Below are 57,671 nucleotides of genomic sequence, written 5' to 3' on the forward strand. Positions count from 1 at the left end.
GAGAATATCGAAAATGCCATCGCATCTTATACTGCTGCTTTAACTGTCAGAACCAGAGAAGCTTTGCCTATTGATTGGGCAATGACGCAACATAATCTCGCTGTTGCCTACAGCGATAGAATCAAAAAAGACAGAGCAGAGAATATCGAAAATGCCATCGCATCTTATACTGCTGCTTTAACTGTCTACACCAAGGAAGCTTTGCCTATTGATTGGGCAGCAACGCAAAATAATCTCGCAAATGCCTACAGGGAGAGAATCAAAGGAGACAAGGCAGAGAATATCGAAAAGGCGATCCCTGCTTTTACTGCTGCTTTAACTGTCAGAACCAGAGAAGCTTTGCCTATTGATTGGGCAAGGACGCAAAATAATCTCGCACTTGCCTACAGCGATAGAATCAAAGGAGACAAGGCAGAGAATATCGAAAATGCCATCGCTGCTTTTACTGCTGCTTTAACTGTCTTCACCAGGGAAGCTTTGCCTATTGATTGGGCAATGACGCAACATAATCTCGCAACTGCCTACAGCGAGAGAATCAAAGGAGACAAGGCAGAGAATATCGAAAATGTGATCGCTGCTTCTACTGCTTCTTTAACTGTCTTCACCAGAGAAGCTTTGCCTCAAAACCATGCACAATCTTTGTGGGGACTGGGAATTGCTTACCAAAACAGTAACCAGTTTACCTCAGCTTACGATCAGTTTAAATCTGCCATTGACACAGTAGAATCTTTACGGTCAGAAATCGTTTCTGGGGAGGAAAGCAAACGCAAGCAAGCGGAATTCTTTAACCAAGTTTATAGCCGCATGGTGGAAGTTTGCCTGGAATTAGCTAATATTACCGAAGCGATTGAATATGTTGAACGTAGTAAAACCCGCAGTTTAGTTGAACAAATCCTCGAACGTGACTCTAAAACCATCTTCCCTCCAGAAGTATTCACTCAATTAGAAAAATACAGGGATGAAATAGCCGTAGGACAATATCAAATCCAAAATGGCAAAGCAGAAAATCCCCAAGACCTAGCACAACATCTCCAACAGTTACGACAGCAGCGTAATGAATTGCAAAACCAATACTTACCTGTTTGTTATGGTTTCAAATTTGACTCCTTCCAAGGTTCTTTGGATGAGCATACAGCCATTATCGAGTGGTATATTCTCAACGATAAAATTATGGTGTTTATTATCACAAAACAAGGAGAGGTAACAGTTGACCAATCCCAACCAGAAGACCTAGAAGCTTTGGTAAATTGGATAAATCAATATTTACAGAACTACTACGAGCAAAAAGACCAATGGCTGAATAACTTAGGGGAAAAACTCAAAGAATTAGCTTCGATTCTGCACATTGATGAAATATTAACCCAGATACCAAAGCACTGCGATCAACTCATCCTAATTCCCCATCAATTCCTGCATTTATTCCCCCTTCATGCAATTCCAATCAATCAAAATTCTGAAAATTCGTCTTGTCTTCTGGATTTATTTGCTGGTGGTGTTAGCTATGCACCCAGTTGTCAACTACTGCAACAGGTACAACAGCGCAAACGTCCTGATTTTCAATCTCTATTTGCAATTCAAAACCCCACAGAAGACCTGAATTACACCGATTTAGAAGTACAAGTTATTCAACGCTACTTTAATACTTCCAACGTTCTGAAAAAAACAGCAGCGACACTCACAGCAATTAATAATTCTGACTTAAATACTTATCACTGCGCCCACTTTAGCTGTCACGGATATTTTAACTTAATAAATCCTGGTAAATCAGCCCTAATTTTGGCAAATGCACCCGTAGCTGACACACTTCCACAACCAAATACAGAACGTTATCTGAATTTACGGGCAGGGGAAACCCACGATTTAGACAAATGTCTTACCCTAGATAAAATCTTCACTCTCAAATTAGAAAAATGTCGCCTCGTCACCCTTTCCGCGTGCGAAACTGGATTGATTGATTATACAAATACCAGTGATGAATACATTGGTTTACCTAGCGGTTTTCTATTAGCTGGGAGTCAAGCTGTAGTTAGTAGTTTGTGGACTGTCAGCGATTTATCTACATCGTTTTTGATGATGAAATTTTATGAAAATCTGCAAACAATAAATAGTGTCTCTTTAGCACTCAATCAAGCACAGCAGTGGTTGCGAAATTTAACAACAGAAGAATTTGAAGCACTATTAGTTAAATATCAGCCGCAAATCGAAGAAATCTTTGCTCAACTCCCAGAAGAAAAGCGTCCAGTTGCAAAAGCGATATTAAAAAGAACCTGCAAGCGTAAACCTCACCCTTTTGCAGCACCATTTTACTGGGCAGGATTTACAGCTACAGGGCTTTAGGATTCAGGTTTGGCAGCTTTACAAAACTGCTTCACACCGATTTTGGCAACATAAATTACCACTGGAGTTGCTAGGGCTACGGGAATATTACCACTTGCCGCGAGGGTGGCGATCGCAGCTGTCAATACTCCCGTCATCAAGTCGTCAAATTCTTCCTGACAGATGATTTTGCTGAGTTTTTGGGCTAATTTCTCTAAATAATTTGAATCTCCCCTCAAGCTAACTTCTGCGTCGGTTGTCTCAACAGCAATTAACTGTGCTGCTGCTTCCAAATTTCCCTGACACTCTTCTATGGCATCCAAAGCAGCTAAAGCCTCTGGACTATCCGCTAACTGGCTGCGAAACTGATTAATTTCCTCTGGTGTAACGGTAATCATTTAATAATTTTAACCAGTAAGTACCCGAAGTATTCAGCAATTATACATCTAATGTCTAATCTAGAGATGTGGCGATGTCTACGACGGGCACTCTGTGCGATCGCCAAAGGCGGGTGCTACCGCACCATCGCGCAAATTTTTTGGACAACCAGAAAAATTCACCTGGAGATGCCGATTAATTTAACGCCTTTTTCTGGTATGATTACTAGCCCTTCTGTTGCTTTGCCATTTCCGCAAACAGCATCCTACATCTATGACAGCACCCATCCTCCCACAGCGCAGGCATTTTGATTTGTCGTTTGTAGTCGGTGTAATGGTTGGATTTAGCGAGTTGGAAAAATTAGATGAATGCACCTCATTTTTACCTGATTAACAGTTTTTTACTTATACGTTATTGTGGATATATTAAGAGCTTGAAAAATTAAATGACAGCACCTCAACCAACAGTCTTTACATCAAAGCTTTACGACCAAGATTTTTATCTGTGGATAGAAACGACTGCTAGACAGTTAAAAGAAGGTAAATTTGCTGAAGTTGATTTAGCAAATTTGATTGAAGAAATCGAAAGTATGGGGAGAAGTGAAAAAAGAGCTTTAGAAAGCAACTTAGTAGTTTTATTAATGCACCTCCTGAAATACAAATATCAGTCAGAAAAACGCACTAATAGTTGGCTTTCTACTATCTTTGAACATCGACGCAGATTAAATAAAAATTTGCAAGATAGCCCAAGTTTGAAAAAGTACTTCGCTGAAAACTTTATGGAATGTTATCAAGATGCACGTCAGCTAGCGGCTTTAGAAACTGGGTTAACCCTTGATACTTTTCCTGTAGAGCCTTTTTTGACTGCGGATGAATGTTTGAATCAAGAGTTTTTACCTAATTAATTTAATTAGGACTGACGCAAAATTGTCAGAAAAACTCGTTGTTTGTAACTCATGTGATAGAAAAGCGATAATAAAGCAAGTTATGACTTTTAGAGAAAGGAATTAACAATGACAGAAGCTAAAAACGTCCTTGGTGGAGAACTTGAGTCTTGCTGCACTTCCCCGATGACTGGATATTACCGCGACGGATATTGCCGCACAGGTGGTCAAGATTTTGGCGTACACGTTGTTTGCGCTGAGGTAACAGCCGAATTTTTAGAGTTTACCAAGTCCCGGGGCAACGATTTGAGTACCCCACATCCAGAAAATCAATTTCCTGGTTTGAAACCAGGCGATCGCTGGTGTTTATGTGCTTCTCGTTGGCAAGAAGCTGAAGAAGCTGGGGTTGCTCCACCAGTTATACTATCAGCAACTCATGCTAGAGCTTTAGAAGTCGTTTCCCTAGACGATTTGAAAAAAAACGCCCATCAGTAGTAACGCAATTTATTGCGTTATTCCTTGAGCGATCGCCCACTTAGTATATTCACCAAATCTAAAACCTCATGCCTAAGCTATGTCCACAGAATTCGCCATTAATAGTAAAGTCCGAGTTGTAGCACTACCGCCCTACGTAAAAACCGCTGACCCCATGCCCATGCTGCGCCCCCCCGATGTCATTCACATAGGCGAAGAAGGGACAGTCATTGACCGTCGTCCCGGAGGATATTGGGGTATCCGTTTTGCTAAGGGAACCTTTCTCCTCGATAGCCAATACATCGAAAGCACAGACACCCCAGATATATCTCACAAAGAGTGAGAATAGCAGTCACCAAAAATTGTAAACTTATGTAAAGTTATAATTTTGGTCTGCACATGATTTCTCGTCGCACTTTTTTGAGTATATTATTTGCCAGCTGCTTTGCTGTCATTACTTGGTTGAATTTTACCCCTACTGCGAATGCTTTAGGAGGTAAACTCCCAGCAATTAATCAACCCGCACCTTTATTTACCTTGCCAACCAACACTGGCAATGGTGAAATTTCTCTGTCTGACTTGCGTGGTAAGTGGACAGTTCTCTACTTTTATCCCAAAGACTTCACCTCTGGTTGCACCATCGAAGCGCGTCGTTTTCAGCAAGACTTACCCAAATACGTGGAAAAAAACGCGCAAATTATCGGTGTCAGTGCTGATGACGTTAATTCACACGCCGAGTTTTGTGATTCAGAAGGGTTAAAATTTCCCTTACTGGCTGATACCACCGGATCGGTCAGTAAAGCTTACGGTTCTTGGATTGGCTTTGTCTCGATGCGCCACAGCTTTATCATCGATCCAAACGGCATCCTCCGCGAGACTTTTGTCAAAGTCAATCCAAGCATTCACAGTACAGAAGTTCTCGCAAAACTCGAACAACTGCAATCGTCTTAGGGAATAGGTAATAGGGAATAGGGAATAGGTAATAGGTAATACAAAGAAATTGTCCCCCTTGTCCCCCTTGTCCCCCTTGTCCCCCTTGTCCCCCTTGTCTCCTTATCCCCCCACTCCCCACTCAAGAGCACTGATTCGCTACGCTATTGATATCCTGGTTTATTCAAGCAGGTGCTATGGATTTTCAACGCAAAACTACAGGCGAAAGTGCGACAAATAATATAGAATTTGCTCAAGCAACTACTCGTAAGCCACTGGAATTGCTGCGGGATACTGAAGCTTTGCTACGTCGCCCTACCGTAGCAACACTGATGCCGATTTTGCCGCCAAAGTTGGGAAATAGATTGCAAGAACTGCAAGAAATAGCAGAAGATTCGCTGACAGATTTGGCGTTGATTGATCTGGAGAAAATTAGCGATTGGGAAATGCGATCGCCACGAATTCACGTTGGTTTAAGCTTTATTGGCTTTGGGGCGCTGATGATTGTTGTGTTGCTGTTATACTTAAACACGCTGCACCCAGAACTCAGTACAATTGAGCAGATTCGCCAATACTGGTATCAATATGTTTGGTTTGTCAATTTAGGCGTAGCGGGGATGTTTATGCTCGGTCGAGAAGCGATGCGTCCTTTGAAAATAAAGAGTAGGGAGTAGGGAGTAGGGGGGAATTAAAGAAAAATTAATTTTTTTGAGGTATTATTTTTAAATTGTAATTAAAGTGAAGCAATCAAAATAGTATCTTGGTATTGGAATTTGAAATTTATTACTTATGAATCATGACGCTTTTATAGTTCGACCTGGAGCAAAGATTTCTTTGCAAAAAGACTACAACCCAGCTTATAAGGATGATTACCAAAATAAAGCTGAGGCAGAAATAAAATTGCAGACAGACGTTGAAAGATTAGCAGAATACCAAAATATTCTTTATGCTCAAAACACTTATGCGTTGCTGGTTATCTTTCAAGCAATGGATGCGGCTGGGAAAGATAGCACTATCAAACATGTGATGTCTGGTGTTAATCCCCAAGGATGTCAAGTATTCAGTTTCAAACAACCGAGTGCGGAAGAACTTGACCACGATTATCTCTGGCGCAGTATGAAAGCTTTGCCAGAACGGGGTCGAGTTGGGATATTCAACCGCTCATATTATGAGGAAACTTTAGTAGTTCGCGTGCATCCAGAACTGCTGAAAAAGCAACAACTTCCCTACATTCCTGAGGATAATCGAATTTGGCAGCAGCGCTTTGAGGAAATCAATAATTTTGAAAAATATTTGGTAAATAATGGAATAATCATCTTAAAGTTTTTTCTGAATGTTTCTAAATCAGAACAGAAAAAACGCTTTTTAGCACGCATCGAAACGCCTGAAAAAAATTGGAAGTTTTCTGCCAGCGATGTGGTTGAAAGAGCATTTTGGGATGATTACATGCAAGCTTACGAAGATATTTTTAATCATACCAGTACTGAATCAGCACCTTGGTATATTATTCCTGCCGATCGCAAATGGTTTACACGTCTAGTAGTTGCCGACATCATCTGTAGCAAATTAAAAGAACTTAATCTGAGATATCCCACCGTAAGTGAAGAACATCACCGGCAACTTCTCAAGGCAAAGCAATTATTAGAAAATGAGGATTGAGTGGAAATGGGGCATGGGTAATTGGGAAAAAGGTAATTGGTGAGCAGTCCGTTAGAAAGGCTCTGCCGACTTGTTCGCGCAAGGAGGTCGCAATACCAACGGGGCAAAACTTGCACTCCTATTTAATTGGTACTTCCAATCATTTTACTAGCATTGGTCAGCAGTTTGACGGCGATCCACAGCAACTTTTACAGGATTATGCCGCAAGCTGCACCCACCACTGCCAACCAAAGAAGTTGATAGCATTTGGAAATCAGCCGAGAAAGACCACCCCAGTCCGAGGTTGCACTTCTCTTCGGTTCGGTTGCGATCGCCTTCTATTAAGCCCAAGGGATTTTCGGAAATTCCAGAAAAGTTGTAAGCCAGAAATATAAATATTATTCCTAAAGAAATGTCTGGGCTGTTCAACCCAACATTGAGGTTATTCAACAGCTATTATCTCTAGCTTTTTATGAGAGACTTTACGTTATGTTTGGGCTTGGCACGCTTGACCATATTGGACACGTTAGCTTTATGGCTGACATCAAAGACTATAAATTACAGGAGTAGAATTGACATCTCTGTTAATGTTTGAGACTATCTCGCTTTTCTTAATTTTTAATAATCATGAGTAGAGAGCTATTTTCTAGCTTTGCGATCGCCCAAATACCCAAAATATTAACCTTGCTTGATCGCAATCCCCACAGCCCAACTTACGGTTGTTTCGATCGCAACTTTTGGCACTACAAAATCATTGATTTTCCCAGCGGTATGGCGCAAGAATTCGTTTTGCCCCTAGCTTTGGCTTACGATACCAACGTGCCAGACAACCCGTTTTATCGCCAATCAACAATCCGAGAATGGGTAGAGGCTGGTATTCTCTACGCCGCCAAAAGCGCACACAAAGATGGTTCCTGCGATGATTATTTTCCCTACGAAAAAGCTGGGGGAGCAGCGGCTTTTTCCCTGCTAGCCTGCGTTGAAAGTTACACCCTCATCGGACTCAACAACCCGAAGATTTTAACTTTCTTGGAAAAGCGAGCTGATTGGCTAGCTCATCACCATGAAAGCGGACGGCTAACCAACCACCAAGCCTTAATTGTACTGTGTTTGGAACTGGTTTCAAGGCTGTTGTCTACTGCTAAATGGGATGCAATTAAAGAGCAACGCTTAGAAAAGGTATTGTCTTGGCAAAACCCCGAAGGCTGGTTTCAGGAATATGAAGGTTGCGATCCAGGTTATCACACCTTAACAATTTCCTGTCTGGCAAGGATTTATGAATTTAGACCAACAACAAAGCTAAAAGATGCGATTACTAAAGCTGTTGACTTAGCCGCACATTTCGTTCATCCCGATGGTTCTTTTGGAGGCGAATATACCAGCCGCAACACCTACAATTTCTTCCCTCACGGTTTCGAGTTGGTTGGGAAATGGATGCCCAAAGCTTTACACATTAATGACAGTTTTATCGTCGGACTTGCTAATGGGAAAACGCCATGTTACGCTGACGACCACATTATTGGTCATCATACGTGGAATTACTTATTAGCTTGGCGAGATTTTGTCCTCGATAGACCCCCACTACCCCCACGACCTACAGGTCGCCTTTGGTTGCAAGAAGCCCAAATTTTGATTGACCGTCGTCAAGACACCGAACTTTATTTAGCACTCAACAAAGGCGGAGTATTCAAACTCTTTCGCGGCTCGAAGCTTGTGGCTTCTGATACCCAATTCTCCCTGCAAGTAAGGGAGGGCAAAACCATTAAAAATGCAGTGGCTCATCTGATAGATTCTTATCAAGTCCATTTGACAGATGACGAAGTTTCTATTCAGGGACAACTCGGTTGGGCTAAACAAAAGCAAATGACAAGGATAAATTTATTATTGCTCCGAGTGGTTATGCTGAGTTTTGGGCGAATATTTCCTAACTTAATTCGCAAATTCCTGCAAAAAATGTTGATTACAGGTAAGAAAAAAGCCCCTTTCCATTTTCATCGCCAATTGCGCTGGGAAAATGGCAATTGGTACGTCATAGACCAACTGGAAGCAGAATCTTGGGAAAATGTCGTTAGCGCAGGCATTGGCTGCGACCAAACCTCAATTTATGTAGTTATGAGCCGAACTTTCCAAATAGGTCAATTGCAACCCTGGATTGACCTTACAGAGAAAATTGAACAAATAGCCCCCGGTCAACCGTTAAAATTGGAGCGTAATCTTTAAATTTAACTCCGGGAATTGAGGCTACAAAAAGTCCTAAAGCTTGTCTACAAAGTTATGCAACCCATTGGACTCATTAAGGATTTATGATGGTTCTTAAAGTCACGAAAAAAATACTGCTTCAGCAGACGCTCCTTGGAGTGCGGAGCATCCCGTAGGGAACGCTATCGCCCCTTTTCTTTACACCTTGTTTGAAAATAAAATTATGAAGATTAATTCTCGGCTAGTCTTGCTGAACATTGCACTAACTTTAGTTTTAATATTTAGCATTAATTTATTGAGTAATGTCATATTGTTTATATCTTCACAAGTTGCTTATGCCATCGGGTTTGAGCAACCAATTGGTCTCCCTAAATCTATGAAAAATGGAGATTTAACCCAAAAAAATATCTATCGAGAGTTTCAACAACTCCAAACTAGGTATGAACCATTTATTGGGTGGTCAATAAAACCTTTCCAGGGATTAACAACTAACATTGATGCTAATGGCGATCGCATACACTTTAATAAAGTATCTCAGGAAAATTTAGACAAAAGAGTTTACTTCTTTGGTGGTTCGACAGTATGGGGTTCAGGAGTTTCGGATGAAGGAACTCTGCCAGCTTTATTTAATACAATTTCTGGACTTCCCACCTCCAATAAAGGAGAATCTGCTTTTATCAGTCGTCAATCACTTGCTAAATTTATTAATCTGAGCGCTGATGATGAAAAGATAAATACAGCAATTTTCTACGATGGAATCAATGATGTTCAAACTTCTTGCAGAAAAGAGCTTAAAATCAATGAACATGTATATACAGATAAATTTATAAAAATCTTGGATGAAAATAGTTTAGCATCCAATAATATTTTTTTGAAGAAATATTTAGATATCCTATTTATTAGAGGAACACTAAATTTAGCTACGGCTATTTCTCATGTAATCAATATCAATAGTTCTGATACAAAAAATAAACATTTAATTTGTGACGGACAAGAAGAAAAAGCAAAAAAAGTTGCTGTAACTTTGGTTAATAATTGGGAAATAGCTCATGATATTGCAGTAGCACGAGGTATAATTTTTTTTGCAGTACTCCAGCCTGTTGCTTTTATTGGAACATTAAGCTTAGACAATTTAGAGTCTTTAGAAGTATATAAAATTAATAAATTTGAAGAGCAGTATAAAGCTGTATATCCAATTATTAAAAATATTATTCACGAGCGAGGGTATGACTGGATATTTGATTATACAGATTTATTTTCAACAGATAAATCTGTTTATATAGACTTTGCTCATGTTACTGAATCAGGAAATCAAATTATCGCAGAGCAGCTTTTTAAAGATATAAATAACTATGAAAAAATTCATCCGATAGCAAATACTAATTAAGTTATGAAATCTCGGCAAATTTTACTTTTTTTGACAATCATACCGATTTTATTGTTAATATTTATAGCTCTAAAGAATCCTCAGAGTCTTTATAGCGATTCGGCGTGGCAGATGAAGGCGTTACAACAGTTTATCGCTGGAGACTCCCCGTCGTTTAATCATCTAGTAAGACCTAGTTATGATGACCTTGCTGTTAATAAAGCTATATGGATTACTTGGTGGCCTCCTGGAACTAATTTGTTAGCCTATCCGCTGATGGCACAGGGAATACCAGTGGGTATTAGTATCCGCATAATTGCGATCGCTAGCTTTATTCTAGGTTCTTTAGGTTGGATTTGTTGGTTTTCTTTGTTTGATTTTCCTATTTGGATAGGGGTAATTCTAGCTCTTACTATTCCTAGTCTGCGCTGTGGCAATCATGCTTTGTTTCAGTATTCTGCCGAAGTTCTAGTTTATGCTTATGCTCCTTGGTTGATTTTAATTACTTATCAATTTAGTAAATATTTGAATAATGAAACTACTTTTATAAAAAATATTGTCAAATATTTAGTCATTTCGCCTGTCATCGGTTTAATTCTCGGCTTTGGCTATATCCTAAAATACTCACTCTTATTTGTTGTGTTAGGAGCGTTAATTTATCTAGGATTTCAATGCATTACTAATAACAATTCACGCCAGCAAAAAATTAGTAAATTAACAGCTTATGTATTAGTCTGCTTATTTTGTGGTATTCCCTTGTTAACTCTCAACTTAGTCAACCAGAATCTAGGGGAAACAGCAAATCTTATTACAGCTACAGCTAAAATAATTAGCTTAAAATGGCAAAACTTTATCTATGTGATAGCTAATCCTGCACTAGCTATGACCGATGCCGAATTACTTTGGAAAATGCTCCTTAATTTTCAACATTCCATTGCTCCAAGTTCGCTTTGGATAGGTTTAATCGGCATTCCCGGAGGCATATTATTGCTATGGTTGATTTTACGCGATCGGGCATTACCAGAAGCCAGCTTATTAGCTAAAATTGTATTTTTTACCAGTATGGCAGCTATATTTGGTATTTGGTCAGTTGGTGCAACTGTTAGTTACGAGGCACGTCATGTAGTCCCAGCAAGTCTGGCTATTTTACCTGTAGCGTTACAATCGGGATATGAATTATGGCACAAAAAGTCTAATAGCTTTTTAATCAAAGGTTCTTTGTGCATTGCTGCTATCTTTTATCTTGCTATTCCTCTGGCTTATAGTAGTACCTCTATTATTGTTAAAGCGCTGGAAACGTCCGTTCATTATACACCTGCTTCCAGCCAAATTTATAACCCTTGGTTAGCTTCTCAAGACTTAGCTAGGGTTCGGACAGAATTAGTCAAAGATTTTAACGAGCAAACAGACATCTGGTATTTACCAGAGCCGATTACAGCCTTAGATTTACCAGGAAGAGCAATGATTACTAGTGGTGATTTTTACCAAGGTTTACAAGATGCAAATTTACATCGTCAAGCCTTTCATACTAGCACCCATCTGCGCGTTCACGTTCTCTTGCCGCGTTCTTTTGAAGATAATGGTAAAGGTCTGCTGATTAGATCGTCTTTTGTCCAAGCACATGAATGGATTTGTCAAGAAATAGAGGGCAGTAATTACGTTAAATGGACATCGACATTAGAAGTATAATAAGAAGCAATTAAGTTACAGTTTCTTGCCCTTGTGATACTTGATATTCTTGAGAGTCTTTAACTAAATATTGTCCCAAAAAGGGCAAACCGCCAAGGGCAGGTAACAAATAGCGTGAGGTACAAAGTAGCGCTAAAGCCGCAGCTGTAGGGGCATCGAAATAAGGCTGATAAAAAGCGATTAAAGCCGCGTCACGAGTTCCAATTCCCGCAAAAGTTAAAGGCAGTAAACCTGCTAGAATTGCTAGAGGTGAAAGGGCTAGATTTGCTAAAAACGGTGTCCATGCTTTCAGTGCTAGGATAAATAACCAAATTTGTAATAGGTGTAGAAACCAGATAAAAATAGAAACCATAGTTATCTTAGCTAGCTGTTCCTTGTTGCTCCAGAAATAATTTTGCATTTCTAGCCAAGATACCTGTAAACTTTCTAGTTTAGAAGCAATTTTATTTGGAGCTATTTTCACCGCTATATTGAAAAATCTCTGAGAAATTTTTGAGGAACTCAGTAATAAGATACCTGTCACCAGTCCGAAAGCAACGCTGCTAGTCATTATCCAAAATAACCAATCTTTAGCAGGATAAAGTATTAAACCAAATGCACACCACAGTAGCAAGGATAATAAATCGCAAGCTTTCTCAAAAACAACTAAGGATAGAGACAGAGAGCCATCTAAATGTCCTCGCTGCTTCATAAAATAGGCTTTGGCAATGTCTCCCATTTTTGAGGGCAATAACATATTTAAGACGCTAGCTGCTAAGATTAAGCGATTGGCTTCGCCAAATCCTAAAGTTTGTCCTCTTGGCATGAGTTGTTGTAGTCGCCAGGAAGTCAACATTGTTAAGGGTACAACCATGCCTAGACTAACTACCATCCACCCACTCTGACAATTCTTAAATACCTCTATTAATTGATGCAAGTCTATCTTCCAGTAGATTGCTCCTAGAATCAATAAACTAACAATTAAAGATATAATTTTTGTGGCTCCTGTCTTTTGTATTGATTGTTGATTAGTCATTCTTTATTCAACTCTATTTAGGAATTGTGAATTGATTCGGTGGTATTATTCCAGCGCCTTTGCTGTTGAATTTCTTCGAGGAGTTTGCGGTTAGCTGCTATCAAGTCGGCAACCAGACCAAAGAGCCACAACTGAAAGCCAATGATAATCAAGATAGCAGCAAGAATTAAGCTGGGAACGCGGGTTCTTTCGCTACCCATAAAGAAATATATTAGCCAGCGAATCCCTAAAATAATACCCGCGCCCAAGGGGATATTTCCCAATAACAAAAAGAAGCGCAGGGGCTTGTACAGCATGAAAATGCGGAGAATCGTAAAAAACGATCGCACGACATAATTCCAATTGCTCCGTACTAGACGAGATGGGCGTAACGCCGGATTTGTTTTAATCGGTACTGAAGTAATTGCTATTCCTTTTTGCCCTGCTTGGATAATTGTCTCAAGGGTATAGGTATAACTATTAAAAACATTGAGTTGCATAGCGGCTTGACGACTGAAAGCACGAAAACCGCTAGGAGCGTCGGGAATATCGGTATTAGAAGCAATGCGTACTACCCAACTTCCTAATTTTTGTAGTAGCTTTTTGAATGGAGAAAATTCAGGATTTGTCTGAATCGATCTGGCTCCTACTACTATTTCTGCTTTTTTTAGAAGAATAGGTCCAATTAATTTCGGAATGTCCGCAGCACAGTATTGATTGTCTGCATCTGTATTCACAATAATATCTGCCCCGGCTTGGACAGATGCTTCTAGCCCAGCCATAAAAGCTTTGGCGAGACCTTGGTTTTGGGGGAAACTGACGATATGATCGACCCCGTGTAATTTTGCTACTTCTATTGTGCGATCGCGACTGCCATCATTGATTACCAACCATTCGACGGTATCGACTCCAGATAATTGACGCGGCAGTTCTTTCAAAGCTATTCCTAGAGTTTCTTCTTCGTTGTAGCAGGGAATTTGGATAATCAGTTTTGTCATTTGATTGGCAACTTGAAATGAGAATTTTTTTTACTCAATCAGGATTTATACGCTCCGTTTTAAATGTAAGATAGGCAGTACCCATTTTACGCTACCTGTAGTTAATAACGGTTCTGTTTGCGTAGAGCTTGCGAATGATACACAAAAACAAAGATCGACCAAGATATTATACACCTGAGTTCGACGGCAAAAAAAGTCGGAAAATTAGCCCAGTACACTTTGTAGCAATACAGCCCTGTATTGCTACAGTCTAAACTGTCTTAACTGTCTTGCTTAACTGTCTTATCTGTCTTAACTGTCTTATCTGTCTTAACTGTCTTATCTGGGATTGCAAATAACACTTAAATATCGAATAATGTTTCACTAGACAGGGAACGTTCTGCTCGCTTACTAAGTTTCAAGAAGAAAACCTTGATATTGCCTCAATTTTCGGTCAAGATATACTTCCAGATTTCGTTCGTTTTATAGATAAAAGCACAATAATGAACAATTTAGAAATAGCAGTAATCGCCATGTCAGGTCGTTTACCGGGAGCAAAAAATATCGAAGAATATTGGCAGAACCTGCTTCATGGTGTAGAATCTATTTCTTGGTTCTCAGATGAGGAGTTGTTAGCTGAAGGTGTAAAACCAGAGTTGTTGAGTAACCCCAACTATATAAGATCTGGTGGAGTGCTGTCTGAGATAGATATGTTCGATGCCAGTTTCTTTGGTTTTAGTCCCAGCGAAGCTAAATTAATGGACCCACAACAACGCATGTTCTTAGAATGTGCGTGGGAGGCCATAGAGAAGGCAGGTTATAACCCAGAAACTTATGATGGTCTAATTGGCGTTTATGCGGGCATAGGTATAAACACTTATTTAATTAATAATATTTATCAAAATCCAGATATATTGGAGTTAGTTAATCTGCACCAACTGGTGACAGCCAACGATAAAGATTATTTGCCGACGCGAGTGTCTTACAAGCTGAACTTGAAAGGACCTTCCGTAAACGTGCAAACGGCGTGTTCTACATCATTGGTAGCAGTGCATCTGGCTATCATGAGTTTGCTCAATGGTGAATGCGATATGGCTTTGGTCGGTGGGGTGTCGGCGCGAGTTCCTCACAAAGTAGGTCATTTGTATGAAGAAGGAATGATCTTATCGCCAGATGGACATTGTCGGGCTTTTGATGCCCAAGCAAGAGGGACTGTAGGCGGAAATGCTGTAGGAATTGTTGTTCTGAAACGACTCTCAGATGCTCTAGCCGATGGAGATTGCGTCCACGCGACAATCAAAGGATCGGCTATTAATAATGATGGTTCCTTGAAAATAGGCTATACAGCTCCTAGTATAGACGGTCAAGCAGCGGTTATTGCGGAAGCTCAGGCAGTGGCAGGAGTCGATCCAGAAACAATTACCTATATTGAAGCCCACGGCACGGGAACAAATTTGGGCGATCCCATTGAAATAGCAGCACTGACACAAGCTTTTAAGGAAAAGACGGATCGGAAAAACTTCTGCGCGATCGGCTCAGTAAAAACTAATATAGGTCATACGGATGCAGCATCGGGTGTCGCGAGCTTGATTAAAACGGTATTAGCGTTGAAGAACAAAACAATACCTCCTAGCTTACATTTTGAAAAGCCAAACCCTAAGATTGATTTTGCCAATAGTCCTTTCTACGTTAATAATCGCTTGTCGAAATGGGAAACGAATGGTTTTCCCCGCCGCGCTGGGGTTAGTTCCTTTGGGATTGGAGGCACTAACGCCCATATTATCTTAGAAGAAGCGCTGCCTCAAGAAGCATCTACTGAATCACGTCCCTGGCAAATTATAGTCATTTCAGCGAAAACAAGTCATGCCCTAGAGCAAAGCACAAAAAATTTATCAGCCTATTTCCAGCAAGAACCAAAACTGAACATCGCGGACGTAGCATATACTCTGAGTATGGGTCGCCAAGCATTTAACTACAGACGTATGCTTGTTTGTCAGCAGCTTGATGAAGCGGCGATCGCCCTAAGTAAATTAGAACCAACACAAGTTTTTACCAGCAATATCGAACCCAAAGAACGACCATGTGTGTATATGTTTTCTGGGCAGGGTTCTCAGTATGTTAACATGGGGCGGGAATTATACGAGAGCGAATCAATCTTTAGAGAGCAAGTCGATCGCTGTGCGGAATTATTGCTGCCGGAACTAGGACTGGATTTGCGCTCGGTACTCTATCCGAGTGCGGAAAAAGTCGAGGTTGCAGCCCAACAACTCAAACAAACAAAAATAGCACAACCAGCTCTATTCGTAATCGAATATGCCTTGGCGCAGCTATGGCAGGCTTGGGGAGTGCAGCCAGAAGCGGCGATCGGTCATAGTATTGGAGAATATGTAGCAGCTTGTATAGCAGAAGTTTTTTCTTTAGAAGACGCCTTATCTTTGGTGGCGGCTCGTGGGAAAATGATGCAGGAAATGCCCACCGGTGCTATGCTTTCTATTCCTCTACCAAAAGAAAAAGTAAAAGCCGCCTTAGGAACAGAACTATCATTAGCAACAATTAACTCTCCGTCTAGTTGCGTGGTTTCAGGTCCTGTTGCAGCAGTCGAGGCTTTAGAAAAACAACTCGCATCTCAAGATATTCAATGTCGTCGGCTGAACACTTCCCATGCTTTTCATTCCTGGATGATGGACCCGATGTTAGACCGCTTTGCAAGGCGGGTAAAACAAGTTAGTCTTCAGCCTCCAAAAATTCCCTACTTGTCCAACCTAACTGGCACATGGATTACAGTAACGCAAGCGACAGATCCTAACTATTGGGTACAACATCTGCGTGAAACGGTGCTATTTGCAGAAGGTTTGCTTTCTTTATTGCAAGATCCAGATCGAGTATTGCTAGAAGTCGGACCCGGACGAACCTTGAGTACCCTAGCTAAAAGACATCCAGATAAGTCTACAGCACAGTTAGTATTAACGTCGCTGCGTCATCCTCAAGAAGAACAGGCAGATCAAGCTTTTTTACTTGACACTTTGGGCAAGTTATGGTTGGCTGGGGTAAACGTGGATTGGGAACAATTCTACACTAGGGAGCGACGCCATCGTCTGCCATTGCCTACCTATCCCTTTGAACGCCAGCGTTACTGGATTTCACCTCAAAAACAGTCACACAAGATTGGTCAACCGATCAAACCTAGTGAAGAAGGTAAAAAGCAAGATATTACCGATTGGTTTTACATCCCATCTTGGAACAGGTCTCTGCCCGGAGCGGCTAAACAGGGCAAACTGCCCGATCGCGTCCTACTGTTTATTGATGAGTATGGTTTGGGCGAGCAACTGGCGAAACAGCTACAAGAACAAAGTATCGAGGCGATCGCCGTTAAGATTGGAGAATCCTTTACCAAGCTGCACGATCGCTTGTATGCGATTAATCCAAGAGAAATCAAGGACTATGAGAGATTGTTCGCAGAACTACCGACAATTCCCAAAACAATCGTGCATCTGTGGAGTTTGGTAGGAGATGACCACCCCCCGTGCTCCTTTGAGAAAATCGAAGAAGTTTTAGATCGAGGCTTTTATAGTCTGCTGTTCCTCGCTCAAGCATTGGGCAAACAGAACTTAAATGATGATTTTCAACTGGCAGTCGTCTCCAATAACTTGCAAAATGTCACCGGACAAGAACGGTTGCGTCCAGAACAGGCAACAATCGTAGGGTCTGTGAAAACCATTCCCCAGGAATACCCTACTTTTAACTGTCGGAGTATTGATGTAGAAATTCATATAGCAGGAACCGAGCAGTATCAGGAAACGATAGACCAACTGATGACCGAGTTGAGAATTCATTCCTCTGATGAAGCGATCGCTTACCGAGGACAGCATCGTTGGGTACAAACTTTTGCACCCATACCCTTGGAAGACAAACCAAATGAGGGGATACAACGATTAACTCCAGGAGGGGTCTATCTCGTCACGGGTGGAATGGGAGGTATTGGACTCGTATTAGCAGAATATCTGGCGCAGACAGTACAAGCAAAACTGGTTTTGATCGGGCGATCGGCTTTTCTGGAACGAAACGAGTGGTCAGAGTGGTTGGCGACTCACGACGAAGCAGAAAGCGTTAGTCGCAAAATTCGTAAATTGCAAGAACTGGAAAAATTTGGCGCTGAGGTTTTACCCTTGCGTGCAGACGTTGCTGATTTTCAACAGATGCAATCGGCGATCGCACAAGCAAAGCAACATTTTGGTAAAATCAACGGAGTCATCCACGCCGCCGGGGTGCCTAGTGGCGGCTTGATTCAGCAAAAAACACGAGAAATGGCTGAAAAAATTCTCGCTCCCAAGGTAAGGGGTACTCTTATTCTCGATGCCCTTCTTAAAGATACTCAGCTAGATTTCTTTGTTGTTACCTCTTCACTAAATTCCGTTATCCCTGTATTGGGTCAAGTTGACTATTGTGCTGCCAATGCTTTTCTCGACGCATTCGCTCAGTATAAAAACTCCAAAGGTACATTCACAGTATCTATAAACTGGGATGCTTGGCAGGAAGTTGGCATGGCAGCGGCAACGGCAGAAAAACCAGCAGAAACAAAAGTTAATTACTCACACATCGCTCACCCGTTATTCGATAGCGTTATGGGAGTAGATGAAAGCAACAAAAAAATATACATATCTAACATGAGTATCAGTAAAAACTGGATACTCCAGGAACATCTTGTCATGGGACAAGCAACTATTCCGGGAACTGCATACTTAGAAATGGCGAGGGCAGCTTTTGAACACCAAACGAGTAGCGAAACCGTTGAACTGCGGGAAGTATTTTTCTTGACTCCATTAACTGTGAAAGCAGATGAAGAGAAAGAAGTAAGAACAATTATTACTAAAAATGGAAATGAGTGGGAATTTGAGATAGTCAGCAAATTGAATTCCCATTCACAGCAGTGGCAAAAACATTGTGTTGGAGAAATTGTCAGCCTAGAAGTAGAGACTACACAACTTGCGATCCAAAAACTAGAAGCAAAATTTCCAGAACAGAAACAAACCCCCATTTCAGCACAGCAACCGCAAGCAGGTTTGATAGAATTCGGTCCGAGATGGGACAATCTAAGATGGGTAAAGTTTGGTCAAAATGAGGGATTAGCCTTTCTGGAACTGAACGAAAGCTTTATGGCTGACATCAAAGATTATAAATTACACCCAGCTTTATTAGACACGGCTACCGGTTTCATGGGCTTAAAAAATCAAGATGGCGCTTACCTGCCGTTTTCTTATAAAAAAGTCAAGATCGCTAGACCGATATCAGAAAAAGTCTACAGCTATATTACGCGACAGCCAGTTAATGGTAAATCGTCCAGTTTGAAAATGAATGTTACCATCGCAGACGAAATGGGAGTAGTGATGGTGGAGATTGAAGACTATACTTTGAGGAAGATCGATGGAAGCAAATAACACCTCGATTCCAAGTATTACTCCCTTCCCGCTGCAAAATTACCTATCTTCTTTTTCTTCCTCCTTCGTGTCCTTCTCCTTCGGAGACGCTACGCGAACGTGTCTTCGCGGTTCGTTAAATAGGTATTCTTCGAGCGGGAAGGGATTATAAACCCAAACAGCACAAAAAGTCAAGAGTAATAAACTTAACTTTAGCTTGAAATTAAATATGATAGCAATAGAACCAAAAACAGAAAAAGAACAGTTTTTTCATGAAAGTGAAAACTATGCATTGGAAATTGCCAACATCGGACTGCTGGACACCCTCAAATTTCAGTCAGTCCCCCGCGTCCAACCCAAAGATGGGGAAGTAGAAATAGAAGTTCTGGCAGCGGGTTTGAATTTCAAAGACGTACTCCGAGCGTTGGGAACGATGCCGGTGGAACCAAATGCCCCCGTTAGATTTGGCTTGGAATGTGCGGGAAAAATAGTCAACCTGGGAGATAAAGTTGAAGGCTGGGAGATTGGAGACGAAGTAATAGCCTTTGGTTCCAACTGTTTTAGTAGGTATATAACAAGTTCTACAGAATTAATTGTTAAAAAACCCAAGTTCCTCAGTATAGAAGAAGCCGCAACCATACCAGTAGCCTTTATGACTGCTTACTATGGCTTAATAGAATTGGCAAGACTGCGACGTGGAGAGAAAGTTCTTATTCATGCTGCCACAGGAGGCGTGGGAATGGCAGCTGTACAGGTGGCTCAGTGGGTGGGAGCAGAAATTTTGGCAACGGCTGGCAACCCAGAAAAACGCGCATTTCTGCAAGGACTGGGGATAGAGTGTATTATGGATTCCCGGTCTCTGGATTTTGCGGATGAAGTGATGCAATACACCAACGATAGAGGTGTAGATGTAATTTTGAATTGCTTGGCTGGAGAATTCATAGCCAAGAACTTTGCGATTATGGCTCCCTACGGACGCTTCATAGAAATAGGGATGCGGGATATATACAGTAATAGTCAATTTGGTCTAGAACCATTTAAGAAAGGTTTATCTTTATTTGCCCTGTTAGTGGGACCTGAACTTCCCAAATTTAGTTCTATTTTTCGAGAGATCGTCCAAGAATTTGACAAAGGGAGTTTTAGTCCGCTTCCGGTTAAGGTATTCTCGGCAATGTCGGTGGATGAGGCTTTCGGATATATGGCGCGGGCGAAACATATCGGGAAGATTGTGGTGTCTTTCCCCGGACTAGCAGAACATAAAAGTCAGGAAAAAAATGGGCGCGTGTCTGTTGCGGCTGTCAGTTCTCGCAGTCGTGAAAGAGAGTTAAGTAAAGGGATATTGCCGAAAGAAGGTGTAGAAGCTTTTAGACGAATTTTGGGCAGTACCCTACCCCAGGTTGTAGTATCTACTGCCGATTTGACAACAAGGCTAAAGCAAGCGACACAGAGTGCAGGAGGTATTTTCTTAAAAGAATCACAATCAGCAGCAGCACCAGTATCCTCAGTTGCCCATCCTCGCCCTCAACTAAATAATGCTTACATAGCCCCTAGCACCGACGTTGAGAAAAAGGTGGCTAAAATATGGCAAGATTATTTGGGAATTGAGCAAGTGGGGATTCATGATAACTTTTTAGATTTAGGTGGCGATTCTTTGCTGGCTACGCAAGTAATTGCTAGATTGCGTGAGGTTTTTTCTGTAAAGTTATCTTTGGCTAGTTTGTTTGAAGCTCCTACTATTACCCAGATGGCTAATAATATTGAAGGAATGATTTCTGCCGAGCGGGGGCAAAAAGACACCAGCGATATGACAGACAGAGAAGAAATAGAAATCTAACTATGAAAAGCAGTTCCGATTTTTTATCAGACTTGGAAAAGCAGGACATCAAAGTTTGGGTAGAAGGCGATCGCCTGCGATGTAATGCGCCGAAGAAAATGCTCACACCAGAATTACGGGCTGAATTGACAACTCGCAAGCAAGACCTCATAGCATACTTGCAGCAAGCGCAAGCGGCGTTAGAAGAAACTCCTTCTATTCGTTTAGTTGACCGAAGTCAAGACCTGCCTTTAAGTTGGACTCAGCAACGACTTTGGTTTCTAGATAGATTAGAAGGAGGAAGTAACGCTGCTTATAATTTGTCAACGGTCTTAGAGATAAATGGCAACTTAAATGTCAAAGCTCTAGAACAAACCTTAGCTGAAATCATCAGGCGTCACGAGATATTGCGTACTACTTTCAAGTTAGTAAATGGTACACTAGTGCAAGCGATCGCCTCCAGCTTAACCATAAAATTGCCTGTCATCGACTTGCAGCAGTATTCAGAAGCGGAAAAAGCTACTGAAGTGCGACGGTTAGCTCTTGAAGAAATATCACGAACGTTTGATCTAGTCAACGGACCGTTGGTGCGGAATATGCTGTTGCGACTGGGATCGCAGTCCCACGTTCTGCTTATGACTATACACCATATTGTCTTTGATGGGTGGTCTACAGCAATCTTTATTAAAGAATTGTCTACTTTATATCAAGCCTTTGCAAAAGACTTGCCCTCACCTTTAGCAGAATTGCCAATCCAGTATGCCGACTTTGCGGTTTGGCAACGCCAATGGCTTGAAGAAGATATCTTAAAACCCAAGCTAGACTATTGGAAACAAAAACTAGCTGGGACACCGGCATTGTTAGAATTGCCGAGCGATCGCGATCGTCCTCTAGTAGATAGTATGCGAGGAGATAGCGAGACATTTCAGTTAAACACAGAGATAACTGAAAAGCTCAAAAATCTCAGCAAGAGGTCTGGCGCTACTCTTTATATGATTTTGTTAGCGGCTTTGGCAACTTTATTGTTTCGTTACAGTTCTCAGTCAGATATTGTTATTGGTTCTCCAATTGCCAACCGTTACCCCAAAGAGACAGAGCCACTAATTGGATTATTTATTAATACTCTGGTATTGCGGCTTGATTTGAGTGAGAATCCCACTTTTCTGGAACTATTAAATCGGGTGCGTCAAGTAACTTTAGAGGCTTACGAAAATCAGAACGTTCCTTTTGAAAAGCTAGTAAAAGAGCTTAATATAAAACGAGATTTGAGTCGCAATCCTTTGTTTCAGGTATGGTACACTCTGCAAGATACGGCAGTTGAAGGATTAGGATTAAGTGGTTTGCAAGTGCGATCGCTAGAATTCGAGACCCCAACCGCAATTTTTGATTTAGAATTTATTCTGGAATATATCCCAGAAGGCATAAAAGGTCGGTTGAGATATAAAACAGATTTATTTGAAGCATCGACAATAGTTCAAATGCTTCAGCATTTTCAAACACTGCTACAAAGTATTGTCGCAGAACCAGAACACAGGCTAAGGAATTTAAGACTTTTAACTGATGAAGAAACAGGTGGTTATAGTACACATGACTTTCCGGATGCGGAGTTAAGTCAAAGCGAGTTCGAGAAGTTGATGATGGAAATTGGGAAGATTTCCGTTCGGTAAAAATCAGGGTAAGCGCATCTCAATTTCAGCTTTACCGAAAAGTTTTCTTGAAGCTGAACTTCCCCCCAAGCAAAAAGAGCGATCGCCCTTGATACTCCTTTCAGGATATACTTATTAACGGTATTAAGAGGACTTTGGTTAGTAGCAGGAACTGTGGCTTTTATATTACTAAAAAATGGTGATAAAAAGGGTAGATTAGAGGGTTTATATTTTTAGGGAATTAAGAAGAATCAGCTAATTTTATGACCTTAGCTGAACAGCCCTATTTGAGACCGTAGGACGTGAAGCAAAGCTATTCTAAAAAGTATTTCAAACCCTACTAATTGATAGCAATCCTCCACTAACCTTACTACCTTTATCTAATGGCTGGACAGTCTCTCTTGCTATTGATTTAACTACCCTTGATAAAGCAGCATTGGCACCGGAGAGTTTCAAACCCTTACTGGAGCATTAGCATGTCAAACTTTGAGCTGATAATTAAGCTATTACTGCAACTGACCTTCATTTTGGCTACTTGTCGCCTTGTGACAATAATTGGGCGTCGCTATCTTGGGCAAACCGATGTGGTCTGCGAGATGATCGCCGGTGTGATGTTAGGACCATCACTGTTTGGCTTCCTCGTGCCAGAGTTTCAACAATGGCTGTTTCCCAAAGCTCCAATCTTGATTGAGGGGGCAACGAAGATTCCGAACCCATCAATGTCGATTCTCTTTGCCATCAGTCAGATTGGGCTGGTGCTTTATATGTTTTTGATCGGCTTGGAGTTCAATACTGAGGTGCTAAAGCACCATGTAAAAAGTGCGGGCTTGCTATCTGGAGCGGGTATCTTAACTCCATTCATATTAGGTGCGATCGCAACTCCGTTATTGTACGGTACTGGGAACTTCTTTAAACCTGGGGTTAGCCTCTGGGCAGCAGCGCTATTTCTGGGTGCGTCGATGACAATTACGGCGTTTCCCATGTTAGCTCGCATCATATACGAACGTGGTCTCGCCAAAACCCGCCTTGGAACCTTGGCGCTGGCGGCAGCATCGCTGGATGATGGCGTCGCCTGGTGTTTGCTAGCGATTGTCCTCGCGAGCCTTAAAAATTCAGTAAGTATTGCAGCATTGGCGATTGGTGGTGGCTTTGGCTACGTGCTATTTATGATCTTCGTCGGGCGTCCGGCATTTACCATTTTCACTCGTCGGACTAAGCACGATGGGGGTGTGACGAGACAAACGCTGACTTTATTATTGATAGTTTTGATGTTCTGCGGCTGGTTCACCGATGTGACGGGCATCTATGCGATATTCGGCGCGTTTATTTTGGGTACGGTGATGCCACGCGGCGAATTCGCCGACCAGGTTCGCAAACACACTGAGTTTTTGACGACCTCGTTTTTGCTACCGATCTTCTTCGTCTTCTCTGGTCTCAACACCCAGATTGGTCTGGTAAATACACCTACCTTGTGGGCTGTCACGGTACTTATCCTGATAATCGCCATTGTCGGTAAGGGGGTGTCATGTATGCTGGCAGCGCGATTTGGGGGTGAAAATTGGCGCAATTCGGCGACAATCGGTGCGTTGATGAATGCACGAGGGTTGATGGAGTTAATCATCCTCAACGTTGGGCTGGAGCAAGGCGTAATCACGCCGACGCTATTCACCATCATGGTGATTATGGCGATTGTTACCACGCTGATGGCTTCGCCGTTGGTTGCCTTCTTCTTCCAGGAAAGGGTAGTTTTAACCTGAATGTGGCGGAATTCCCCACCGTATAAGACGGTGGGGATGAATAGCGACCAAAAAACAAATTGTGCGCTGAGGATGTCAAATCGGTCGTTTACACGGATGAGAAGACGTGCTCGCTGCGTGGGTCTGCTGCCATTGTGCGATCTCTTCCTCTGACCATTTGTGGTAAGAACCACCTTCCACAGGTTCAGGTAAATTGAAGTTCAAGCCTAGTTTACTTTCGAGCCATTTCTGGAAGGTATAGTGATAAGACATGACAGCTCCCCCTGTTCCATGAGGTCGATCCCATCGAGCTAAAAGAGAATCTCCGAAATGAAACTCGTCAGTGACTCCTTTATGTAGATGTCGTATGACCGGATGTAAGAATGCAGCACAGGAGGTATCGACCGGATCGGAGGGTCCGAGAAAAGTAATACTGGACTCATCAAACTTATGGAAGCCGAATTCTAAAGTCAGGAACAAAACGTGCTGCTCTTTGAAATCGAGCTGCTGTATATGTTTGAGTGGCAATTCTTGGTACAAGGTTGCTTGCTTCAAGTCCTCAGAGAGGACTAACACATCACACAGGACACCGTAGAGTTGGAAAAGAGCAGCAGAAATGCTAAAGCGTTGGTACATCCAGTTCAAAAACTCGTCCCAGTCGAGTGGCTCAAAGGTTTTCCTGGGATATGGAATGCCCTCGAATTTCTCCTCTAAGAGATGAAATAAAGTTTTTATGTTGTATCTGAATCCGTGAATAAAGCCGGACGATGCTTGGCGATCGTTACCTTGCATAGCGCCCCCGATAAAAAAGAGGTTTGAAACGTTAACAGATTCCCAAATCGGCGTTATTTCAGGATACTTGCCTCGTTTCCAAGTCTGAGGCTTGATTTCATCAAAAAGCTCTTCATTAAACCACTTCCATCCAGTACAGCGGATAATAAAGTCATACTCTCTTGTCAGCTTCAATGTACCCGGAACACTTGCATTCGGATAATCATACTCATGATTCGTCTGCAATGTGTTTTCAGATACCTTGCTAATTCTCTTCACGCGTGGATTGAGAACCGCATGAAGCGATTTTAGCTGATACATATCGAATATATTGTTATTAACTGCTCTAAGATCGCCGACAAAATGAGTTTCCCATGCAAATTTGACTGGCTGTTTAGCCAAAATGTGGACAAATGCCGCAACACCTGAGAGATATTCTGCTGTTTCAAATGCTGAGTTACCTTGACCGAGGATACCAACTCGCTTATTTCGGTATAGTTCAATATCTAATGGGTGATCTTCGTATCCCGTTGTCAATTCAATTCCTTCAATATTATCAGGGATTTCGGGCACAACAGCTCCTAGCCCCAACAAAAGGCATTGGCACTTATATATTTGCCCAGTTGACGTAGATAATAAGAAATCTCCATCACTGTCTTTTTTAATTTTGGTTACAGCTACGTTGTAGGAAATATTAAGGTTAAAGTGCTTGGCAAAATCTTGTAAATATTGATAAAGGATGTCTGCACTTGCGAAAAGTTCATCCGTATAGCAAGTAAATCTCATCGAAGGATCATCGCTGAGAAGAGAGTTCCAATCATGCCTCCAGTTGAACTCATCCTCTGTAAAGCTGTTGTATTTCTTATTTATCGAGATCAGCTTTCTATGCCTTGGCTGGGTTGCAAAGAATGACCCTGCCGTATCATTTTTTTCTAGGATAATGTAATCTTTATTGTTCTTTTCAAGAAAATATCCCATCTGGATACCGCCAGGTCCGGCACCAACGATTATATATTTGAAGGTTTTGATATCACTTTTCATGCTATTGTTCTCCATTGATACTTTAAGTTGTCAACTTAAATATTCTGTCATCCTGATTTGACGGATAGAGCTACTTCAACTTGTAAATATTGTCGCTGTGTTTTTACCAGACAAACCTCAAATTGAAGATGATGAGGTCTTCGCTGTCAATGGTGACTCATAACAGCTAAATTCCTTCGACGATGACAATATTGCTCACGGCGTTATTTTGACGCAATGCTTTCAAATTATTGTAATCTTCAGAGTTATACCAGCTTTTGAATACATTCTTGTCAGGAAATTCTAAAACGATCAATCGATCTGTTTTCCAATTTCCTTCTACTACTTCCCCTTCCCCACCACGGACTAAGTAACGTCCGCCATACTTGGCAATTGTATCAGGGACTTTGTGCTTGTATTCTTCATAAACTTCAGCATTTTTTACCGCTATTGAAGCTATTAAATAAGTAGCCATAGATTACAACCCCTTTTCTGTGTGATTAATTCTGGTAGCTGACCACAAATTCTACTAAGCTTTACGCTTTGTTTACTCTGGTTTTAGATGTAGTGTACCTTTACAGTTTTTCAATCTCATGTTATTGGCAATCGTTAAACTCTATTAAACAGCTAGTGTTTAGGCTGTAATTGTTTTGATAATACATGATTTTGGTTGTTCAATTCTAAAGAAAGAAAAAATCTTTTCTTTTTGTCCTAGTTCGATGATAACGATAATCATTTTTTTGGACGGTGCACTATCTGTTCATTACAATTTAAGGCTGCCTTAACTTTGTCAATGAGCGAATATACTTAAATGTTTGTTGTATGAGAATGATAATAAACAAGGGTAGGAGGGAAAAGGGAAGGACGTTTCCCTTTTCGCGCTGAAATTTGATTATAATTATCATTAAGTCCGCCAAATTAATGAGGAGAAAACATAGCTGAATAGTTCAGTTCTGCTCTAAGTATGCTAAAGACGACGGATGCCATTTACACATAGTCCACCTAATCCGTTGTTTAACCACAACGCAGTGCTGCTCGTACTGTATGCTTGTGAGAAAAAAAATCTTTGCGATACGCCAAAGGTGTCTGCGCCCTGCGCGATCGCGCTCTTTCATTCCACCCTTGAGCATTCAGCCTCTTCATGTGGGCGCGATCGCGCTCTTTCATTCCACCCTTGAGCATTCAGCCTCTTCATGTGGGCGCGATCGCTCTCGCTACTATTGTGGTATATTGCAATTGCGTTCAGGTCAAATATAATTGCGAAATATCGCAAAAAAATCGGCTCTGAATTACGGACATAATCCGTTCAGGAAGAGTCAGAATTCACCCTTGAACAGTGTTGCAAAGATTCCGATATTTCCTTGTGAACAATTGCAAAAAATATGGAAGCAATGGTTAGCAGCATATCGATGAGTGTATAATCAGTGCATTCAATTTTACAATTCTAAGTCAAAAGTCTCATCGAGCCGCAATGAATAATTATATGCTTACTATTATTAAGACTTGTTTCTTTAAACATAATGATGCCTCTAATCTGCTTGTCAATAACGTTTGAGATGCGCTAACCCTGCTGTAAAAATCAGAGTAGCTCTGAAAATTCGTTCTGAAGTTATAAATTTAAAAAGTGATAATGAGTAATAAAAAAGTATATTTAAAACAAAATGTACAACCAGAGCCATTATTTAATCAATGGTATGCTTGGCCTTACTTGATGTCGCCAACTACTGCTGCTATGTATATGGTTAATTCGCATTTAAAAATAATGGAATCATTCGTAGCAGCTCCCCATTTTCATATTTCCGCTTTGAAAAATCCCAAAATGAAAGGAGGTCCTTTCATTAACTACGACGAAAGTCGAGTGGATCAAATTAAACATCTGATGCAAAAAACTCAAGAAGATGGAAAGGAACTGCTAGACTTGGCAGAAGCGATTAAAAACCTTCATTTATTATTAATGGATGAAGCTAAAGGCTATTCAATAGAGCCTCTTTATAAAGATGTACCTGATGTTTTGAAAGGTTATGTAGAACTTGTTTATGACATTAATAATCAACCGTCAGTTCGGTTTATAGAAGGATTGTTATACAAAAGCAAGTTTTACAAAAAAACATTGCAAAGTTTATCCCTATGTTTAGTTAACAAAGACGAGCGTCCCTTTATTTTCAGTACTCCCAGGCTAGAAGCTGAAAACAGTTTTCGTCTCAATACTCATTTCAACCATAAAGGGCTAGATGAGTTGTTCAAGATGAAACAAACTTCCCAACCATTAGGTTTTATTGAGGAAGTATTAGATATTCAAAACGGCGATAAAACTTTGTTTGAATCGTTTTTTACAGAGGCAGTTCCAGCGCCACTTAGCAAATATACAGGAGAACAGGTAAGGGTTCGTTATTTTGGTCACGCTTGTATTTTAATTGAATCAAAAGACATCAGCATTTTGTGCGATCCCCTGATTAGCTATCAATATGAAAGTGGAATTTCTCGTTACACCTATGCCGATCTACCAGATACCATAGATTATATACTAATTACTCACCAGCACCACGATCACTTTATGCTGGAAACTTTGTTACAACTGCGTCACAAAACTAAAACAGTAATTGTGCCGAAAAATAATGGTGGCGAATTAACAGATCCATCAATGAAATTATTGTTGCATAATATTGGGTTTAAACAAGTAATTGAGCTGGACGAAATAGAAACAATAGATGTGAATGGTGGAATGATTACAGGTTTACCTTTTTTGGGAGAACATGCAGACCTGAAAATTAGATCGAAAATAGCCTATTTGGTAAACTTGCAAGATAACGCGATTTTAGTGGGAGCAGATTCAAGTAATTGCGAATACAAGATTTACGATAATATTCGAGAAGCACTAGGAAAAATCGATCTAATTTTTTTGGGAGTCCAATGTGATGGAGCACCTCTAAGCTGGGCTTATGGAGCTTTATTAATTAAACCATTACCTCGAAAAATGGATCGCTCGCGGGCATCCAGTGGTAGTGATTACCAAAAAGCGATCGCCTTAATTGAGAGTTTACAACCAAAAGAAGTTTATGTCTATGCAATGGGGTATGAACCTTGGTTGAGTTATCTGATGTCTTTTGAAAATCCAGAAGAAAGTAATGCCTCCGCTGAGGCTAATAAATTAGTCTCTGAGTGTCAAAGTCGCGGGATAATATCTGAAAGATTGTTTGTCAAAAAAGAATTATTTCTAAAAAACTAGGATTCGTCGCCAAATCTGTTTAATTAGGAATAAACAAGGGAATGTAATGGATCTAAAAAATATTGAAGAAATCTACACCTTATCGCCCGTACAAGAAACAGTATTGGCAGATAATATGCAAGGTTGCGGTCAATTAATTTGTGAGGTGCTTGGACTAAATGTTGAGAAATTGAAACAAGCTTGGCAACTGACAGTAGATCAACAGTCTGTGTTGCGGACTTTGTTTGTTGGGAAAAACTTGGAACGTCCCCGGCAAGTTGTCATTAAACAACTGAAAGTTGCGATCTTCAAACAAGATTGGAGCAGTTTATCCCTGCGAGAAACGGTTCTAAAGCTAGATAATTTTCTTGAAAGCGAAAGAGAGCAGCTTTTCCGGTCTTCTTCTACAGTCCCCCTTGCCAGACTATCGGTTTGTCGGATGTCAGAACAAGTATATCAAGTTATTCTGACATATCATCACTTAATTCTAGACAAACATAGTTGTTACTTGCTTTTAAACGAGATATTTGCTAATTATCAAGAGGGCGATCGCCCTACAAATCTGCAATTAAAAGAAAGTCTGGTTTTCAAAGATTATATAAATTGGCTAAAGAAACAGGATAAGTCAAAGGCTGAAGTTTTTTGGAAGTCGTTAAAAGGCGTTTCTGCACCTACCCCATTGGTGATAGAACAGTATTTGGGGGGTGCATCTGGGACTTGCGATCGCCAGCACTTAAAAATCCCAGCAACGGTAGTCTCCCGGTGTCAGTTAAGCTTAAACATTCTCGTGCAAGGGGCTTATGCTCTATTATTAAGTCGGTATACTGGGGAAGAAGAGGTAGTATTTGGCATCCAGGTAGCTGGTCGTCCAGAAGCGCTACAAGGATCGAAGTCGATGCTGGGGGCTTTTGAGAACATTGTACCAATACGAGTGCGCGTTTGCCCCGATGTATCTGTAAGCTCTTGGTTGCAAGAATTACAAGCGCAGCAAGTTAATTTACAACAATACGAATATAACTCGATACAACAAATTCGGGATTGGAGTAATATAAATTTACCAATATTCTCCAGCTACGTAGGTTTTGAAGATTCTCACGAACAAGCTTTGATGCGATCGCAATACGGGAGCATCAGTGTTAGCAACATAAAAAGTTGGTCAGAAAAGAATTACGCGATCGCCATAACAGCGCGATCGGATAAAGAGAAAGAATTAACCTTAGAAATTATATACGATCGCGCCCGTTTTGAGTCAGGGTCTATCGCCCGCCTCTTGGGACATCTACAAACTTTAATTGCAAGCATGGTGACAGAACCAGAAAAATGTCTGGCGAAGTTGCCATTGTTAACAGAACAGGAACAGCAACAACTAACAAAATGGAACAATACCAAAACTGATTATCCTCAAGATAAGTGCATTCATCAACTAATTGAAGCGCAAGCAGAGCAGACTCCCGAACAGGTGGCGGTAGTATTTGAAGATAAGCAGCTGACCTATCAAGAGTTAAATCAACGTGCCAACCAACTAGCCCACTACTTGCAAGCAATGGGCGTAGGACCCGATGTTTTAGTGGGGATTTGTGTAGAACGTTCCTTGGAGATGGTAGTAGGAATACTGGGGATATTGAAAGCAGGTGGTGCTTACATACCAATCGATCCCAGCTATCCCCTCGATCGCATCTCCTTTATTTTAGAAGATGCACAGCCCCCCGTATTATTAACCCAAGAGCATTTAGAAGCAGAACTACCCGCCCATTGGGGACAAGTCATTTGTCTGGATTCAGAGTGGGAGGAAATAGCTGATAGTCCCGAAGACAGTCCTAGCAGTAACATTACAGCCGAAAATTTAGTTTATGCGATTTATACATCAGGCTCCACAGGAAAGCCAAAAGGAGTTTTAGTAACGCATCAAAATTTAGTACATTCGACGAGTAACCGTTGGACTTACTACCAAGAACCACCGCAATCTTTTTTGTTACTATCTTCTTTTGCCTTCGATAGTTCCGTAGCAGGCATCTTTTGGACATTATGCCAAGGCGGTACCCTGGTACTGCCACCACAGCAGTTTCAATTTGAGCCGCTACAGCTAGCAACATTAATAGCACAACATCAGGTATCCTATTTATTGAGCATTCCTTCTCTCTATGCTGTTATTTTGGAGCAAGCTTCGCCACAGCAACTAGAAGGACTGCAAGCAGCGATCGTGGCAGGAGAACCCTGTCCGGGGAAGCTGATCGAGCAACATCGCCTAAGTTTACCCGATTGCGGTCTATTTAATGAATACGGTCCAACAGAAGGGACAGTGTGGAGCAGCGTTTATAACTGTCAAGATTGGCAACAAAAACAATCGGTGCCCATCGGTTGCCCGATCGCCAACACTCAAATCTATATTCTCGATCGCCATCTCCAACCAGTCCCCATCGGCATTAAAGGCGAAATGTATATCGGCGGTGCTGGAATCGCACGCGGCTATCTGAACCGCCCAGAATTAACTCAATCAAAATTCATTGCTGATCCTTTTAGCGATGAACCTGATGCCCGCCTCTATAAAACTGGAGACTTAGCTCGCTACCGAGATGATGGTAACATCGAATTCCTTGGTCGGATAGACGAGCAAGTAAAGATTCGCGGCTTCCGCATCGAACTCGGAGAAATCGAAGCTGTTTTGGGACAACATCAAGGTGTAAAAGAAACGGCAGTTATAGTCCGAGAAGACGAAGATCGCCAGCGTCTGATAGCTTATATTGTTCCTCTTGACTCAGACGAGGTTCCTACTGCTAGCGTACTACGGGATTTCCTCAAGAGGAAACTGACAGAATATATGGTGCCAGCAACGTTTGTCAGCCTGGAAGTGATGCCACTTACGCCTAATGGCAAAATCGACCGCCGCGCTCTCCCAACACCACAGGATGTAACATCTAGCACGGATGTGGATTTTGCCGCACCCCGCACACCCCAGGAAAAATGCCTCGCAGCTATCTGGAGCGAACTGTTAAGGCGAAAACAAGTCAGTATTCACGACAATTTCTTTGAATTGGGTGGGGACTCGATTGTCAGTATTCAGATGATTGCTAGAGCAAATCAGGCTGGTTTAATACTCAATCCCAAACAACTGTTTGAGTATCAGACGATCGCCAAATTAGCAGCACTAGCAGGTAGTACTATTTCAACTATTGCCGAACAGGGAATAATTACAGGGGTGATGCCCTTAACCCCAATTCAGCATTGGTTCTGGGAGCAAAACTTACCCGAACCGCACCACTTCAATCAATCAATACTATTAGAGGTATCATCAAAGCCCAAACCTGAGTTATTGAAGCAAGCGGTTCAGCAATTGCTAGTACATCACGATGCTTTGCGCTTGCGTAACGCTTTGCCAGGGCAACAAGCAATCGCCCCAGTTGACGATATACCGTTTGAAGTCATAAATTTGTCTGATATTTCCGCTGAAAAACAGCCAGAGGCGATCGCGTCATCTGCAACTGAAATTCAGGCAAGCTTGAATTTGGCAACAGGACCGATAATGCGGGTGGTTTTATTTAAGCTGGGTGAAGATAGACGCGATCGCTTATTCTTAGTCATCCATCATCTAGCCGTTGATGGCATCTCGTGGCGCATTTTGCTGGAAGACTTGAACAGCGCTTACCAACAAGGCGATCGCCGAGAAACTATTCAATTGCCCCCTAAAACCACTTCTTTCCAAGATTGGGCTTATCGGCTGATTGAATATGCTCAATCTGCAACAGTCTTAAAAGAACTGGATTATTGGAAACAACAGTACATCTCGGATGTTACTGCTATGCCAGTAGATTTTCCCGACGGTAAAGAAAATAACACTGTTGCATCCAGTCAAACTGTGTCAGTATCCCTGAGTGTAGAACAAACTTGTGTTCTGTTACAAGAAGTTCCATCTGCTTACAATACTCAAATTAACGACGTGCTGCTTACAGCATTAGCCCAAAGTTTTGCGAAATGGACCGATGCTAGCGGACTGTTTGTAGAACTAGAAGGTCACGGACGCGAACAACTATGGGAAGATGTAGATTTGTCGCGGACAGTTGGTTGGTTTACAAGTCGATTTCCCGTGATGTTGCAATTGGGCGAAACTGTTAATCAGCCTGGAGAAGCACTGAAAATAATCAAGGAACAACTGCGGAATGTTCCTGCCAAAGGCATTGGTTACGGAATACTACGCTATCTCAATTCAGATACTACTATTCGAGAACAACTGAAAAATCAGATTCAACCAGAGGTAAGTTTTAACTATCTGGGTCAATTTGATTCTTTGCAATCGGAATCTATTTTCTTAGGATTTGCCCAAGAAGATACAGGTCTTATTCAAAGCGCATCTGGAAAACGCAGATATCTACTAGAACTCAACGGATTGGTGGTTGAAGGTAAGTTCCAATTAGATTGGACTTACAGCGAAAATATCCATAAAAAAACTACGATTGAAAATCTGGCGAATGATTTTATCAAAGCATTGAACTCTCTAATAGAGCATTGCGTTTCGCCAGATACGGGCAGTTATACACCTTCAGATTTTCCTGATGTAGCATTAAGCCAGTCAGAACTAGATAATTTGGTTGCGGAAATTAATTGGTGATGGGGGATCAAGAGGATGAATAAACAAAACAAAAATATTGAAGCAATATATCCGCTTTCCTCAACACAGGAAGGAATCCTATTTCATACGCTTTACGCGCCAGAATCAGGAATTTACTTTCAGCAATTAAACTTTACATTGCAAGGCAATCTGCAAGTTCAAGCGTTCCAGGAGGCTTGGCAAAGAGTCGTTGAACGACATCAAGCTTTGCGGACTTTATTTCTCTGGGAAAGTCGCGAAAAGCCACTGCAAGTAGTGTTAAAGTCTGTAAATTTGCCTTGGGAAAACTTAGACTGGCAACACCTGTCTTCTTCAGAACAGCAAGAGCGTTTGCAAGCTTTCAAGCAATCTGAATTAGAGCAGCAAGTTCCTCTTAATCAAGCACCGCTAATGCGTTGGAGATTAATTCAGTTGCAGGCGGATACCTACGAATTAATATGGAGTCATCATCATCTGGTGACAGATGGTTGGAGTATGTCTATTATTCTCCAAGAGGTATTGGCTTTTTATCAAGCGTTCGACAAAAACGAAAATATATCTTTGCCTCCCGTTCGTCCCTACCGCGATTATATTGCTTGGTTGGATAAACATGACTTTGAACAAGCAAAAACATTCTGGCAAAAAACCCTTGATGGGTTTACAAATCCGACTCCTTTGATAGTGGATCGTAGTGCGACAAACCGCATTTCTTTAGAAAAATCTGCATACGAACAACAGTATTTATCAGCAAAGACTACAACAGCATTACAGTCACTGGCAAAACAAAATTTTTTCACCTTAAATACAATCGTGCAGGGAGCATGGGCACTACTGTTAAGTCGCTATAGTGGTGAGTCGGATATCGTGTTTGGGGTAACAGTTTCCGGACGTCCTCCTACTTTGTCCGGAGTGGAATCTATGGTAGGACTGTTCATTAATACAGTACCGATTAGGATTCAAGTACCAAAAGATATAGAAGTATTACCTTGGCTCAAACAGTTGTTTTCTCAACAAATGGAAAGGGATTTGTATTCCTACAGCCCTCTGGTAGAAATTCAGGCTAACAGTCAAGTTTCCGAAGGAATGCCTTTATTTGAGAGTTTGTTGGTATTTGAGAACTATCCGTTAGACGAATCATCTAAGCATCAATTTGGCAGCTTAGAAATTACTAATATAACAGGAGTTGAACAAACTAATTATCCTCTGAGTGCGATCGCCATCCCAGGATCGGAATTATTAATACGAATTAGCTACGACACAGAACGCTTTGATGCTGCTACTATTAGCAGAATGCTGGGACATTTCCAAACATTGCTACAGGCGATCGCTGCTAACCCTTTCCAGCGACTATTTGAGGTTCCGCTGCTAACGAATGCAGAGAAAAATCAACTTTTAGTAGAATGGAACGAGACAAAAACAAACTATCCTTACGAAGCGGATGTTGTAACATTATTTGAACAGCAAACAGAGAATAATCCTCAAGCGATCGCGGCTATCTACGAAGATTTGAAACTTACTTATCAACAACTTAATAGCCGTGCAAACCAACTAGCACGTCACCTGCAAAGCATGGGAGTTGGGACTGAAGTTTTAGTTGGAGTGTGTATCGAACGTTCCCTCGACATGATTGTTGCAATGTTAGGCATTCTCAAAGCTGGTGGTGCTTATGTACCCCTCGACCCCGCTTATCCCCAAGAGCGCCTAGCCTATATGTTAGAAGATGCAGGAATATCTGTCTTGGTGAGTCAATCTCAATTAACAGCTAACTTGCCCGAACATCGAGCCAAAGTAGTCTGTTTAGATACAGATTGGATTATTTGCAATTATAGCAGTGACAACCCAAAAACTGAAGTAACACCTACCAACTTAGCCTATGTAATGTACACATCCGGTTCTACAGGGAAACCCAAAGGTGTTGCTGTCCCTCACCAAGCGATCGTTCGCTTAGTAAAAGAAACAAATTATGTGCAAATAACCTCCGATGAATGTATTGCACAAGCTTCAAACGCGAACTTTGACGCAGCAACTTTCGAGATTTGGGGTGCATTACTTAATGGAGCTAAGTTTGTAGGAATAACCAAGGAAGTCATGCTTTCCCCAGAGCAGCTTCATCAGCAGTTAAACAAAGATAAAATTACCATATTATTTATCACTACCGCCCTTTTCAATCAATTAGTTAGCTTCCGTACTGATATATTTCAATCCCTGCGAACTCTATTGTTTGGAGGAGAAGCTGTCAACCCATCGTGGGTAGAAGCGGTACTAAAAAATAAACCTCCTGAAAGATTGTTGCATGTCTACGGTCCCACAGAAAGTACCACATTTGCAACCTGGTATTTAATAGAACAAGTGACCGCCGGAGCGACAAACATCCCTATAGGTCGTCCCATATCCAATACAACCCTTTACGTTTTAGACCGTAACCAGCAACCTGTCCCCATAGGAGTTCCGGGAGAATTGTATATCGGCGGAGACGGTTTAGCACGGGGTTACTTAAATCGTCCGGAATTAACCGATCAAAAGTTTGTAGCAAACCCGTTTAGCAAAATCAAGAATCACCTTTACAAAACCGGAGACTTGGTTCGTTACCTTGTAGATGGAAACATCGAGTTTCTAGGTAGAATAGACAATCAAGTAAAAATACGCGGTTTTCGCATTGAACTTGGAGAAATTGAGTCAGTACTATCTAGACATCCCGCCGTGCAAAAATCGGTTGTTGTCGTGAGAGAAGATGATTTAACACATAAGCAGTTAGTTGCTTACATTGTTCCAATAAAGTTAAAAACAGAAGGAGAATATGTTAATCAATTAATACATGACTTGCAGTTTTATCTAAAGCAAAAACTTCCCAATTTCATGCTCCCCAGCTTTTTTGTCATGCTGGATGCTTTACCCCTGACTCCTAATGGAAAACTAGATCGAGACGCTCTTCCTCCTCCCGATCCCAAGTCCCGATATGAAATTACTTATATTGAACCAAAAACTGATACTGAAAAAAAGATTGCAGAGGTATGGCAAAAGTTGCTGTCAGTTGAAAAAGTGGGACTTGATGATAATTTCTTTAATTTAGGAGGACATTCTCTGCTAGCAACCCAAATGATTTCTCGACTGCGAGCCGCTTTTGAAATAGACTTATCTTTGCGTAGTGTTTTTGATAACCCTACCGTCGCAGCATTGGCAACTTTTGTTACAGAACTTCAGCTAGCAGAAGCCCAAGCCGATGCTTTGGAAAAGATTTTGGCTGAAGTTGAGCAACTCCCCGAGCAAGACGCACAACAACAGCTAAATGGGGAAAAGTTATAGCATTAGGATAATTTTAATAATTAACCAACAAATTTCTAAAAAAGATGCTATGCACAGATGAAACCTCTTGCAAAAATGCTTGAAATGTCATGTTGAGCGAAGCGAAACATCTCGCGAGATTCTGAGTCCCTTTGGGACACGCTGCGCGAACGCTACACTGCGTTTGGCTGAGAATGACATCCACAACTTTTCGACTTTTGCAAGAGGTCTATGGAACAATAAAACAAAGGTATTCATGAAGGCAGGAGGCAGCTATGAGTCACGGGAACCCACGCGCAATGCCGTCTAAGCAAAGCTAGCGCGTCTCGAAATACATTTTCTTACAAGCGTGGACACCCTACCCACAACTAAAGTTTTAATTGATACTTTTTACCTTCAGCATAGCTGCCCTCGACCCTCTGCCTTTCTTTGTAACCATCAGCAAACAATAATTTACAAATTATGAGTGACCTACAAAAACGTTTAGAAAAACTTTCTCCGGCACAACGCGAACTTGTACTAAAAAAGCTGCAAGCAGAAAAACAAAACTCGAAAACAAAGGATAAATCAAAAGTCCCAACCATCGCCCCAGTTTCTAGAGAACAACCAATTCCGTTATCCTGGAATCAACAAAGACTGTGGTTTTTAGAGCAACTCGAAGGTAGCAGTTCCACTTACAATATACCCGCAGTCGTAGAGCTCGCTGGAAACCTCAGCCTCAAAGCCTTAGAGCAAGCGCTCCAAGAAATTGTGCGGCGTCATGAAGTCCTGCGTACCAGTTTCTCTCAATTAAATGGTATCCCAGTGCAGGCGATTCCTGCGGAAAGCTGCGCTAACGCCCCTCAACTGACTTTAACTATACCAGTTATAGACTTGCAAGGTTTGTCCGAGAAGGAACAGTCTGAGGAAGTCAAGCAGTTAATAACCAAGGAAGCACAAAAGCCTTTCGAGTTATCAAAAAGTCCCTTACTTCGGGTAACTATATTACGACAGTCGAAATCCCATGTGCTGCTGCTAACCATGCACCATATCATCTCTGATGGTTGGTCGATGGGGATATTTATCACCGAATTGTCAACTTTGTATCGCTCCTTCTTATTAGAAGTACCTTCCCCTTTACCAAAATTGCCCTTCCAGTATGCTGACTTTGCAGTATGGCAGCGGCAATGGTTGAGCAAAGAAGTTTTAGAAACCCAACTTAATTACTGGAAATATTCATTATTAGGCGCTCCCGCACTATTAGAATTACCTACAGACCGCTCTCGTCCACCAGTTCAAAGCTTTCGCGGTAGCAGCCAGAAATTTCAACTATCTTCAGAATTAACTAAAAAACTCCAAACTCTGGCTCAAGAGTCCGGTGCTACCCTATTTATGATTTTATTAAGTGCGTTGGCGACTTTACTTTATCGCTATACAGCTCAAGAAGATATCTGCATAGGTACCCCGATCGCCAACCGTCACCGCGAAGAAACTGAGTCACTAATTGGCTTTTTTGTCAATACCTTGGTATTGCGTACCAACTTAAAAGGTAATCCTAGTTTTTCAGAATTGCTCCAGCGAGTGCGACAGAAGGCTCTGGACGCCTACGAACACCAGGACGTGCCCTTCGAGCAAGTGGTAGAAGCTTTACAACCGGAACGTTCTCTCTCGTACAGTCCTCTATTCCAGGTCATGTTTGCATTGCAGAATGCACCTATGGGAGAATTAGAACTGCCCGGTCTTACTCTCAAGCCTTTGTCAACAGACAGCGTGACAGCCAAATTCGACTTGACAATATCGATATGGGAAACAGAAGCAGGGATTGAAGGAGCCTGGGAATATAACAGTGACTTGTTTGACAGAGAAACGATCGCTCGCACCATCGGGCATTTTCAGACATTGCTGGCAGGAATTGTTGCTAACCCCGATCGCCCTATAGGAGAATTACCTCTGCTGACAGATGCGGAAAGTCAGCAGTTATTATCCTGGAACAATACCAAAACTGGCTATCCTGCCGACAAATCTATAGTCGAGTTATTTGAAGAACAAGTCAAAAAGACCCCCGATGCCATAGCAGTAAGCTACGAACAAGAACAACTCACTTATGAGCAGTTAAACTCCCGTGCCAACCAACTAGGACATTATCTGCAAACTAAGGGTGTTAGTCCAGAAGTGCTAGTGGGACTCTGTGTCAATCGCTCCGTAGAGGCGATCGTCGCCATGTTAGGCATTCTCAAAGCAGGCGGCGCTTACGTTCCTCTCGAACCGGACTATCCTCAAGAACGCTTGGCTTATATGTTGGAAGATTCCCAAGTGCCAGTGTTGATTACTCAGTCTGCATTGGCAGCCAACTTGCCGGAACATCAAGCGCAAATAGTCTGCTTAGACACAGACTGGCAAGCGATCGGCACCCAAAGCAGCGACAACCTCAATGAAGAGATAAAACCCACGAACTTGGCTTACGTTGTTTACACCTCCGGCTCTACAGGCAAACCTAAAGGTGTAGCAGCAATCCACCAAGCCGTAATTCGTCTGGTGTTTGAGACTAACTATGTGCAGATATTCGATGATACCATAGCTCAAGCTTCCAATATATCATTCGATGCCGCAACCTTTGAAATTTGGGGAGCCTTGCTACACGGCGCCAAGTTAGTAGGCATTACTAAAGAAGTCATGCTTTCACCCGAAGAATTGGCACGACAGCTACGGGAGCAAAAAATTACTATTTTGTTTGTCACTACTGCCCTGTTCAATCAGTTGGTTAGTGTTGTGCCAGATATATTCAAGCATCTGCGGACTCTGTTGTTCGGAGGTGAAGCAGTAGACCCCTCTTGGGTAGCAGAGGTACTGAAAAAAGAACCGCCACAGCGACTGCTACATGTGTACGGACCAACTGAAAGTACGACTTTTTCCACCTGGTATTTAGTAGAGTCAGTACCAGAAGGAGCAACTAACCTACCCATCGGCAGTCCGATATCTAATACAATTATTTACGTTCTCGATCGCCATCTTCAACCTGTCCCCATAGGAGTCCCAGGAGAATTGTATATTGGCGGAGACGGTTTGGCTCGCGGTTACTTGAACCGTCCGGAATTAACAGCTGAAAAATTCATTGCTGACCCTTTTGGTAGTGATGCCCGTCTCTATAAAACAGGAGACTTGGTGCGTTACTTAAGCGATGGTAATATCGAATTTAAGGGACGGATCGACAATCAAGTAAAGATTCGCGGTTTCCGCATTGAACTGGGAGAAATAGAAGCGATCCTGAGCAAGCACCCGCAAGTGCGAGAAGCGGTAGTTATAGTCCGCGAAGACCAACCGGGCAACAAGCGTTTAACAGCTTATGTACTTTCTTACTTAGAACAACCAACCAGCAGTGCATTGCGCTCCTTCCTTAAGGAAAGGCTACCAGAATATATGGTGCCTGTAGCTTTTGTGATTATGGAAGCATTCCCTTTAACCCCCAATGGCAAAGTAGACCACCGCGCCCTTCCAGAACCAGACACAGAAGGCGATCGCGATGGTTATGTCGCCCCCAGAACTCCCACAGAAGAAATTTTGGTAACTATCTGGAGCGAGATTTTGAGGGTTAAAAAAGTCGGCGTTCACGACAACTTCTTTGCCTTGGGTGGAGATTCTATCATTAGTATTCAAATTATCGCCAAAGCTAATCAAGCCGGTTTGCATCTGGTACCAAAACAGTTATTTCAATATCAGACAATCGCCGAATTAGCAACAGTAGCTAGCACAACTACCTCTATCCAAGCGACACAAGATTTGGTAACGGGTTCCGCACCCAATACTCCAATTCAACATTGGTTTTGGGAGCAGAATTTACCCGCACCTCATCACTTCAATCAATCAGTTTTGTTGTCAGTGCCGACTGACTTGCAGCCAAAGCTTTTAGAACGAGCAGTAGAAAAAATATTAATCCATCACGATGCTTTACGCTTGCGATTTAGACGAGAAGAGGCGCAATGTCTGCAAGTGTACGCTACCCCAGATGAGCAAATACCTTTCCAAGTCGTGGATCTGTGTGATATTCCGATCGCGGAACAGCCAGGATATATAGAGGCGATCGCTAACCAAACACAAGCTAGTTTGAACTTGTCAACAGGACCGATAATGCGAGTGGTGCTGTTTGGGTTGGGAGGCGATCGCCCTAGTCGAATGCTAATTGTCATCCATCACTTAGTAGTTGATGGCGTGTCCTGGCGGATTCTGCTAGAAGACTTGTCAACAGCTTACCAAAAAAGCGAGCAAAATGATATCTTTCAACCAAAAACCACCTCCTTCAAAGATTGGGCTGTTCGACTGACTGAATATGCTCAATCCGAAACGCTTTTAAAAGAGTTAAACTACTGGCTTGCCCAGTCTCCATCAAAAATTTCCTCTATGCCGGTGGACTATCCCGAAGGCAAGAATGCCAACATATTTGCATCCAGTCGCACAGTATCAGTCTCCTTAACAGAAGAACAAACTCGTACCTTGCTACAAGAAGTCCCCAAGGCTTATAATACACAAATTAATGATGTGCTGCTGACTGCATTAGTACAAAGCTTTGCCAAATATACTGGCAGTAAATCATTATTAGTTGACTTAGAAGGTCACGGTAGGGAAGAATTATTTGACGATGTAGATTTATCACGGACTGTGGGTTGGTTTACAACTTGTTTTGGGATCCACTTGCAACTAGAATCCGTTGATAATCTCGCAGAAGCCCTGAAATCGATTAAAGAGCAGCTGCGGAGCATACCTTTTAAAGGGATTGGTTATGGCATCCTGCGCTATTTAAGCAACGATCCTGCCACCCATGAGAAACTAAAAGCTCAAACCCAACCTCAAATTAGTTTTAATTATTTAGGTCAATTTACTGATCCTGCGGGGTTACAATCAGAATCAATGGGATGGGAACCCGCCCAGGAATCGTCCGGCATCAATCACAGTCCCTTAGGTACTCGCGCTCATCTGCTAGATGTTAATGGATTAGTAGTTAAGAACAAGCTGCAAATCGATTTCATTTACAGTGAAAACGTTCATCAACGAACAACTATTGAACGTCTGGCGATCGCCTTCATTGAGGCTTTGAAATCACTTATAGACCACTGTACATCGCCGGAAATAAGAGGCTACACTCCTTCAGACTTCTCTGCGGCTAGACTAAATCAACAACAGTTAGACAGTTTTCTAGCCAAAATCAAAAAGAATAAATCTTAGGACAAAAAAATGATAGACAATACAACAACAGCTTATACTGCATCTTACCAGAGGTCGGAGGCTACACTCCGGCAAGACTTATCTGCGGCTCGCACCAGTAACTAGACTAAATCAACAACAGTTAGACAGTTTTGTTACCAAAATCAAAAAGAATAAATCTTAGGAGATAAAAATGACAGACAGTACAACAACACCATCCAAATCAGCTTTATCTGCACAACAATTGGAAGACTTTAAGAAAAAGTTTGAAGAAAGGATGCAGTTCTATATGGTACCAGGAGCTGCACTAGGCATTGTTCAAAATGGTCAAGTGCTCGTATCTCAAGGGTTTGGCGTGCGAAACTTGGCAACCAAGGATCCAGTTACTCCAAAAACTCTTTTTAGCTTGGGGTCAATGAGTAAGTCGATGACAGCTTTGATGATTGCTACTCAAATAGATGAGGGTTTATATGCTTGGGATACTCCAGTGTCTGAAATTACCTCACAGTTCAAATTTCCCACTCAAATCACCACCCAACTAAAAGTTAGAGATTTACTGGGGATGGCTACTGGCATAGAGGGTGCAGTTAATCCGTATGCGAACATAGACCTTGGGATATATGGTGCTAATGCAACGCTTTGGAATGACCAATCTGCAATATACACTATCAAAAATATCGCTTTTTTGCCATGCGATCCAAACAAGATTGGGAAACACAACTACAACAACGAGCTGTATGCAAGCGCTGGTTACCTGACACCATTAAAAAATAAAACGTCTTTATCCCAATTGCTGCCAGCTTATAAGCAATTGATGCGTCAGAAAGTATTTGATGCTATTGGCATGAAAAGTACCTGTATCACTGGTATTTTATCAAGTGCTAGTCGTGACTATGCTACGAGCTACGGTCTCGATATGAGTGATGGAATACCAAAAATTTTTGAAAAAGGTTCGATAAGTATTAATTTTATCGATGGTATAGGTCCAGCAGGTCAGGGTGTTTCAAATGTTGAAGATATGAACCGTTACCTGATAACTTTGTTGAACAACGGAGTTAACCCAGATGGTGAGCGGGTAGTTAAGGCTGAAACTCTACAGGAACTTTGGAATGTAGAAGGCAAAGAAAGTAAAACAAGTCTTAAGGATGTGGGTATTACAGGAACCACAAAATACGGAATGGGTTGGTGGATAGAAGAAATTAAGAGGAAATCTAATCCTGCCGAAAAAATTACGGTACGGCATCATGGAGGGTTTTTACCATGCTGGGCTTGTATGCAGATGCTAGTTCCAGAGCACAATATCGGTATGGCGATCCTCACCAATGGCTGTTTTGGTCGTGAGTTGACGATGGAAATGAATCAAGAGCTGCTTAAGTTGCTCTATGACTTTGATCTCGACAACTTCATGGACAATGAAGCCCTTTATAAGAAGTTTGTGAATGATTTGAAAACAACAATTCCACAGAAAGTGTCCTCATACGCGATCGCATCCGACTTTTTGGACGATGTGGAGCCGCTTCTCGGTAATTATCAAGGCGGGTGGACTTTAGCGCTAGACCAAGATAATCGCTTGGTGTTGTTCAAAGACGGCTGGATTTATGAGTTGTATCCCTCTAAACAAGATTCCTCATTCATCTATTACGTAGGAGCATCGAATAATCACAGGATCATGAAAGTAATGACACCAGATCCTTCAGACCCTAATTTTGATGTATTTGAAACAGCTAAAATTTGGTTTGTTGAAAATGATGAGCAAGAAACCATTGAAATGTTTGGACCTCAAGTCGGACACCTCAAAAAATTGCGTAATCTACTAGACTCCCTTGAGGCACATAGTAAAGTCCTCAGTGTATTAACAGATAAACCCGTTGAGACTTTTCGTAATCGTCCCGAACTGGCTCCCCGCAAGCCGAGAGTAAAAAAGGGTAAAAAACCTCCTAAAGTCAAAGATCGTAAGATCAAAATCTCGAAAAAAGCAATACGTTACTTACATGAGAACATGCAATTGGATTAAACCATAAATCATTAGACATAGGAGTGGAAAAGATGTAGAGACGTAGCACTGCTACGTCTAATCAAGGGTTTTGGGCAACGCATAGTTCATTTCTACTCCTATGTCTATTAGTGAATTTTGAGAAACCCGGTTTGTTTGAATCAACCGGGCAAGACTAAATTAACGACAGTTAGACAGTTTTCTTTCCCATTTCTAGCCCTAATCAAAACGAATAAATCATAGGAGAAAAAATTACAGACAATCAAACAACACCATCAAAATCAGCAGAGTCTACAAGCGATTCTGAAGCCACTTCCCCTCCCTCCAAGCCTTCTGAAGAGCGTCGAAAAATTCCTAAACTCAAAGACATTAACATTAAAATCTCGCCGGAAACAACACGTTACTTAAATGAGAACATGCAATTGGATTAAACCATAAATCATTCATGAACTTTGAGAAACCCGGTTTATTTGAATTAACCGGGTTTTTGGTAGTCAGTGACTTCACAACTGCTATACAAAACTTATAGAAATATTGCTATATTAATCCTGATTTATCGCGGACTGTGGGTTGGTTTACAACTTATTTTCCGCTCCACTTACAACTCGAATGCGTTGATCATCTTAAAGAAGCGCTCAAATCGATTAAAGAGCAGTTGCAGAGCATACCTTTTAAAGGGATTGGTTATGGCATCCTGCGCTATTTAAGTAATGATGCTGCCACCAGATCAAAACTGGAAGCTCAAACCAAGCTCCTATTAGTTTTTCTTATTTAAAGTTAATTAAGTGATTTTACGGGGTTAGAAGTGATTTTACGGGGTTACAATCAGAATCAATCGGATGGGGCCCACCCAGGAATCTTCCGGTATCAATCACAACACGTTAGAGGATGTTTTAAAAGGGTTGTTAGATGTCGTGTTGAACGCAGCGAAGCGGAGTGAAACATCTTAGGACTGGATTTCATAAATCCGTGACGAATTGAAGAACCTACTGATCGGGGTTTACGGCACTCAATAACGTTACGAACTTGTGAAATCTTGTACTTAGTATATGCGAAAAAAACCAGATTCTTAGTTACACTTGGCTCCACTTAGAACGACATTTTTTACCTTATTGGACTTTTGAAACATCCTCTTAAGTACTCATACTGATCTCCTATATGTTAATGGATTAGTAGTTAAGAAAAAGCTGCAAATGGATTATATTTACAGCTAAAACTTTCATGAACGAACAACTATTGAACGTTTGGCGATCGCCTTTATTGAAGCTTTGAAATCCCTCATTTACCACTGTACATCGCCTTCATGTAGGAGGTTATACTCCTTCAGACTTCTCGGCAGCAAGACTAAATCAATGACAGTTAGACAGTTTTCTGCCCAAAATCAAAAAGAACAAATCCTAGTATAAAAAAATGTCAGACAGTACAACAAAAGCCCCAAAATCATCCTTATCTGCACAACAATTGGAAGACTTTAAGAAAAAGTTTGAGAAAAGGATGCAGTTCTATATGGTGCCAGGGGCATCATTAGGCATTGTTCAAAATGGCAAAGTGCTGGTATCTCAGGGGTTTGGCGTGCGAGACTTGGCAACCAAGGAGCCAACGACTTCAAAAACTCTTTTTACGTTGGGGTCAATCACTAAGTCATTGACCGCTTTTATGGTTGCTACTCAAGTAGATAAGGGTTTATATACTTGGGATACTCCAGTGTCGGAAATTAGCTCACAGTACAAATTTCCCCCTGCCACCACCAAGCAAGTAAGAGTTAGAGATTTATTGGGAATGTGTACTGGCATAGAGGGTGCACTTAATCGGTATGCTAACATCAAATCTGAAATATTTGGTGCTAATTCAACGCTTTGGAATGACCAATCGGCAATATACACGATCAAAAATATCCCTTTTTTGCCATGTTATCCAGGCAGTGAGGGGGAACACATCTATAACAACGAGCTGTTTGCCAGCGCTGCTTACCTAACACCATTAAAAAATGGTACATCTACAGCCCAATTGCTGCAAGGTTATAAGCACTTGATGCGCCAGAAAGTATTTGATACTATTGGCATGGAAAGTACCTGTATCACTGGTATTTTATCAACTGCTAGTAGGGACTATGCTACTAGCTACGGACTCGATATGAGTGATGGACAAGCAAAAACTTTTGAAAAAGGTTCGATCAGTATTAACTTTATCGATGGTATAGCCCCAGCAGGTCAGAGTGTTTCCAACGTTGAAGATATGAACCGTTACCTGATAACGTTGTTGAACGACGGAGTAAGCCCAGATGGTAAGCGGGTGGTTAACGCTGAAATTCTACAGGAAGTTTGGAATGTAGAAGGCAAAGAAACTAAAACCAAGCGTAGTGATACAGGTATTACAGGAACCACAAGATACGGAATGGGTTGGTGGATAGAAGAAATTAAGAGGAAATCTAATCCTGCCGAAAAAATCACAGTTCGGCATCATGGAGGGTTTTTACCATCCTGGGCTTGTATGCAGATGCTAGTTCCAGAGCACAATATCGGCATGGTCATCCTCAGCAATGGCTGTTTTGGTCGTGAGTTGTCGATGGAAATGAATCAAGAATTGCTAAAGTTACTCTATGACTGCGATCTCGACAACTTCATTAACAATGAAGCCCTTTATCAGAAGTTTGTGGAGGATTTGAAAACAACAATTCCCACCAAAGTTTCCTCATACACGATCGCACCCGAAAATGTGGACGATGTAGAGTTGCTTCTCGGTAATTATGAAGGGGGGTGGACTTTAGCGCTAGACCCAGATCGTCACTTGGTATTGTTCAAAGACGGCTGGATTTATCAGTTGTGTCCCTCTAAACAAGATCCCTTACATATCTATTACATAGGAGCATCGAATAATCACAGGATCATGCAAGTAATGTCAGCAGATCCTTTAAAGCCTGATTTTGATGTGCTTCAAGCAGCTAAAATTTGGTTTGTTCAAGGTGCTGAGGAAGGAGTCATTCAAATGATTGGGCCTCAAGTCGGACAACTCAATAAATTGCGTAATCCACTGGAATCCCCTGAGGTACAGATTGGACTCATCAACCTAATGAGTGATAAATTAATTCAGAAATCCAATGCTTTTTTAAATTCCTTTGGGCTGCCTAACGTGGATAAATCGCTTCCGGACAAGGATCAGATTGTTGAGCAGATTAAGATTGACCAGCTTAAGAATTCGCTTGACTATATTGATCGGATGCGGCGGATTATGTCTGAGATGATTAGCAGGTTTGAGAAAGTACCTATCAGAGATCGCAAAGATATTTATAATACCAGTATTATTCTTAAGCGGATGCAGCAGGTGATCCCGGCGATGGAGAGTAGGTATAAGAAAGCGCCTACAAGCGAGCGTCAAGTGATTGATGATAGCAATATTCGTGTTCTTATGGATAAAACCTTGGATCTCCTTAAACAGCTAGACCTTGCCCATGAAAATCACCCAATCGCTTATTCTCCAGAGCCGACAAACGAGCCTGAAGCCGCTTTTCTTCCTAAAGCCCAAGACGTTAACATCGACATCTCGACGAAAACAACGCTTCACTTAATTAAGGTCATGCAATTGGATTAAACCATAAATTCCACATTCCGCACCCCCAGGTGTCACAATCGGTAATTTCGGATTTTTGAATACCTACAACGATAATTTTTATACAAAAGCCTGGAGATTTGAGATAGCGATCGCTAATCTCAAATCTCCAAACGACCAATTTTCGTTGTGTGACAGTTTAGGGTGCGGAAGGTAGGATAAATCATTCGTAAATTTTGAGAAACCCGGTTGATTCAAACAAACCGGGTTTCTAATAGTCTGTGACTTCACAGTTATTACAAGGATTGCTATATTAATCCCGAATCAAGAGAAGATTACCAAAAATGTTGAATGTTAAGAAAAACTTATATTGATTTGTCCGATTGATTCAACTGCTACCGGTTTACAATCAGTATCAATGGGATGGGGGCTGGTCTTGGAATTCTCCGGCATCAATCACAGTCTGTTAGGTACTCGCGCTCCAATGCTAGATGTTAATAGATTAGTAGTTAAGAACAAGCTGCAAATAAATTATATTTACAGTGAAAACGTTCATCAACGAACAACTATTGAACGTAGGCGCGATCGCCTCGATTGAGACTTTGAAATCGCTCATAGACCACTGCACATCGCCTGAATGTACGAGGCTACACTCCGGCAAGACTTCTCTGCGGCAAGACTAAATCAACGACAGTTAGACAGTTTTCTTTTCCAAATCATTTCTTTTCCAAATCAAAAAGAACAAATCCTAGGAGAAAAAAATGACAGACAATCAAGCAACACCATCAAATTCAGCAGAGTCTACAAGCGATTCCCAAGAGACTTCTGTAGAGTCTACAAGCGATTCCCAAGAGACTTCTGTAGAGTCTACAAGCAATTCCCAAGCCGCTTCCCCTGCCTCCAACCCTTCTGAAGAGCCTCGAAAACCTCCTAAACTCAAAGATCTTAACATCCAAGTCTCGCCGGAAACAACACGTTACTTAATTGATAACATGCAATTGGATTAAACCATAAATCATTCGTGAACTTTGAGAAACCCGGTTGATTCAAACAAACCGGGTTTCTGGTAGTCGGTGACTTCACAGTTCCTACAAGGATTGCTATATTAATCCCGATTTATCGCGGACTGTGGGTTGGTTTACAACTTGTTTTCCGCTCCACTTGCAACTGGAATCCGTTGATAATCTCAAAGAAGCGCTCAAATCGATTAAAGAGGAGTTTATCCTAAGCCTCTAGAATAATAGACAACCCTGTACAATAAGGTAAAACTATGTACAGGGCTTTGTTTTGTGTATAAACCGCATGAAGAAAGCAAAGAAATTAAATATTACTGTTAAAACACTCGACTCGCTGGGATAATTGTGGCAAACTTCACAGCGTACGTACGCCATCAAATTATAGATACTACACATAAGTCAAAAATGTCATGCCCAAAACGATAGCGTAGTGAAGCGTCTCAAAAATTAACGAGATACTGGGATTCTTCGCTTTACTTCTTACGCTCAGAATGACAAAATATACCCTGTTTAAACTTTTCAGACATCCTCTTAGCTCGAACCTGTTGCCTCTTGCCTCTTTTAAACGGTATTCTTTTGATGGTTCGAGAGTAGAAAAAGTTAGCGCTTGGGGGGAAGTTGCTGATTTGTCTAGTTTAGAAAAACAGTAAAGCAGATAAAATATGGATGATATTGAAGATATCTATGAATTAAGCCCTATGCAGCAGGGCATTCTATTTCACAGCCTTTACGAACAGGGTTCTGGAATGTATTTTCATCAACTTGCTTGGACTTTACAAGGAAAGTTGAATAGAGATGCTTTCAAACAAGCGTGGCATAAAGTTGTAGCTAGACACGCAGTTTTGCGGACTTCCTTTCATTGGCAAGAGTTGGAAAAACCCCTTCAAGTCGTCCACTCTACTGTAGAATTACCTTGGATTGATTGCTCTTGGCGGGGACTGACACCAAAAGAGTTAGAAGAAAAGCGATCGGCTTTTCTTTGGGCTGATAGTCAGCAGGGTTTTCATCTGGACTCTTCGCCGCTGATGCGGTGTGCTTTGATTCAGTTAGAAAGCGATGGCTACGAATTTGTCTGGAGTCTGCACCATCTATTACTTGATGGTTGGAGTATGGCGATCGTCCTGAAGGAAGTTTTTCAGTTCTACTACGCGATCGCCATTGGGGAAAATTTATATTTACCACCACCCACACCCTTCCGAGAGTATATTGCTTGGTTGCAACAGCAAGATTTTTCCAAAGCTGAATGCTTCTGGCAACAATCACTCCAAGGCTTTAAAATGCCTACTCCTTTGCCATGCATGAAAAAGTCAAAAAGTCAAGAGGCTTATATAGAACAAGATTTTAATTTAACAGAAGTGACGACTACGGCTTTGCAGTCTTTAGCTCGTTCAAATAGTTTGACATTAAATACAATTTTACAGGGAACTTGGGCGCTACTGCTAAGTTGCTATAGTGGGGAGTCAGATGTTGTCTTTGGGGTAACAGTTTCTGGTCGCCCACCTTCTTTATCAAAAGTAGAATCAATGGTGGGGGTGTCGATTAATACTTTACCAGTGCGCGTGCAAGTGCTTGAAGAAGCGGAACTATTGCCTTGGTTGAAAAAGTTGCAGGCACAGCAGGTTGAACAACAACAATACTCCTATATGCCTTTGGTGGAAATTCAAACTCTAAGTGAAATTCCCCAAGGTCTGCCTTTGTTTGAAAGCATTGTTATTTTTCAGAACTATCCGGTAGATACTGACACAAAGCAGGGAGACTTAAAAATAGGTCAAATTAAAGGAACTGGACACACTAATTATCCTTTAACAGTAATGGTCAGTCCAGGTTCAGAATTGTCAGTACGCATCAAATATGATAGCGATCGCTTTGGGTCAAGAACAATTACCTCGATCCGAGAAAACTTACAAGGTTTATTAGAGGCAATTGCAACGAATCAAGAGCAAAAAATTGCTTCATTCATAACCAAGCTGCGGAAAAAGGGCAAACCACTTAAACTGCAACAACTTGAAGCTGCGTTGATGTCTGCTTCTGAAGTTGAAGATTGTTTTCTGTTAGAAAGAGAAAACACTATAGTTGCTTATGTGGTATTATCATCTAAATTTACTACTCCAGAAAAGCTAAATTCTTATTTGCAATCTCAACTACCTACTTACAAGCAACCAGATATATATGTACAAATATCGGCTTTACCGCTGACAGATACAGGAGAAATTGACGAAGCATCTCTGCGTTGTTTACCCGCGATTGATGAAGACTTAGTACAACGCTGGGAAAAACAACTGGGCGATCTGCCAGAAATTGAGCGAGTAGCGGTAGTTGTTCAACCTCAAACTAATAGTTTACCAGCTTTACATTTATCTGACTTATTACCGCAGACAGAAGATGCGGCTATTTATTTTACTACTGTTTCTGGTGATGGCGGATCGCCTGCTCTTGAACCCCAAGCGCCGATCGCCAAGTCACGATCGCACGCCATCAGTCACGGAGAACCGCTGCGATATCCAGAAAATTTGCCGCGTACCCTTACAGAACTATTGCAAGTTACGGCTAGAACGAGCAATAAAAATATTTTATATATACAGCGCGATGGTAGCGAGTTATTTCAATCCTATGGGGATTTACTGACACAGGCACAACGAATAAATGCTCTTTTGAAAAAACTCGGTCTTCAGCCCCAAGATAAAGTTATACTGCAAATCAAAAATCCGCAAGATTTTATTCCGGCATTTTGGGGCTGTATTCTGGGAGGTTTTGTACCCGTCCCCCTGGCGATCGCCCCTACCTACAGCCAAGTAAATAATGCTGTGAACAAATTGCACAATGCTTGGCAGATGCTGGAAAAGCCGATCGTTCTGGCAAGCAAAGAACTGGTGGAGGCGATCGCTTCTTTATCGGGGCTTCTGGGTTTAGAGAATTTTCAAGTGGAAAGTTGCGATCGCCTCCACGAGTACGACCCAGATCCGAGTTATCATCTCAGCCAGCCAGAGGATTTAGCAATTTTACTCTTAACTTCCGGAAGTACGGGAATGCCTAAAGGAGTAATGCTGAGTCATTGGAATATATTAAGTAGCGTTGCCGCTACCTCCCAAGTCAGCCAATTTACTCAAGAAGATATATCTCTCAATTGGTTGCCCCTAGACCATCCAGGACCTCTCATTCGCTGCTGTATCCGATGCGTATTTCTCGGTTGCGAACAAATTCACGCACCTACAGATGTGGTTTTACAGCAACCGCTGATATGGTTTGATTGGTTGGAACGCTATCAGGTGACAAACACTTGGAGTCCTAATTTTGCTTTTACTCTCGTTAACGAGCGATCTGCTGAAATTAAACAGCGGACGTGGAATTTGTCTGCTGTCAGGTCTTTGTTAAATACTGCCGAACCAATTGTACCGCAAACTGCCCAAAGATTTTGGGAATTATTTCAACCCCATCAGTTATCTTCTCAGGCTATGCATTCCTCTTGGGGAATGGCAGAAACTTCTTCAGGTGTGACTTTTTCTGACAACTTTTTGTCAGAAAATTCAACTTCGACTTTTGCAGAACTGGGGCTTCCCATTCCGGGTGTGTCTTTGAGAATCGTAAGTGGTGAAAATCAAGTTTTAGAAGAAGGGATAGTCGGGTATTTACAAGTCAAGGGCGAGTCGGTCACACAAGGTTACTATAACAATTCTCAACTCAATGGAGAAGTCTTTACTACAGATGGCTGGTTCGCTACAGGCGATCTGGGATTTCTACAGGCGGGACGCTTAACGATTACCGGACGGCAAAAAGATGTAATTATTATTAATGGGGCTAATTATTACAGTCATGAAATTGAAGCCGTTGTCGAAAACATTCCCGATATTGAAGTGTCATACACTGCTGCGGTATCTGTAGAACGAGATAAATTGGCGATATTTTTCTCTACTCCGCTTATAGGTAAAGACCTGTTGCTGCGGCAGAAATTAGCAGAAATTCAGCAGCAAGTTGTCAGTCAAATTGGCATTAAACCTGATTATTTACTTCCTGTAGAGAAGACAGTTATTCCCAAAACTTCTATTGGCAAAATTCAGCGATCGCAACTGTGTCAGCAATTAGAAGCAGGCGAATTCAACTATATTCTCAAAAAAGTAGATATTCTGTTGGAGAATGCCAAAACCATCCCAGACTGGTTTTACCGCCAAGTCTGGCAAACAAAACAAGTACGCAAATTAACAGTGTCAACAGGACTGACATTAATCTTTATCGAACCATTAGGTTTGGGGGATTATATCGCCGAGCGACTGAAGCAGGAAAATCAATCTTGCATTAAAGTATCGGTAGGATCGGTTTTTGGAAAAATTAGTGACGATTGCTACACTATAAATCCAGAAAAAGCAGAAGATTATCATTTACTACTAGAAAGCATAGCAGTCAAGCAAAAATATATCGAGCAAATCATACATTTATGGAATTACAGCAAGTATAGAGAAATTTCCAGCCTGACAGAATTAGAAACGGCTCAAAATACCGGAGTTTACAGTATACTTTTCTTGGTACAAGCTTTGGCAAAGGTTCAAGGCGATCGACATCCAGTAAAACTGTTATTCATTTCCAGCTATACCCAGCTTACAGGAGCTACTGACGAGATTGCATATGAAAAATCCTCAGTTCTTGGTTTGCTGAAAACGATCCCTCAAGAAATGCCTTGGTTAAACTGTCGTCATATTGATTTATGTGTCGATCTTGAAGTAAACGGGGATTCTATTCTGGCGGAGATGCAAGACATAACAGGAGAACGAGAAGTTGCCTACCGCAAGGGACAGCGTTTGGTTCCGCGTCTGGAACGAGTAAACTGGTCTGGAGAATTTAAGCAACCATTACCTTTTAAAACAGGAGGGAGCTATCTTATTACTGGCGGGTTGGGAGGAATTGGCGTAGAAATTGCTAAATACCTGCTGGAAAATTATCATGCCAGGTTACTATTGGTAGGAAGGACACCCCTACGAGCCGAAAAACTCGCAGCTTTTGAGCAATTACAACAGCTAAATGGGACTGTAGTTTATGAAACAGTCGATATTTGCGATCGCCCAGGTATGGAAGCCATCATATCTGCATGGGGCGAGTTAGATGGCATTATTCACTTAGCAGGTGTAGCCCGTGAGAGTTTGCTAGAGTCAGAAACGCAGACAGGTTTGGCAGCATCCTTGCGTTCAAAGGTAGCTGGAACGTGGGTACTACACCAATTAATTAAAGATAACCCTGATAGTATTTTTATCAACTTCTCTTCTGTCAACGGCTTTTTTGGAGGGACGACTGTGGGCGCTTATGCCGCAGCCAACAGTTTTATCGATGCTTTTTCTGACTACCAAAGAACCCGCAGTTCCTTGCATAGCTATTGTTTTGCTTGGAGTATGTGGGACGAAACTGGCATGAGTCGGGGCTATCAAATGAAAGAACTGAGCCGCGATCGCGGTTACTATCCAATTGGGAAGCAGCAAGGAATTTACGCTTTTTTGGCAGGAATGAGTTTGGAACCCACACGCTCTTACATCGGTATAGATGGCAACAACGCAAATATACAACGCTATCAGTCTGAATGTTATAGTTTGGAAAAATTAATCGCCTATTTTACAGGCACAGTACCCGCAATACCACAACCACCATGCGATCGCTTCGGCACTCCTACCACCTGTCAGCTTCAGTTAGTAGAGGAAATGCCCCTTACCGATAGCGGTGAAATCGATCTTCACAAGCTTGCCGGAAAAATTATACCTCACAAAGGCGAACGGGTAGCACCTCGGAACGATGTAGAACGGGAAATAGCAAAAATATGGGAAGATGTACTAGGCGTTGAAAATGTCGGGATTTACGACAACTTCTTTCAACTGGGTGGTCATTCCTTGCGAGCGCTGCAAGTGATGTATCGGTTGCAGAACAAATTTTCTGTAGACTTACCCTTGCAAAATCTCTTTCATACTCCTAATATTGCCGGTTTAGCCGCAACAATTGGAAAGCAGCGTCAACAACCATTCTCCTGCTTAGTTCCCATTCAGCCAAAGGGTAATCGCTCGCCCTTCTTCTGCGTCCATCCCGTTGGTGGTAATGTCCTTTGCTATGCTGATTTAGCCCGTCATCTCGGTGACGAACAGCCATTCTACGGGCTGCAATCAGTAGGACTCAATGGGGAACAAGAACCGATGACCTGTGTGGAAGACATGGCAACCCATTATATTAAAGCCATTCAAACCATTCAGCCCACTGGTCCGTATTATATAGGAGGTTGGTCTTTAGGAGGGGCGATCGCCTTTGAGATGGCTCAACAGTTATCCGTTTCCGGACAAGAAATAGCGTTGCTAGCACTGATCGACAGCTACACCCCAAAAGTAATTGAGCAGGTATCCGAACACCGCAAGCACGTTTTATCACAAAAGTCAAGCGATCGGGCTTTAGATGATAGTACCTTAGCTTCCTACTACTTTGCCCAAGACCTTGGTAGTCTTTTAGGAAAAGAGTTGGTAGTATCACTGGCTCAACTACAAGAACTAGAATTAGATGCACAGTTGACTTACATTTTAGAGCAGGCTCGAATAGCTGAAGTTCTCCCACCAGAGTTAGAACTAGCACAAATCCGTCGCTTATTTCAGGTCTTCCAAGCAAACATCCAAGCGCGGCTGCGCTATCGTCCCCAACCATATACTGGAGCGATCGCCTTGTTTTGCGCTAGCGAACAACCTGAAGAAGTGACCGCAGACTCGTCTGGTGGTTGGGATACTCTGGCAATTGGAGGTTTAGAGAAACACTTAATTTATGGAGGACATTATCAGCTAATAAAAAGTTCCAAATTAGCAGAAAAACTTAAGATTTATCTAACTTAAATTAAAGGACAATGAATCCTGAGAAAATTTGGTTCTATCGCTCTTTTTCTGAAGAGTTTCATTTGCATAAAATATAACTCTTGTGGGGATCGAACCCAAACAATTATTTACTTGAGAAAATTTTAGCTCTGAAAAATATGACAAACGGGCGTCAATTGTCTAACCAAGACTTGGAAACATTCCATCACAAAATTCAGGAAGCCAAGAATAAATATAATATCCCTGGTGTCGCCGTAACCATCGTACAGAACGACAAATTAATCTTTGACGAAGGCTTTGGCGTGCGGAACCTAGAGACGAAAGAACCGATGACCACAGAAACAATTTGTCCTCTGGGTTCAATGAGCAAATCATTGACAGCGCTGATGAATGCCACCCAAGTAGATGAGGGACATTTTACCTGGGATACGTATCTGAAAGACATTAGCCCCCTGTATCGGTTTCCTACGGACTTGCTTACAGAAACTTTGCAGGTGTATCACCTAATGAGTATGTCTAGTGGTCTGAGCGAGCCTACAAGTCCTTACGACAATTACGGTCAATATGAAGAGAATGCCATTTACTGGAATGAGCAGTCTCCAGCATATGTAATGACATCTCTAGCAACTCCACAGATTCTTGGAGAACCTGGGACAGTCTTTTATTACAACAACGAGGTGTATGCTAGTGCTGGTTATTTAAGCCCGTTGCAACAGGGTATAGAACCCTTTCAAATGCTTCAAGTTTATAAAGACTTGATGTACAAAAAGGTTTTTCATCCAATTGGAATGAAAAGCACCTACATCACATCAGACCTCTCTTGCATCAGTGACAATTATGCTGTCAGTTACGGACTGCAATGCCAAAATGGAGAGCTTAAGCCACTGGAAATGGCGGCAACGAGCGTTAATAACATTAACGGACTTGCTCCAGCCGGTCAAATTGTTTCAAACGCTAAAGATCTGAGTCTTTATGCCAGGATGCTGTTGAATTCTGGCATTGCTCCAAACAGCGAATATCGCGTGGTCAGCACCCAAAATTTGCAGGAACTTTGGAAACCTCGCATTGACACAAAGGGTGGAATTCCAGGTCTTACCAATGATATTGACTATGGTCTAGGCTGGGAAATCGATGAAATCACTTGCAACGGTCACAAGTTTGAAGTTTACTGTCATGGTGGGTTTTTGCCAGCCTGGTTATCCTGGATACAAGTAGTCCCAGACTCGAACGTCGGGTTGGTGATTCTCACTAATAATGCGTTTGGTCGATATATGGCACTGGAAATGGGACAAGAATTGCTCAAGTTAGTTTACGGTGAAGATTTAAAATTCAATGTCGATGTTTACTACTATTACCAAAAAGCAATTAGCGACGCAATAGAAGGTCAGGGTAGCCCTCCTGCTTCTTATACAGTAAAACGAGATGATGTTGCTCCAATCCTTGGTAACTATCAGGGGGGCTGGACTGTGGAAATTGACAAGAATAATTACCTCCTGGTGTCTAAAACAGGATGGATTTATTATTTATATCCCTCTCAAGCCGGCTCAATTTCAAAAGGAAAAAATGAATTCATCGTCTGGGCATCCAACGACAGCGAATCGTTGGACAAAGACAAAAACCAAGTTGAGTTCTACATTGACTCTGTATGGGGAGTCACTATGATATCTGGGATGGGAGAAGTGAAACGCTGGGCGGTATAATATGATTCTTGTTAGCTCCAAGTACTTTGCGACCGAGAAATAATACTATAAAAGGACATTAGAATGACGAACAACACCCCAAGCAAGTTCTATGACGTTGTATCATTAAA

Annotated in this window: 35 protein-coding genes (1 of these 35 running past the window's edge); 26 read left to right on the forward strand and 9 right to left on the reverse strand. The window is 41.7% G+C overall.

All coding sequences use genetic code 11. The annotated features are described in order from the left end of the window. On the forward strand, positions 1-2,337 hold a 2,337-nt coding region (locus AABK37_RS10925; protein WP_432551595.1), incomplete at its 5' end, for a CHAT domain-containing protein. On the opposite strand, the gene AABK37_RS10930 is transcribed toward AABK37_RS10925, so the two are convergent. Next, on the reverse strand, positions 2,334-2,714 hold the full coding sequence (locus AABK37_RS10930) for a hypothetical protein (RefSeq protein ID WP_432551596.1): 381 nt from the start codon (positions 2,712-2,714) through the stop codon (positions 2,334-2,336). The genes AABK37_RS10925 and AABK37_RS10930 overlap by 4 nt on opposite strands. Before the next feature lie 51 nt (positions 2,715-2,765). Here AABK37_RS10930 and AABK37_RS10935 point away from each other — a divergent pair, with 51 nt between their 5' ends. The 5 genes from AABK37_RS10935 (at position 2,766) to AABK37_RS10955 (ending at position 5,002) form a co-directional block, all read left to right on the forward strand. Further along, complete coding sequence (locus AABK37_RS10935; RefSeq protein WP_432551597.1) at positions 2,766-3,005, forward strand: hypothetical protein; 240 nt, start codon at positions 2,766-2,768, stop codon at positions 3,003-3,005. 134 nt (positions 3,006-3,139) lie between these two features. Next, positions 3,140-3,598, forward strand: a complete 459-nt coding sequence (locus AABK37_RS10940) for a DUF29 domain-containing protein (RefSeq protein ID WP_432551598.1) — start codon at positions 3,140-3,142, stop codon at positions 3,596-3,598. Between the two features lie 108 nt (positions 3,599-3,706). After that, on the forward strand, positions 3,707-4,072 hold the full coding sequence (locus AABK37_RS10945) for a DUF2237 family protein (protein WP_432551599.1): 366 nt from the start codon (positions 3,707-3,709) through the stop codon (positions 4,070-4,072). Positions 4,073-4,151: 79 nt separating this feature from the next. Further along, a complete protein-coding gene (sipA, locus tag AABK37_RS10950) occupies positions 4,152-4,394 on the forward strand; it encodes a regulatory protein SipA (RefSeq protein ID WP_039740023.1) in 243 nt (80 codons plus the stop codon). 56 nt (positions 4,395-4,450) lie between these two features. After that, positions 4,451-5,002 (forward strand): peroxiredoxin, encoded by a 552-nt coding sequence (locus AABK37_RS10955; RefSeq protein WP_432551600.1) that lies wholly within the window; start codon positions 4,451-4,453, stop codon positions 5,000-5,002. On the opposite strand, the gene AABK37_RS10960 is transcribed toward AABK37_RS10955, so the two are convergent. Further along, positions 4,999-5,127: a hypothetical protein gene (locus AABK37_RS10960; RefSeq protein WP_432551601.1), complete on the reverse strand. Its 129-nt coding sequence runs from the start codon at positions 5,125-5,127 to the stop codon at positions 4,999-5,001. The genes AABK37_RS10955 and AABK37_RS10960 overlap by 4 nt on opposite strands. 51 nt (positions 5,128-5,178) lie before the next feature. On the opposite strand from AABK37_RS10960, the gene AABK37_RS10965 reads away from it, so the two are divergent. Further along, positions 5,179-5,655 (forward strand): hypothetical protein, encoded by a 477-nt coding sequence (locus AABK37_RS10965; protein ID WP_432551602.1) that lies wholly within the window; start codon positions 5,179-5,181, stop codon positions 5,653-5,655. A 115-nt stretch (positions 5,656-5,770) separates the two neighbouring features. Then, positions 5,771-6,640, forward strand: coding sequence for a polyphosphate kinase 2 family protein (locus tag AABK37_RS10970; protein WP_432551603.1), 870 nt, complete (start codon positions 5,771-5,773; stop codon positions 6,638-6,640). A gap of 147 nt (positions 6,641-6,787) precedes the next feature. On the opposite strand, the gene AABK37_RS10975 is transcribed toward AABK37_RS10970, so the two are convergent. After that, complete coding sequence (locus tag AABK37_RS10975; RefSeq protein ID WP_432551604.1) at positions 6,788-7,069, reverse strand: hypothetical protein; 282 nt, start codon at positions 7,067-7,069, stop codon at positions 6,788-6,790. Between the two features lie 177 nt (positions 7,070-7,246). On the opposite strand from AABK37_RS10975, the gene AABK37_RS10980 reads away from it, so the two are divergent. The 3 genes from AABK37_RS10980 (at position 7,247) to AABK37_RS10990 (ending at position 11,873) form a co-directional block, all read left to right on the forward strand. Further along, entirely contained in the window at positions 7,247-8,839 is a 1,593-nt protein-coding gene (locus tag AABK37_RS10980; protein ID WP_432551605.1) for a hypothetical protein, read from the forward strand. Positions 8,840-9,041: 202 nt separating this feature from the next. After that, a complete protein-coding gene (locus tag AABK37_RS10985; RefSeq protein WP_432551606.1) occupies positions 9,042-10,205 on the forward strand; it encodes a hypothetical protein in 1,164 nt (387 codons plus the stop codon). Positions 10,206-10,208: 3 nt separating this feature from the next. Continuing rightward, positions 10,209-11,873 carry a hypothetical protein gene (locus AABK37_RS10990; protein WP_432551607.1) on the forward strand — a complete coding sequence of 555 codons (1,665 nt, stop codon included), beginning with the start codon at positions 10,209-10,211 and terminating at the stop codon, positions 11,871-11,873. A 10-nt stretch (positions 11,874-11,883) separates the two neighbouring features. On the opposite strand, the gene AABK37_RS10995 is transcribed toward AABK37_RS10990, so the two are convergent. Both AABK37_RS10995 and AABK37_RS11000 read right to left on the reverse strand, forming a co-directional pair. Then, positions 11,884-12,888, reverse strand: coding sequence for a lysylphosphatidylglycerol synthase transmembrane domain-containing protein (locus AABK37_RS10995; RefSeq protein ID WP_432551608.1), 1,005 nt, complete (start codon positions 12,886-12,888; stop codon positions 11,884-11,886). A gap of 17 nt (positions 12,889-12,905) precedes the next feature. Next, positions 12,906-13,865, reverse strand: coding sequence for a glycosyltransferase family 2 protein (locus tag AABK37_RS11000; protein WP_432551609.1), 960 nt, complete (start codon positions 13,863-13,865; stop codon positions 12,906-12,908). A gap of 482 nt (positions 13,866-14,347) precedes the next feature. Between AABK37_RS11000 and AABK37_RS11005 the strand changes: the two genes are divergently transcribed. From AABK37_RS11005 to AABK37_RS11020, 4 genes are all read left to right on the forward strand, one after another. Next, positions 14,348-19,279 carry an SDR family NAD(P)-dependent oxidoreductase gene (locus AABK37_RS11005; protein WP_432551610.1) on the forward strand — a complete coding sequence of 1,644 codons (4,932 nt, stop codon included), beginning with the start codon at positions 14,348-14,350 and terminating at the stop codon, positions 19,277-19,279. Between the two features lie 208 nt (positions 19,280-19,487). After that, positions 19,488-21,092, forward strand: coding sequence for a zinc-binding dehydrogenase (locus AABK37_RS11010; protein WP_432551611.1), 1,605 nt, complete (start codon positions 19,488-19,490; stop codon positions 21,090-21,092). A 2-nt stretch (positions 21,093-21,094) separates the two neighbouring features. Beyond that, positions 21,095-22,738, forward strand: coding sequence for a condensation domain-containing protein (locus AABK37_RS11015; RefSeq protein ID WP_432551612.1), 1,644 nt, complete (start codon positions 21,095-21,097; stop codon positions 22,736-22,738). A gap of 455 nt (positions 22,739-23,193) precedes the next feature. Continuing rightward, positions 23,194-24,474 carry a cation:proton antiporter domain-containing protein gene (locus AABK37_RS11020; RefSeq protein WP_432551613.1) on the forward strand — a complete coding sequence of 427 codons (1,281 nt, stop codon included), beginning with the start codon at positions 23,194-23,196 and terminating at the stop codon, positions 24,472-24,474. Between the two features lie 75 nt (positions 24,475-24,549). On the opposite strand, the gene AABK37_RS11025 is transcribed toward AABK37_RS11020, so the two are convergent. From AABK37_RS11025 to AABK37_RS11035, 3 genes are all read right to left on the reverse strand, one after another. Next, on the reverse strand, positions 24,550-26,265 hold the full coding sequence (locus AABK37_RS11025) for an NAD(P)-binding domain-containing protein (protein ID WP_432551614.1): 1,716 nt from the start codon (positions 26,263-26,265) through the stop codon (positions 24,550-24,552). A 166-nt stretch (positions 26,266-26,431) separates the two neighbouring features. Continuing rightward, positions 26,432-26,719: a DUF1330 domain-containing protein gene (locus AABK37_RS11030; protein WP_432551615.1), complete on the reverse strand. Its 288-nt coding sequence runs from the start codon at positions 26,717-26,719 to the stop codon at positions 26,432-26,434. Positions 26,720-27,258: 539 nt separating this feature from the next. Next, positions 27,259-27,426 (reverse strand): hypothetical protein, encoded by a 168-nt coding sequence (locus AABK37_RS11035; RefSeq protein WP_432551616.1) that lies wholly within the window; start codon positions 27,424-27,426, stop codon positions 27,259-27,261. A 448-nt stretch (positions 27,427-27,874) separates the two neighbouring features. On the opposite strand from AABK37_RS11035, the gene AABK37_RS11040 reads away from it, so the two are divergent. The 8 genes from AABK37_RS11040 (at position 27,875) to AABK37_RS11075 (ending at position 48,625) form a co-directional block, all read left to right on the forward strand. Then, positions 27,875-29,470: an MBL fold metallo-hydrolase gene (locus tag AABK37_RS11040; RefSeq protein ID WP_432551617.1), complete on the forward strand. Its 1,596-nt coding sequence runs from the start codon at positions 27,875-27,877 to the stop codon at positions 29,468-29,470. A gap of 46 nt (positions 29,471-29,516) precedes the next feature. Continuing rightward, entirely contained in the window at positions 29,517-34,052 is a 4,536-nt protein-coding gene (locus AABK37_RS11045; RefSeq protein WP_432551618.1) for an amino acid adenylation domain-containing protein, read from the forward strand. 15 nt (positions 34,053-34,067) lie between these two features. Further along, positions 34,068-37,334, forward strand: a complete 3,267-nt coding sequence (locus tag AABK37_RS11050) for a non-ribosomal peptide synthetase (protein WP_432551619.1) — start codon at positions 34,068-34,070, stop codon at positions 37,332-37,334. A gap of 441 nt (positions 37,335-37,775) precedes the next feature. After that, positions 37,776-42,509, forward strand: a complete 4,734-nt coding sequence (locus AABK37_RS11055; protein ID WP_432551620.1) for an amino acid adenylation domain-containing protein — start codon at positions 37,776-37,778, stop codon at positions 42,507-42,509. A gap of 172 nt (positions 42,510-42,681) precedes the next feature. Continuing rightward, complete coding sequence (locus AABK37_RS11060; RefSeq protein WP_432551621.1) at positions 42,682-44,502, forward strand: serine hydrolase domain-containing protein; 1,821 nt, start codon at positions 42,682-42,684, stop codon at positions 44,500-44,502. A gap of 544 nt (positions 44,503-45,046) precedes the next feature. Then, positions 45,047-45,256 carry a hypothetical protein gene (locus tag AABK37_RS11065; RefSeq protein ID WP_432551622.1) on the forward strand — a complete coding sequence of 70 codons (210 nt, stop codon included), beginning with the start codon at positions 45,047-45,049 and terminating at the stop codon, positions 45,254-45,256. 635 nt (positions 45,257-45,891) lie between these two features. Continuing rightward, positions 45,892-48,069 carry a serine hydrolase domain-containing protein gene (locus AABK37_RS11070; RefSeq protein ID WP_432551623.1) on the forward strand — a complete coding sequence of 726 codons (2,178 nt, stop codon included), beginning with the start codon at positions 45,892-45,894 and terminating at the stop codon, positions 48,067-48,069. A gap of 328 nt (positions 48,070-48,397) precedes the next feature. Beyond that, the gene (locus AABK37_RS11075; protein ID WP_432551624.1) at positions 48,398-48,625 is read left to right on the forward strand and encodes a hypothetical protein; all 228 of its coding nucleotides are present in this window, start codon (positions 48,398-48,400) and stop codon (positions 48,623-48,625) included. 174 nt (positions 48,626-48,799) lie between these two features. Here the strand turns inward: AABK37_RS11075 and AABK37_RS11080 are convergent, their stop codons facing one another. Beyond that, positions 48,800-48,979, reverse strand: coding sequence for a hypothetical protein (locus tag AABK37_RS11080; protein ID WP_432551625.1), 180 nt, complete (start codon positions 48,977-48,979; stop codon positions 48,800-48,802). A gap of 726 nt (positions 48,980-49,705) precedes the next feature. On the opposite strand from AABK37_RS11080, the gene AABK37_RS11085 reads away from it, so the two are divergent. The 3 genes from AABK37_RS11085 to AABK37_RS11095 all read left to right on the forward strand — a co-directional run. Beyond that, a complete protein-coding gene (locus tag AABK37_RS11085) occupies positions 49,706-55,882 on the forward strand; it encodes an SDR family NAD(P)-dependent oxidoreductase (protein WP_432551626.1) in 6,177 nt (2,058 codons plus the stop codon). 137 nt (positions 55,883-56,019) lie between these two features. After that, complete coding sequence (locus AABK37_RS11090; RefSeq protein ID WP_432551627.1) at positions 56,020-57,561, forward strand: serine hydrolase domain-containing protein; 1,542 nt, start codon at positions 56,020-56,022, stop codon at positions 57,559-57,561. Positions 57,562-57,624: 63 nt separating this feature from the next. Continuing rightward, positions 57,625-57,671, forward strand: partial view of a serine hydrolase domain-containing protein gene (locus AABK37_RS11095; protein ID WP_432551628.1) — the 5' end (the start) only. The gene runs 1,561 nt beyond the window's last position; the window shows 47 of its 1,608 coding nt (coding positions 1-47); it begins with the start codon at positions 57,625-57,627; its stop codon lies off the right edge, out of view.

Source organism: Tolypothrix sp. VBCCA 56010, from assembly GCF_050875635.1.
GTDB lineage: Bacteria > Cyanobacteriota > Cyanobacteriia > Cyanobacteriales > Nostocaceae > Hassallia.

Excerpts from the sequence above, each read along its gene's own strand:
- AABK37_RS10980 (WP_432551605.1), top strand. The coding sequence starts at position 7,247 with ATGAGTAGAGAGCTATTTTCTAGCTTTGCGATCGCCCAAATACCCAAA.
- AABK37_RS10995 (WP_432551608.1), bottom strand. The coding sequence starts at position 12,888 with ATGACTAATCAACAATCAATACAAAAGACAGGAGCCACAAAAATTATA.
- AABK37_RS10945 (WP_432551599.1), top strand. The coding sequence starts at position 3,707 with ATGACAGAAGCTAAAAACGTCCTTGGTGGAGAACTTGAGTCTTGCTGC.
- AABK37_RS10930 (WP_432551596.1), bottom strand. The coding sequence starts at position 2,714 with ATGATTACCGTTACACCAGAGGAAATTAATCAGTTTCGCAGCCAGTTA.
- AABK37_RS11090 (WP_432551627.1), top strand. The coding sequence starts at position 56,020 with ATGACAAACGGGCGTCAATTGTCTAACCAAGACTTGGAAACATTCCAT.
- AABK37_RS10935 (WP_432551597.1), top strand. The coding sequence starts at position 2,766 with ATGTCTAATCTAGAGATGTGGCGATGTCTACGACGGGCACTCTGTGCG.
- AABK37_RS11055 (WP_432551620.1), top strand. The coding sequence starts at position 37,776 with ATGAGTGACCTACAAAAACGTTTAGAAAAACTTTCTCCGGCACAACGC.
- AABK37_RS11025 (WP_432551614.1), bottom strand. The coding sequence starts at position 26,265 with ATGAAAAGTGATATCAAAACCTTCAAATATATAATCGTTGGTGCCGGA.
- AABK37_RS11060 (WP_432551621.1), top strand. The coding sequence starts at position 42,682 with ATGACAGACAGTACAACAACACCATCCAAATCAGCTTTATCTGCACAA.
- AABK37_RS11000 (WP_432551609.1), bottom strand. The coding sequence starts at position 13,865 with ATGACAAAACTGATTATCCAAATTCCCTGCTACAACGAAGAAGAAACT.
- AABK37_RS10985 (WP_432551606.1), top strand. The coding sequence starts at position 9,042 with ATGAAGATTAATTCTCGGCTAGTCTTGCTGAACATTGCACTAACTTTA.
- AABK37_RS10990 (WP_432551607.1), top strand. The coding sequence starts at position 10,209 with ATGAAATCTCGGCAAATTTTACTTTTTTTGACAATCATACCGATTTTA.
- AABK37_RS11015 (WP_432551612.1), top strand. The coding sequence starts at position 21,095 with ATGAAAAGCAGTTCCGATTTTTTATCAGACTTGGAAAAGCAGGACATC.
- AABK37_RS10965 (WP_432551602.1), top strand. The coding sequence starts at position 5,179 with ATGGATTTTCAACGCAAAACTACAGGCGAAAGTGCGACAAATAATATA.
- AABK37_RS11045 (WP_432551618.1), top strand. The coding sequence starts at position 29,517 with ATGGATCTAAAAAATATTGAAGAAATCTACACCTTATCGCCCGTACAA.
- AABK37_RS11070 (WP_432551623.1), top strand. The coding sequence starts at position 45,892 with ATGTCAGACAGTACAACAAAAGCCCCAAAATCATCCTTATCTGCACAA.
- AABK37_RS11010 (WP_432551611.1), top strand. The coding sequence starts at position 19,488 with ATGATAGCAATAGAACCAAAAACAGAAAAAGAACAGTTTTTTCATGAA.
- AABK37_RS11020 (WP_432551613.1), top strand. The coding sequence starts at position 23,194 with ATGTCAAACTTTGAGCTGATAATTAAGCTATTACTGCAACTGACCTTC.
- AABK37_RS11030 (WP_432551615.1), bottom strand. The coding sequence starts at position 26,719 with ATGGCTACTTATTTAATAGCTTCAATAGCGGTAAAAAATGCTGAAGTT.
- AABK37_RS11080 (WP_432551625.1), bottom strand. The coding sequence starts at position 48,979 with ATGTTAAGATCTTTGAGTTTAGGAGGTTTTCGAGGCTCTTCAGAAGGG.
- AABK37_RS10970 (WP_432551603.1), top strand. The coding sequence starts at position 5,771 with ATGAATCATGACGCTTTTATAGTTCGACCTGGAGCAAAGATTTCTTTG.
- AABK37_RS10955 (WP_432551600.1), top strand. The coding sequence starts at position 4,451 with ATGATTTCTCGTCGCACTTTTTTGAGTATATTATTTGCCAGCTGCTTT.
- AABK37_RS11040 (WP_432551617.1), top strand. The coding sequence starts at position 27,875 with ATGAGTAATAAAAAAGTATATTTAAAACAAAATGTACAACCAGAGCCA.
- AABK37_RS11050 (WP_432551619.1), top strand. The coding sequence starts at position 34,068 with ATGAATAAACAAAACAAAAATATTGAAGCAATATATCCGCTTTCCTCA.
- AABK37_RS10940 (WP_432551598.1), top strand. The coding sequence starts at position 3,140 with ATGACAGCACCTCAACCAACAGTCTTTACATCAAAGCTTTACGACCAA.
- AABK37_RS11005 (WP_432551610.1), top strand. The coding sequence starts at position 14,348 with ATGAACAATTTAGAAATAGCAGTAATCGCCATGTCAGGTCGTTTACCG.
- AABK37_RS11085 (WP_432551626.1), top strand. The coding sequence starts at position 49,706 with ATGGATGATATTGAAGATATCTATGAATTAAGCCCTATGCAGCAGGGC.
- sipA (WP_039740023.1), top strand. The coding sequence starts at position 4,152 with ATGTCCACAGAATTCGCCATTAATAGTAAAGTCCGAGTTGTAGCACTA.
- AABK37_RS11035 (WP_432551616.1), bottom strand. The coding sequence starts at position 27,426 with ATGCTCAAGGGTGGAATGAAAGAGCGCGATCGCGCCCACATGAAGAGG.